This window comes from Lacunisphaera limnophila (assembly GCF_001746835.1).
GTDB classification, from domain to species: domain Bacteria; phylum Verrucomicrobiota; class Verrucomicrobiia; order Opitutales; family Opitutaceae; genus Lacunisphaera; species Lacunisphaera limnophila.
On record NZ_CP016094.1, the window covers coordinates 2462152 to 2519229 of the forward strand.

Sequence of the window (57078 nt, forward strand, 5' to 3'; positions counted from 1 at the left end):
GTCCCCATCACCGAGGAGCATCCGCTGCAGGGCCAGTCGCCGTATTCCGCATCCAAGATCGGGGCGGATCAGCTGGCCTTTTCCTACTATGCCTCCTTCGGGTTGCCCGTGATCACCGTGCGCCCCTTCAACACCTATGGCCCGCGGCAATCGGCCCGCGCCGTGATCCCCACCATCATCACGCAGATTGCCCGGGGCAGCCGGGTGATCAAGCTGGGTGCCGTGTCGCCGACGCGGGACTTCAATTATGTGCAGGACACGGTGCGCGGATTCATCGCGGCGCTGGATGCCAGCCAGGGCGTCGGCGAAGTGGTGAACATCGGGAGCAATTTCGAGGTTTCGATCGGCGAAACCGCGACGCTCATCGCCGAGGCCATGAACGCGCCGATAACCATTGAGACTGATGAGGTGCGCCTGCGGCCGGAAAACTCCGAGGTAAACCGCCTCTGGGCGGACAACGCCAAGGCGGCGAGGCTGCTCAACTGGAGCCCGCGTTATGGCGGACGCGATGGATTCAAGCGTGGGCTCGCGGAAACGGTCGCCTGGTTCACCCAGGAAGACAACCTGCGGCAATACAAAGCGGATATCTACAACCTCTGAACCCTGTTTTCAGCATGAACACTCCCAGCAGCGCCGAGTTCAAGATCGCGGGCCGGCCGATCGGCTACAATCATCCCCCGGTGGTGATCGCCGAGATCGGCATCAATCACGCGGGGTCGCTCGACCTGGCCATCACGATGGCGGATGCGGCCATCGATGCCGGGGCGGAAATAGTCAAACACCAGACCCATATCATCGAGGACGAAATGTCGGAAGAGGCGAAGTCGGTGATTCCGGGCAATGCGAGCATTTCGATCTACGACATCATGCAGAGTTGCGCGCTGCCCGAGGCGGAGGAGTACCGGTTGATGCAGCACGTGCAGTCACGGAAGGCCATATTCATCAGCACGCCCTTTTCCCGGGCGGCTGCGGTCCGGCTGGCCAAATTTGACGTGCCGGCCATCAAGGTCGGATCAGGGGAATGCAACAATTATCCCCTGATCCAGATGATCGCCGGACTGGGCAAGCCGGTCATTCTCAGCACCGGCATGAACTCGATCGAGACCGTGCGCCCGTCGGTGGACATATTGCGGAAGGCCAAGGTGCCCTTCGCCCTGCTGCATTGCACCAATGTCTACCCGACGCCGCCGCACCTGGTGCGGCTCGGGGCCATGCAGACTTTGCAGGCCTCGTTTCCCGATGCGGTCGTCGGGTTGTCGGACCATACCACCGGCAACTACCCCTGCCTGGGTGCGGTGGCCCTCGGCGGAAGCATCCTGGAGCGCCATTTCACCGACCGCATGGACCGGCCGGGGCCGGACATTGTGTGCTCGATGGATCCGGGTGCGCTGCGTGAACTGATCGAGGGATCCCGCATCCTGTTTGAGGCACGTGGTGGGGACAAGGCGCCGGTGGCGGCGGAAGCCCCGACCATCGCCTTCGCGTTTGCGTCGGTCGTGGTGATCCGCGATATCGCGGCCGGGGAGACATTCTCCGAAGCCAACATCTGGCTCAAGCGACCCGGGGGCGGGGACTTTGGCGTCGGTGATTACCCCGGACTCATCGGCCGGACGGCCAAGCGGCCCGTGCGCGCGGGGGTCCAGTTGCGGCGGGATGATTTGGCCTAACCGGAAGCAGGGGCCCAACCCATGAAGCATAGCGTAGTCGTGACCGGGGCTTCGGGATTTGTTGGGGGCGCCTTGGCGAGAGCCTTGCGGTCGGCCGGTATCGCGGTGGTGCCGGTGGCCCGCAGCCCCGGGGCCGGGTGGCGGCAGTTGGCGGATTATCGCGAGGCCCCGCCGGCCGATGTCTTGGTGCATCTGGCCGAGGACAATAATCGTGGCCGGGTTAACGCCGGCGGTGCGGCGGCCAGCGGCGCGGCGATCCGTACCATGGAGCAGTTGCTCGCCAAACCCTACCGGCGGGTGATCTATGCGTCGTCCGCGGTTTTGTACGGCGATGAGGAATCGCAACCGCGCGGCCGCGGGGATGCGGTGCAATTAGCCGACACCTACGCCACGACCAAGTGGGAATGCGAGCGCCGGGTGTTGCAGGCCAAGGGTAATCTCGTGGTCCGGCTGGCCAACATCTACGGCCCGGCGATGAGCGCGAACAATGTCATCAGCACCATTTTGGGCCAGATACCGGGGAAGGGCCCCCTCTGCGTGTGGGATGCCGGTCCGGTCCGGGATTTTCTTTGGATCGACGATGCGGTCACCGCCCTCTGTGCCGCCATCACGAGTGAGGTGGACGGCGTCCTCAACCTGGGCAGTGGCGTGGGCCATTCCATCGGTGAAGTCGCACGCATCGCGCTGGCCATCAGCGGCGAGGCGGATCGCCCGGTCCAGTCCACCCAGCCGGCGGGCCGGTCGTCCCGGCTGGTCCTGGACATCCAGGAAACCACGCGGGCGCTCGGATGGCGCCCGACTACGCACTTGAAGACGGGGGTGGAAAGACTCATGAACGGCCGCTTATCATCCGAATGAAAAAACGAGTCATCGCCATCTTTACCGGCAACCGGGCGGAATACGGCCTGCAATATCCGATCATCCGGGCGGTGGATAAGCATCCCGATATGGAGTACCGGCTGCTGGTATCCGGGGCCCATCTTGATCCGAACTTCGGCAGCACCCTGCAGGAGATCCACGCGGATGGGTTTCGGGTCGATGCCGAGATCAAGATCGCGATGGATGCCGGCTCCCTGTTTGCCACGGCCCAGGCCATCGGTTCGGGGGTGCTGGCCATCAGCCAGGCCTTTGCCGAGATGAAGCCGGATCTGGCGGTCATCTATGCCGACCGGTTCGAGGGCCTGGCCGCGGTCATCGCCGCAAGCCAGATGAACATCCCGACCGCGCATGTGGAGGGCGGGGATCTCACCGAAGGCGGCGCGCTGGATGATTCCGTCAGGCATGCCATGACCAAGCTGGCGCATCTTCATTTCACCACGAATCAGCAGGCGACCAACCGGATCCTGGCCATGGGGGAGGAGCCCTGGCGGGTGCACACCGTCGGCTTTCCGGCGATCGATCTGATTTCAGAGGGCCGGTATGCCAAACCGGACGAAGTGCGGGAGCGCCTGGGATTGGATCTGGCCCGGCCGGTGGTGCTGTTCACGCAGCACTCAGTCACGACCGAGTTTGATCAAGCCACGGCCCAGCTCATGCCGTCCTTGCAGGCGATCGAGGAACTGGCGGGCGAAGGGGTCCAGGTGGTGTTGACCTATCCGAACAACGATGCGGGCGGGCGGGCGATCATCCAGGCGCTTGATGCCTTCGGCGCCCGGAAGATCAAGGGCACGAGCGTGCACCGGTCACTCGGCCGGTCGCTGTATCACGGGGTGCTGGCCCTGGCCCGGGGGGCGGGCCTGCGGGTGGCCTGTGTGGGCAATTCCTCCTCGGGGCTCAAGGAAACGCCGGCTTTTGGCTGTCCCACGGTGAATATCGGATCCCGGCAAGAGGGGCGTCTGCGCGGCCAGAACGTCATTGATGTCGCCTACCAGGCCGGGGCCATCCGGGATGGAGTCCGGCGCTGTCTTTTCGACGAGGCCTTCCGCGAGGTCTGCCGCACGGCGCCGAATCCTTATTGGCTGGGGGACGCCGGGCCGAAGATTGCCGAGGTCCTGGCGACGGTGGCCTTGGATCAGAACCTGCTGCGCAAACGGATGACGTTGCGGGGCGAGGTGCGGGATGGCTGGTTCAGATGAGCGAAACACCCTTACTTCCCGAGGCCCTGTTGATCGAGGCGGTGCGCGCCATCGAGGTGAATCGCCGGCGGATGGCGGTCGTCGTGTCGGCAGACGGCAGGCTGCGTGGCACGCTGACCGACGGGGACATCCGGCGCCATTTGCTGGCGGGTGGAAGCTTGGATTCCCCGGTGGCGAAGGCGATGAATCCGAACCCCGTGGTGGCAGAAGACGGAGCGGGGGCCGGATACCTCAAAGACATCATGCGCCGAGGCAATATCCTGGCGGTCCCCTTGCTCGACAAAGAGGGAAGGTTTGTGCGCATGGTCCACCTGTTGGACCTGGAGGAAGGTGAGCCCCGGCAGGTCCCGATCGCGAATTTTGCCTTTGCCGTGATCATGGCGGGAGGGGAAGGCACCCGGTTGCGACCGCTCACGGCTTCCATTCCCAAACCGATGGTGGAGATTGGCGGGGTTCCGCTCCTGGAGCGACAGATCGGCCGGCTCGCCCAAGCGGGACTCAAGCGCGTTTATCTGTCGGTCAATTATCTGAGTCACGTCATCGAGGACTATTTCAAAGACGGCCAGGGTTTCGGTCTCGAGGTGAGGTACCTGCGCGAAACCGTGAAAATGGGCACGGCCGGGGCGCTGACCCTCCTGCCGGAGGTGCCGAGCGGGCCGATCATCGTGATGAACGGGGACATCCTCACCACGTCCGATTTTGCCAGCCTGCACGCCTTCCATGTCGCCCATGGCGCGACCATCACGATTGCCGCGATCGACCACAAGGTGGACATACCCTATGGTGTCATCCGGGCCGACGGGCACGTGGTGCGGGGCTTGGTGGAGAAGCCATCGGAGCGCTTCCTCTGCAATGCGGGCATCTATGCCGTTTCCGCGGCGGCCCTGCGCCAGCTGGCGAGCGGCAAGCATGTCAACATGACGGACCTGATCGACGCCTGTCTCCGGGACGGACTGCCGGTCGCGGTGTTCCCGGTGCATGAGTACTGGAATGACATTGGCACGGTGGCGGACCTGCAGAATGCGCGGGCGCACTTTGCCAAGCTGGAGGTGGTCAAATGATGCCCGCCCCGGGTTATCCGTTGTTGCCACCGGCGGGCCCTTGCGTGTGCATGACGGGTTGCCTCCGGTCCGGCCGGGGCCCCACCATCCCGACTTTCCTGATTACTCCATCCAACCTCCGTTCCCTCCATGACTAAAGCGTACTTTGGCCTCCCTGAGGAGGTGCTATTCTGCAAACGCTGCGTGATCTCAAACCAACGGCCGAGTTCCTCGGTCGAGTTCAAGCACCGCCCCGATGAGAAGAAGGCGACCATCGGATTCGGGGACGACGGGGTGTGCGACGCCTGTCGTTATCATGACGTGAAGGAAGCCGAGATTGACTGGGGCCAGCGGGAGCAAGCGCTGATGAAGATGCTGGATCAGCACCGGCGGAGCGATGGGGGCTACGATGTGATCGTCCCGGGCAGCGGCGGAAAGGACAGCGCCTACACGTCGCATATCCTCAAATACAAATATGGGATGAATCCGCTGACCGTGACCTGGTCACCGCACAAATACACCGAGATCGGCTGGGAGAATTTCGAAAGTTGGATCCATGTGGGCGGGCTCGACAACATCCTGTTCACCCCGAACGGCCGGTTGCACCGCTACCTGACGCAACAGGCGTTCCTGAACCTGCTGCACCCGTTCCAGCCTTTCATTGTCGGCCAGCGGATCATCGGTCCGCTCATGGCCGCCAAGTTCGGGGTGAAGCTGGTGATGTACGGCGAGAACCAGGCCGAGTACGGGAATGCCGTGGCGGAGAACCGCAAGCCGACGATGGACCGCAAGTTCTTCTCGGTCGGCAATCCCGAGGACATGATCCTGGGCGGGCGGGTGGTCAAAGATATCGTCGCGGAGAAGCGCTTCACGTTGAATGATTTCGCGCCCTATATCGCGCCCGATGCGAGCTATCTCGAGGGGCGCGGCGTCGAGGTGCACTACCTGGGTTACTATCTGAAATGGGACCCCCAGGAGTGCTACTATTATGCAGTCGAGAATACGGGATTCCAGGCGAATTCCGAACGCACGGAAGGCACCTACTCGAAATACAGCAGCATCGATGATCAGATCGACATGTTCCATTACTTCACGACCCTGATAAAATTCGGGATCGGACGGGCCACCTACGATGCCGCGCAGGAGATTCGAAACCACAAGATCACGCGGGAGGAAGGCGTGAATCTCGTGAAAAAATACGACCAGGAGTTCCCGATGAAGTACTACAAGGAATTTCTCGCGTATCTCGACATCACGGAGGACCAATTCTGGGCGGCCGTGGACAAATTCCGCTCGCCCCACCTCTGGGTCAAGGAGGCGGGCGAGTGGAAGTTGAAGCATGCGGTCTGGCACGAGGCTAGCTCCGGGCAACGGCCGTGAGAAACCTCCGTTTAATCGCCCGGCTCGATATCAAGGGCCCCAACCTGATCAAGGGCATCCATCTGGAAGGGCTGCGGGTCATCGGGGTGCCCAACGTGTACGCCCTGAAATATTACGCCCAGGGAGTCGATGAGCTGATCTACATGGACTGCGTGGCCAGCCTCTATGGGCGCAATCACCTGGGGGAGATCGTGCGCGCGGCCGCCCAGGACATTTTTGTGCCGATGACGGTGGGTGGCGGGATCCGCTCGATCGCCGATGCGACGGAAATCCTGCGCTGCGGCGCGGACAAGGTGGCGATCAACACGGCGGCGGTGGCCAATCCGCAGTTGATCACCGACATCGCCCGTCGGTTTGGCAGCCAATGCATGGTGCTCTCCATCGAGGCGAAGCAGATCGGCCCGGACCGGTGGGAGGTGTACACCGCCAACGGCCGCGAGCGGACCGGCCTGGATGTCATTGAATGGGTCAAGCGCGGGGTGCGCATGGGGGCGGGGGAGATCCTGCTGACTTCGATCGACCGGGAAGGTACCCGCAAGGGATTCGACACCGCGCTGGTCAAGGCGGTGACCTCCGAAATTAACGTGCCGGTGATCGCCAGCGGTGGCATGGGTAAGCCGGAAGACTTGGTGAAAGTCGCCCGCGAAGGGGACGTTGATGCGGTCGCGATGGCGGACATCCTGCATTATAACCGTTCGGATCTGGTCAAAATCCGCGCCACGGCGCAGTCCGCCGGACTGGCTGTCCGACCCTATGAAATCGCCTGAAGTCACGATTATCGATTACGGCGTCGGCAATCTGCTGAGTGTGCAGCGCGGCTTCGAGCATTGCGGGGCGACGACCCGCATAACCGCCGAGGCGAGTCTCATTCTCGCGGCCGACCGGGTGGTCCTGCCCGGAGTGGGAGCCTTTGGCGACGCGATGATGGCGCTGGAGCAGCGTGGGTTGGTGGCCGTGGTCAAGGAGGTGGTCGCGCGGGGTATCCCGCTGCTGGGCATCTGCCTCGGGATGCAGATGCTCTTGGATGAGAGCGAGGAGTTCGGCCTGAGCACGGGGTTGGGGGTGATTCCCGGGCGCGTGGTCCCCGTGCCGGACCGGACGGTGGCGGGCGCAGCGCAAAAGATCCCGCATATTGGCTGGAACTCGCTGGTCACCGCGCCGGGTGGGGGCGGGTGGGGCGGCACCGTGCTGCAGGACATACGCGCCGGGGAAGCGACTTATTTTGTACACTCCTTCATGGCCGTGCCGCGTGATCCCGCGCATCGCTTGGCCGACTGTCTCTACGGCGGGCACGCCCTGCCGGCGGTCATCCGGCGTGATCGGATCACCGGTTGCCAATTTCATCCGGAGAAAAGCGGGCCGGTGGGCTTGAGAATTCTGCGGAATTTCATCGCCCAATGAGGATCCTGGCCTTGATTCCGGCGCGGGGGGGGTCGAAACGCCTGCCGGGAAAAAACCTGAAGCCCCTGGGCGGGAAGCCGATGATTGCCTGGTCGATTGACGCGGCCAAGGACATCGCCGAGGTCTGCGACATCTTAGTTTCCACCGATGATTCCGAAATTGCCGCGGTCAGCCGGCAGGCCGGCGCCATGGTGCCTTGGTTGCGGCCAGCGGAACTGGCAACGGACACGGCCACCTCGGTCGATGTGGCCCTGCACGCGCTGGACTGGTATGAGGCAAGTTGCGGGCCGGTGGGAGGATTGCTGCTGTTGCAGCCGACCTCGCCGTTCCGGACCGCGCGGACGATCCGCCAGGGCATCGAACTTTTCCGGCAGCGATCCGCGGAGCCGGTTTTGGCGGTGGCCAAGCCGCATCTGCACCCGCTCTGGGCGCTAAAAAGGGATGGTGATTATCTCCGGCGGTACTTGGCGGGTGACGGTCTGGAAACCCGGTCGCAGGACCTGCCGGAAGCTTTCTTCCCGACCGGCAGTCTCTATCTCATCGCGCCGGCGGTGCTGCGTGCGACGCGATCCTTTGTTGGCGCGCGGGTGGTGCCCTTGCTGATCGAGGCCCCTCATGAGGCCCTGGATGTCGATACCGAATGGGACTTCAAGATCGCCCAAATGGTGGCCGAGGAACTGCCCAAATGAGGCAGGCGGTGCATGGTTTCCCCTGGGGCCACCCGCGGGGCTGGGCCTTGGCCCACCGCCCGATGGGACGGTTGGGAGGGCCCAAGCCCCATTAAGGTTGTGCAAAGGCTCCGGCATATGATCGCGGGCAGCGGCTTGCTGAAACTGCTCAGCAGTGCGGGCCTTTATGGTATCGCCAACCTGGTGGGCGCACTCACCCCCCTGATCGTGCTGCCCGTGCTCAGCCGTTCGCTGTCGGCCGGCGACCTGGGCCGCTTTGCGCTGTACCAGTCCGCGTTGGCCCTGGCCCTGCCGGGAATTTCCATGGGGGTGCATGGCGCGGTGTCGCGCCAGTATCTCAATCGGGACACGATCGATTTCGCGCGTTATGTCAGCAGCCTGCTGGCCATTTCCCTCGCCGCCGGCACCGGCACGCTTGTGGTGCTCTGGATGATCGGGTTGTTCGCCCCGGGGGTGCTGGGCGGCAACGGGGTGGTTTTCCAGTATGCCGTGGTCTCCGCCATCGGCCTGTCGTTGCTGCAGGTGTTCCTGGCCATTGTGCAGATGAGGCAGAAGCATCTGCTTTACGCGGCGATCCAATGTTTGGTCACCGGCCTGTTGATCGCGGCGAGCATGGGTGCGGTGGCGGTCCGGCCCGACTGGCAATCCGTCCTGCGGGCGAACATGGCGGCCTACGGGGCCATCGGCCTGGTCGTGGCCGGCATCCTCTTCACCCAGAAGCTGGCGGCATGGCGGATTTCGAAAGAATACGCGGTGCACGCCTTGCGCTTCGGGGCGCCCCTCGTGCCGCATCTGCTGGCCGCGTCCGTCATCACCATGCTCGATCGCTTTTTCATCGCCCATTTCCACGGGGTTGAAGCGGTGGCGGCGTACGCCGTGGCCTATCAGGTGGCGGTGGCCTTGAATCTGGCTTGCTCTTCATTTGGCAATGCGTGGGCTCCGTGGCTGATGCACCAGCTACACGTCAGATCGGCCGGCACCGGTGCGAGGATCACCCGCTACCTGCTGGTCTATTTCGCGGGGGTCGTTGCCTTGGGCGGGGTGTTGTGGGCGGTCAGTCCGTGGATCATCGCCCTCGTGGGCGGGGATCGGTACAGCGCCGCGTATCACTGGATGCCGTGGCTCATCGCCGGCTTTGTCTTCAACGGGGTTTCCCGGGCCCTCGGCGTCATTCCCTTCTATCACGGACGCACGCTGGCCCTGGCGCTCGCGACGGTGGGTGGAGCCGGGACAAGCGTGGGCCTGAATGTGGTGCTGGTGCCCTCCCTGGGTGCGGCCGGCGCCGCGGTCGCCCAATGCCTGGGTTTTCTCGTCACGGCGGTGCTGACGGCCCGCCTGGCCGTGAGCCTGGAAAGTTTGCCGTGGGTCGCGGTGATCAAGTCAACCTTCACCCGCCCCTAGCATGTACCGGTACCTGGCTGCACTCAGCGGAATCCTGCTCGCGCTGCCGTTTAGTTTCCCGGCCCCGCCGGCGTATCTGCTGGCGCTCCTGGTCTTTCTTTGCGCGGTCGCCCTGCAGCCTGACACCCGGATACATGCTCCCGTCATTGCGGTCGTTTTCGGGCTGATTGCGACCGCGCTCCTGTCGAATGTGGAGGCGGTCCTGGCCGGACGCGCGGATCCGGTTCGCGCGCTTTACACGTCGGGTTATTTCATCCTGTTTCTCTACGGCTATTACGCCCGCCGGGTCCAGGTGCTGCTGCGGTATTACGCCTACGCGGTAACTCTGATCTCGCTCGCCATTGTCGGAGCATTTGTTGCCTCCGAGGCCTATCGGTATGGGACGTTGCTGTTCGTGGTGCCCACGATGCGGCTTTGGGGGGCGGAATTTTTCCCGGACTGGCCCAACTTCTTTGCTCTGGAACTGCTCCTGGGGGTTTACCTCAACTGGTTTTGGCGCCGACAGGTGGGGAGTACGGCGGTTTGCGTGGTGGGCGCGGTTTTGACCACGTCGCGTTTTGTGTGGCTGGCCCTGGCAATCATGGCGCTCATCGAGTTGCTGCGCCGGCGGGCCGTGGTTTTCTATTTCCTTCCTTTCGTCATCGCGGCGTACGGGGTGGCGGTCGCCGCCCCCCACTATCTGCCCGCCGCGGTGCAGGAGCGCTTGCAGGTGGTTTCTGACCGTACGGAAATCGCCTCGTCGGTGTTCCGGCTCTTTGCCCAAGCTCCCCTGCTGGGCAACGGCAGCGTGTTGCTGGATGCTTCAGTGGGGCACATGGGTTTCGAGTCATTTCACAACAGCTATTTCGACGTGCTGGTGAGGCACGGCTTGGTTGGATTGTTCTTCCTGGTCCTGCTGCTCTGCCCGTGGCGCGTCCGGTGGCGACACCTTCGCCATGGGGCCTGCCTGCCGGTGTTGGGTTTGTTTGTGATCGGGGCGTGCTTCCAGAATTTCCTGAAACACCCCCACCTGTTCATGTTGCTGGCGCTCATCATCAGCCGGCCGGATGCCACGCTGCCCCGTCGGGTCGCCCGGAAAAAACCCAAGCCACGGCCGGAAGGCGAGCCCCTGCCCGCCGGTTACCCTGACCTGGCAACAAGCGGGCGTGGCCATGGGTGATCCCTCCAGTTTGGGGCACCTGGTTGCGCCGTCCGGAGCCCGGCGGTCGCTGGGGGGGCTCGTCATGGACCATTCGGCCGATCTGTTTCAAGGGGAGCTCCACAAGAAGGTTTGTGGTGTGATTGCCTCCGCCTGTGTGCCCGACCCCATGGAGCGGTGCATCTACGAGAACCTCCTGTTCTTGAAATCAACCGAGGCCCGGGGGGCGACTGCGGCGATCAGCCAACTGCTCGCCGGCGGCGGGGCAACGGAGAGGCTCGAGCTGACGGCGATTCTCCAGCCGGCCGTGCCTGCGGAATTGCACGCGGGCATCGGCTGGCTGCCCACCGTGCCGACCCGACTCGTCGATCCCGGCGTGGTCAGGACTTTCGCGGTGAAGGCACTGGTGCACTGGGTTTTCCGGTGCTTCCGGCGAAAGCTCAGGCCGGGAGCCATGCTGCGGGCCTGGGTGGAGGTGAGTTTGAAAATGTATGGCCAGGAAATGGATCGGTCGGCGCCGGATATTCGCGTCTACCCGTTTCCGATCAGTCTCATGCGGCAGGTGCGTTTTCTGGCCAGCCTCCGTGGGCGGCGACTAACCTGGTCCTTCGAGGGCGTGCCTTATCGGCTGGCTGACTTCATCCGGGCGCTGCGCGGCAGGCTCACGGACCGCGGCCTGGCGCAGGCGGAGGCCTTCGGCTACCTCGCGCACGCCGACGAACTGGTCCGCGCCGGCATCACGACACTCTATACCAGTGATGAGTTTGAGGTGGGCGCGGTGGTCATGCATCAGCGACTGGGCGGGAGCGGGGTTCGCTCAGTGAACACCGCCCATGGCGTCGGCGGGTACTGTCCGCGCATTGCCTACACGGAATTCCGGGTAATCAGCCGGTCGCAGGCCGCCTTCTATCAAAGGGACAACCCGGCGATACGCTACACGCTCCGGGCCAATGCAAATCGGGCCCTCGTTCGCTTGCCGCCGGTGCCGGCCGGCCAGACGGGCCGGTCGGTCGTCTATATCCATCAGAATTGGGAGGAGCTCGGCTTCACCTTTGAAGCCGGCATCCAGCAGCGCATCTGTTCCGCATTGACGGAGGTCGCAAAAATCCCGGGGATTCGAATCTCCCTGAAGGTGCACCCGAATTCATCCAAGAAAACCTTGGCCGCCCTGCGGCGAGACTGGCCGGGGGCAATCCTGCGTGATTTTGCGGACCTGCCGGCGATCAAGCCGATTTTCATCATCATGAACTCGACCACTTACTTTGAGCTGGGTGAAGCGGGGCCCGTGTTGGCTTGCAAGGACCACACCCTTGCGCCGGAACTCTATTTCGGCGAAGGGCTCGACGCATTCACCCTTGATGCACTGCGCTCCCGGATAGCCGAACTGATGGATGACGAGGCCTGGGCCGGCGCCCTTGCCCGGCAAAAATTGCAACGCGCCGCGGAGCTGTGCCTATGAAAACCCTGCTCATCCGCCTCTACACTTGGTTTCAGCTGACCTTCTGCCACCGTTTTGCGGCCGTCGGCAAACAGCCCCGCATCGGGCCGCGCGTCTATGTGGCGCCGGACTCGGTCAGGCTGGGCGATTATTGCTTCGTGGGTCATGGCGGCTACCTGGCCGGGGCGATTGAAATCGGCCACTTCGTGATGCTGGCCGGACAGGTCGCGATTGTTGGGGGCGATCACCGGATTGATCGACCCACCGTGCCGATGATTTTCTCCGGACGCGAGGCGCCCCGGCGCACCATCATCGAGGATGATGTGTGGATCGGCCACGGGGCCACGGTGATGAGCGGGATCCGGATCGGGGAGGGATCTGTCATCGCCGCGGGCGCGGTGGTGACCAAGGATGTGGCCCCGTACTCGATCATGGCAGGGGTGCCGGCCCGGTTCATCCGGGCCCGTTTTGATCCGGCCGCGCAGACACAACATGCGGATCGTTTGCGCCAGTATCGGCTTGATGGGCTCCGCCCCGCTGCATGGCAGGGGGCGCCGACGCTGAAAAACCTACTGAAGGAGTAAATGCCGCCGCGGCAAAATCACGGTTCCGGCAACATAAAAGCTTGCGGCAACCACCGGCGCATCCAGTTCTAGGCACGGCGCTAACATATGTTTGAAAAACATGTACTCCTGATCACCGGCGGGACCGGATCCTTCGGCAATGCGGTTTTGCGCCGGTTCATCGAGACCAACGTGGCTGAAATCCGGGTGTTTTCCCGCGATGAGAAAAAACAGGACGACATGCGGCACCAGTACGGGTCGAAAAAGGTTAAGTTTTATATCGGTGATGTCCGCGAGCGAACGAGCCTGGACGATGCGATGGAAGGCGTGGACTACCTCTTTCACGCCGCTGCCCTGAAACAGGTGCCGTCGTGCGAGTTTTATCCGATGGAGGCCGTGCGCACCAACGTCAACGGGACCGACAACGTACTGCGTGCCGCGGTGGACCATGGGGTAAAAAAGGTCGTGGTCCTGAGCACCGACAAGGCCGCGTATCCGATCAACGCGATGGGCATCTCCAAGGCGATGATGGAAAAGGTGACCGCGGCCGCCTCCCGGGTGGCCAGCGCGCGGGGCGCCACCATCTGCCTGACCAGGTACGGCAACGTCATGGCCTCGCGCGGGTCCGTGATCCCGTTGTTTCTCGACCAGATTGCCCGGGGGCAACCGATGTCGATCACCGACCCGGAGATGACACGCTTCATGATGACCCTGGACGATGCCGTCGACCTGGTCATCCATGCGTTCACCCAGGCGCGTCCCGGCGATCTCTTCGTGCAGAAGGCGCCGGCGGCGACCATCGGCACGCTGGCGCAGGCGCTGAAGGAGCTGCTGGGCGCGACCAACCCCATCAGGGTGATCGGCACCCGGCATGGCGAGAAGCTGTACGAAACGCTGCTGACCCGGGAGGAACGCGCCAACGCGGAGGACCAAGGCGGTTATTTCCGCGTCGCCTCGGACAATCGGGATCTCAACTACAACCTCTATTTCTCGGAGGGCGACCGGCGGGTGCAGGCGCAGGAAGACTATCATTCGCACAACGCCGAACGTCTCGATGTCGCCGGCATGAAGGCCCTGCTGCTCAAGCTGCCCGAGGTGCGCGCGGCCATCGCGGCGCGCCAGGCCGGTGGCGCCTGAAGCGAAGGCATTCCGCGTGAAAACCGTCCTCGTCACCGGTGCGCAGGGATTCCTGGGCAAACATCTGGTTGAGGCCTTGCGGCGCAATCCCGACACGGAGGTGCTTGAGTTTCACCGGGGGATGGAGCTGGCCGCGCTGGCGGACGTGCTGCCGCGGGTCTCGGTCATCCATCATCTGGCGGGCGTGAACCGCCCGGCGGATCCGGGGGATTTCGCCACCGGCAACCACGGTCTGACGGCGGAGCTGTGTCGCCTGCTCACCAGCCTGAAGCACCGCCCGCTCATTGTTTACGCTTCCACCATCCAGGCCTTGCTGGACAACCCCTATGGGCGCAGCAAGCGGCAGGCGGAGGTGGAACTGGAGCGCTGGGCGGCCGACGAGGGCGGCCGGGCGGTTGTTTTTCGTCTGCCGAACGTCTTTGGCAAATGGTGCCGGCCGAACTACAATTCCGCGGTGGCCACCTTCTGCCACAACATCGCGCGGGATCTGCCGATCACCATCAGCGACCGGGCCCGTGAGCTCGAACTGGTGTATGTGGACGACGTGGTGGCGGCTTTCCTCGGGGCCCAGAGCCAGGCCATCGCACCCGGGCAGCATGCCGCCGGCTCGGTCCCGCGCACTTTCCGGGTCACCCTCGGCCGCATCGCGGATGCGCTGCAGGCCTTCCGCGCCATGCGCAGCACGCTGGTGGTACCCCGCATGGATGACGAATTTGACCGCCGCCTGTACGCGACCTATCTCAGTTACTTGGAGCAGGACGATTTTGCCTACGGCTTGCTGCCGCGCAGCGATCAGCGCGGCACGCTGGCTGAATTCGTCAAACAAGGCGGATTCGGGCAGATATTCGTCTCCCGCACCTTGCCCGGGGTCACCCGCGGCAACCACTACCACCACACGAAAACCGAGAAGTTTCTCGTCCTGGAAGGGGACGCCATCGTGCGCTTCCGGTCGCTGCTGGGAGGCGGCGTGATCGAGTATCCGGTCCATGGCCGGGACCTGCGGGTGGTGGACATACCCCCGGGGTACACCCATTCGATCGAGAATGTCGGCCGGACCGAACTGATCACCCTTTTCTGGGCCAGCGAGGTGTTTGATCCGGCCGCGCCCGACACCATTGCCTGCAACGTCCTGACCCCCTCCTCCCCATGAAAGTAATGACCGTCATCGGCACCCGCCCCGAAATCATCCGCCTGTCGCGCGTGATGGCGGCCTTGGACCGGTATTTCGACCATCAGGTCGTGCACACCGGCCAGAACTACGACTACGAGCTCAACCAGGTCTTTTTCGATGACATGGAAATCCGCAAGCCGGATCACTTCCTCGAGGCGGCGGGGGAGACCGCCGCCGTGACGATTGGCAACATCATTGCGCGCATGGACGGTCTGCTGGCGACCGCAAAGCCGGACGCGTTGCTCGTGCTGGGAGACACCAACAGCTGCCTCGCGGCCTATGCGGCAAAGCGCCGCAAGGTGCCCGTTTTCCACATGGAGGCCGGGAACCGCTGCTTCGACCAACGGGTGCCGGAAGAGATCAACCGTCGGGTGGTGGATCACATCTCGGACATCAATCTTTGCTACAGTGACATCGCCCGGGAATACCTGCTGCGGGAGGGCCTACCGCCGGACCGCGTGATCAAGACCGGCAGTCCGATGTGTGAGGTGCTGCACTTTTATCGCCCGAAGATTGAGGCTTCCTCCGTGCTAACACGTCTGAACCTGAGCGCGGGCGGGTACTATGTCGTCAGCGCCCACCGTGAGGAAAACGTGGACGTGCCGCGGCAGCTGGCCGCGCTCGCCGAAATCCTGAATGAACTGGCCGCCGCCGGTTCGCGCGTGATTGTCTCCGCCCATCCTCGCACCCGCAAGCGGCTCGACGAGGGCAAGGTGGTGCTGCACGAGCGGGTCGAGCTCTTGAAGCCGCTTGGGTTTACCGATTATGTGCAGCTGCAGCGCCATGCCATCGCGGTGCTCTCCGACAGCGGCACGATCAGCGAGGAGTCGTCGATCCTGAATTTTCCCGCCGTCAATATCCGCGAGGCTCACGAGCGGCCCGAGGCCATGGAAGAGGGCTCGGTCATGCTGACGGGGCTTTCGCCGGGGCGTGTGCGGGAGGCGCTGGTCATGCTCAAGGCCCAGCCACGGGGTGAGCCGCGCCTGCTGCGCCCGGTCGCCGACTACAGCATGCCGAATGTCTCGGAAAAGGTGGCGCGCATCATCCTGAGCTACACCGATTACGTGAACCGGAATGTCTGGAGAATCGACGCCAAACCATGAATCCGGGTGGCGTCCAGGTGATCCCCGGCGGCCTGCATCGCGACGCCAGGGGCGCAGTCCAGCATGTGAACGGGTTTTCGTTCAGCCAGGTGGACCGGTTTTATTGCATCGCGCCGGCGGTTTGCGGCGAGATCCGGGGTTGGGTCGGACACCAGCGGGATTGGAAATGGTTCTTTGTGGCGCGGGGTCGTTTCGACCTCGGCTACGTCAAGCCGCGCGTATGGCACGAGCCGGCGGAGGAGGACCGTCCCGTGGTTCTGGCGCTGGCGGATAACATGCCCCAGGTCGTGGCGGTGCCGCCGGGGCACTACACGGCCAGCCGGGCCTTGGAACCAGGTTCGGTTCTGCTGGTATTTTCCTCCGGCCGCATCGAAACGGCGTCCGAGGATGACCACCGCCAACCGCCCGGGGCTTGGCCATTGGCGTCCGGTTCGTGACAAAAAACACGTGCATGATGCATTGTCACCGCGTTGAATCGGCTCTCTCCCCTCTGGGAATGGAAACATGCAGCAAGCCGCCCACCCCCTCCGGATATTAATCATCACGCAGTGGTTCGATCCCGAACCGGCCGACGTCAAGGGTCTGCCCTTGGCGCGGGAACTGGCCAAGCGGGGGCATCAGGTGTCCGTCATCACCGGGTTTCCCAATTACCCGGGCGGAAAGGTCTATCCGGGATATCGGATTCGCGCCTGGCAGATCGAGCACCGGGACAATGTGCGGATCGTGCGCGTGCCCCTCTACCCCAGCCATGGGCAGAGCAAGCTCGGCCGGATCCTCAATTATGTGAGCTTCGCCGTTGCAGCCAGCACGCTCGGTCTGGTGCATGTCGACAGGCCAGACGTGGTCTATGTCTATCACCCGCCCGCGACGGTCGGAATTCCGGCCCTCATTGCGCGGGCCCTGTGGGGGGTCCGCTGGGTGATTGATATCCAGGACATGTGGCCCGAGGCGATCAGCGCCAGCGGCATGATCGGAAACCCGGGGATTCTGCGGGTGATAGGCGCCTTTGCCGGGTACATGAATCGCCAGGCGGATCGGGTCGTCGTTTTGTCGCCGGGATACAAGCGGCGGTTGGTGGAGCAGGGGATGCCGCCGGGGAAAATCGATGTGATACTTAATTGGAGCCGGCTGGATGGCGCGCCGCGCGCGACTGGCGGTCTTAAGCCCGAGGAAGCCGAGCAGATGGCCGGTAAGTTTGTGGTCTTGTTTGCGGGGAACATGGGGCCGGCCCAGGCGCTGGAAAGCGTGGTCGCCGCGGCACAGCTGTGCCGGGATGATCGGTCAATCGTGTTTGCCTTCGTTGGTTCCGGCATCGAGCTGCCTAAGCTGCGCGCCGCCGCGGCCGGCCTGCCCAATGTCCTCCTCCTTCCGCCGCGGCCTCCCCGCGAGATGCCGGCGCTGATGGCGAGGGCGGACTTGTTGCTGGTCCATCTGCGGGACAACGAACACTACGCCAGAACGATCCCCTCGAAGACGCAGGACTATCTGGCCGCGGGCCGGCCGATTCTCATGGCGGTAAGGGGCGATGCCGCCGATCTGATCACCCGGGCCGGCGCAGGTACGGTCTGTGCGCCCGAGAACCCGCAAGAGCTGGCGGCGGGGGTGCGCCAGATCGCGGCCCTGTCGGTCGCCGCGCGGGAAGAAATGGGCCGGGCCGCGCGGGCTTTCTACGAACAGCATTTGTCGTTGCATACGGGCGCGAACGCTTTCGAGTCGGTTTTCCACTCGATCCGGCGGCATTGAAAGTGATGCATGACACAATGATCTCCCCGCTCCCGACGGCCGCCGCGATGCTGGCGGTTTGGGCCACGTCCGCGGCCCTGACCTATGCCTATTATCGGGTGGCCTTGAAGGTAGGTCCCCTGGCGCTGCCGAATCATCGCAGCCTCCATCAAGTCCCTGTGCCCCGGGGCGGCGGGCTGGCGATCGCCACCACGGCGCTGCTGGCCTACGCGGTGTTGCTGGGCACCGGGGGTCTGGATGGCGCGCGGGCGATGATATACATCGGCGGGGGCTTGATCTTCGGCCTATTGGGCGCGATCGATGACCGGCTGGAGCTGTCGCAGAAGCTGCGTCTGGGGGTCCAGCTGATCATGGGGCTTTGGATCTACTCCTGGCTCGGTGGATTCGCCGGCTGGGCGGGCTCTGGCATGCCCCACGTGCTGGGCTGGATGGGGTACGGGCTGCTGCTCGTCGTGTGGGTCTGGCTCTTCAACGCCTTCAACTTTGTGGACGGGACCGATGGCATGGCGGCGGCGGCCACGGTTTATATCGCCGCCGTGATGGCGGCTGTGCTGGCGTTTGCCGGCCTGCACTCGACCGCCCTGGTTTTGTTTGTGCTCGCTGCGGCCAGTGGCGGATTTTTGCTCTTCAATGCGCCGCCCGCCCGGCTGTTCATGGGGGACGCAGGGAGTGCCTTCATCGGATACATCCTGGTTGCCGCCATGGTGGACTCGTGCCGCCAGAACGGGGACCTGGTCTGGATTTGGCTGATCTGCACCGGCTTTTACCTGTGCGACACCACCATCACGACTTCGACCCGCGCCTTGCGCACCCCGCGCTTTTGGGAAGGGCACCGCAGTCATGCCTACCAGAATCTCGCCCGCGTCTGGCACAGCCACGCCAAGGTGCTGGGTCTGGCCCAGATCATCAACTTGCTGTGGCTTTTGCCGTGGGTGGTCGTGGCGATGAAGCTGCCCGGATCCGGCCCGCTGATCACCCTCGTGGCCCTGCTGCCGCTGGCCGTTTTCAGCCTGAAGTTTGGCCCGCTTTACCAGGACAAATAACATGCCAAGACACCAGCACGGCATCGCGGTTTGGGGGCTCGGCCGGCATGCGATAAACAATGTCCTGCCGGCCGTTGCCGCCGGTCCGGGATTCCAGCTGGCGGGGGTTTGTTCGCGCAATCAGGCCGTCGGCGCGGAAGTGGCGCAGCGTTTTCATTGCGCTGCTTGGAACGACGCGGCGGCGATGTTGGCCGACCCGAGGGTGGAGGTCGTGTATATCTGCACGCCGGTGGGGGTGCATCTGACGCATGCGTTGCAAGCGCTCGAGGCGGGCAAGCACGTGATTTGTGAAAAATCCCTGGTCTGCGCTCCCGCCGACGCGGAGCGGCTCATCCGGGCGGCCGATGAGCGAGGGCTGGTCCTTTGCGAAGCGCTCATGTTTTTGCATCACCCCCGCACCGTCGAGTTGCTTGCCTTCCTGGCTCAAAACATGGGCGGCACCGTCCGCTCAATTTCCGCTGACTTTCTGCTGCCTCGGTTGGAATCGCCCGGTTATCGCGCTTCGAAGGCCTTGGGTGGGGGCGCCTTTTGGGACGTGGCCTGTTATCCTGTGGCGCTGGCGACCGCGGTCATGCAGGCTGCCGGCGCCGTGGCCCACGCGTCGTTTGCCGTGGACGTGGACACGGGGGTGGATTGCTCGGGTTCGGCGCGGCTGACCTGGTCCTCGGGTGCGTCCGCCCAGTTGAACTGGGGCTACGGGTTTGCGTACCGCAACCATGCCGTGATCGTGGGGGTCTCGCATGTGGTCGAAATTGGGCGGGTGTTCACCAAAGGAAACGAGGCATTGGATTTCGCGATATATGACTCCCGGGGGCAATTGCTGGAGCGCCGGGTGTCCCCCAGCGCCAACAGCTTTGCCTGCCTGTTGGAAGATGTCCGCCGGGCCGTGGACGATCCGGCGGGGCGCCGCGCGTTGTATGCCCGGGCGATGACGCAGGCCGACACCATGGCGGGAATCCGGCGGCACAGCACCCCGAATTCTCCGGTAAGCGGTCTCGACAGCCAGGACAAATAAGGGCCCGATCGAAGGCTGTCACCAGATGAAACCTATACGAGTCGGATTTGCGGGATGTCACGTGCTGAGCTGGTTCTGCCTCAGGACTGTCGCGGAGCTTTGCCGGGGCTCGGGTGATACCCTGGCCGGGGTCTTCAACCTGCCGCCCGAGGTCGGCCAGAAGCACTCGGCGTATGTTGAGTTCGATGCGCTGGAGCGGGAGTACGGTTTTCCGCACCACCGGGTGCGTGACTTGGCGGAGCCGCCGACGCTGCAGGTCCTGCGCGAGTTGAACCTGGATGTGCTCTTTATCATCGGCTGGCACAAGATCGTGCCGCAGGAGGTGATTGACTCCGCGCGATTTTGTCTGGGCATGCACACCTCCCTGCTGCCGGCGGATCGTGGCAGTTCCCCCGTCAACTGGGCTTTGATCCGGGGTGACCGCCGGGGGGGCATCACCTTTTTTCACCTGACGACCGGGGTGGACTCGGGGGATGTTCTGGCCCAGCGCGGTTTCCGGATTCACCGGCGCGATACCTGCCGCGAGGTCCATCAACGGGCCACCACGGCGGCCATCCGGATGTTGCGTGCGGAATGGCCCTTGATCCGGGCAGGCGTGCCGCCCCGGCTGCCGCAAAACGAGGCGCTGGCGACCTACAATCCCAGGCGCAGGGCGGCCGACGGCCTCATCAACTGGCAGGCCCCGGCGGAAGAAATTGACCGCTGGGTGCGGGCGCTCACCAGCCCCTATCCAGGGGCATTCACCCATTTTCGGGGGCGGAAATTGTTCATCTGGGAGGCCAAGCCAGCCAAGGGTGCGACGGCGCAAGCGCCGGGCACCATTGTCCGGGTCGGCGAAACGATCCACGTCGCTACCGGGCGGGGACTCCTGGAACTCAAGCGCCTCCAGTTCGAAGGTGAGCCGGAATCTCCGGCGCATTTGTTTGCGGCGGTCCATTCGCCCGAGCCCGGCTCGCGCCTCGCCTGAACGCATATCCAGTCTCGCTTTTCCGCGGCCGGCAAACTTAACCTCCCCCCCCTTATGGAACATTGGAAGAACATCACCATCGATGATCCGGCGCTCTGGCCGACGGACCATCTCATCAAACTGGACAGCGCGCATGTGGACGCGCGCGGTTCCATCCAGTGCCTGGTGAATTTCCCGGTCAAAAACATCTCCTTGATCACGTCACGCAAGGGCACCGTGCGTTCCAATCACTACCACAAGACGGATTGGCACTACATGTACGTGCTTTCGGGGCGCTTCGATTATTGTTACCGACCGACCGGGAGCGCCGCGCAGCCCACCAAGGTGACCCTGGGTGCGGGCGAGATGGTCTTTACCCCGCCGATGGAAGACCATGCGACGCTCTTCCACGAGGACACGACCCTGATTGTGATGAGCCGCAATCCCCGTGATCAGGAAGCTTACGAAAGTGATGTCGTGCGCGTGCAGTTGGTCGATCCGGCAACGTTCACGGTGAAATGAAGACGGACGTTTACAAGAAAACCAACTGCCGGCTGTGTGACTCCCCAGACCTGGAATGCGTGATCAAGCTGGCGCCCACGCCGCCCGGGAACCACTTCGTGGCCCGGGAGCAGTTGGGCCGTCCGCAGGCGAGCTACCCCCTGGAGGTGGATTTCTGCCGGCAGTGCCACCACCTGCAGCTGGGCCACGTGGTTGATCCGGGGATACTCTACCAACAGAACTATTCGTATGTATCGGGCACGTCGCCGGTCTTTGTGGACCATCTGGCCCGCTACGCGGATTACATCCTGGACCGTTACGCCATCCCGTCATCCGGCCTCATTGTCGATATCGGCTCGAACGACGGCACGGCGCTCGGATTCTTCCAGCGGAAGGGTCACCGGGTGGTGGGCGTTGATCCGGCCATCGAGATTGTGGCGCGAGCCAACGAGAACGGCATCGAGACGGTGTGTGATTTCTTCGGCGAAGCCGTGGCGCGGCCCTGCGTGGAAAAATACGGGAAAGCGGCGCTGATCAATTCCCACAATGCCTGCGCCCACATTGATGATCTCGCGGGCGTTTTCCGGGGTGTGGGCCAGTGGCTGGCGGACGACGGCCTGTTCGTCGTCGAAGTCGGATATCTGGGGGATATCGTGCGGAATGCGTGGTTTGACACGATCTATCACGAGCATGTCGATTTTCACAGCATCAAGCCGTTGGTGCTGTTTGCGCCCCGCGTGGGCATGGAGGTGATTGCGGTCCAGGGCATCAGCCCGCAGGGCGGTTCCATCCGGGTGGTGTTCCAGAAATTGGGCGGACCCCGGAAGGTGGAGGAGTCGGTGGCGGCCATGGTGCGGCAGGAACAGCAGGCCGGCCTCCACGACGCGGAGACCTACCGGCGATTTGGTGTCCGGATTGATGCCATCGGCCGCGAGCTGGCCGGCCTGGTGCGAAAACTGAAGGAAGAGGGGGCCACGATCGCGGGCTTCGGGGCGCCGACGAAAGCGACCACGTTGCTTTCCCATTTCCAGCTGGGCGGGCTGCTGGACTTTCTGGTCGACGAGAATCCGTTGAAGCAGAACCTCTACAGCCCCGGCCATCACATCCCCGTCGTTTCGGCGCAGGAGCTTTACCGGCGGAAACCCGACTATCTGCTGATCCTGGCGTGGAATTTTGCCGAGAACATCATGGAACGGCACCGGGCGTTTCGTGACCACGGCGGACGGTTTATCCTGCCGATGCCGACCCCCAAGGTGTGCGACTGACTCCCATGAAACGAAAGCATCTGCTCGTAGTGGCCCCGCATCCCGATGACGAGATCCTTGGCGCCGGTGGCACCATGGCCAAATACGCCAAGAACGGCATCGGGGTGAGCGTGCTGACGATCGCGGGCCACCGTCCGCCACTCTACACCGAGGAGGTCTATCAACAGACGGTGCGGGAGGCGAAGGCCGCCCACCGGATCATTGGCGTGGAACGCTCGATCTTTCTGGATCTACCGGCCACCACCTTGGGCGGCATGAAGACGCACGAGTTGAACGGTCTCATCGCGCGGGCGGTCCAGGAGGTGCGGCCGACGATCGTGCTGTTGCCTTATCCGGACCGCCACGTCGACCACCGGGTGATTTTTGACAGCACGCTCGTGGCCACGCGGCCGGTGAACCAGGGGGTTGAGATCGAGATCGTGGCGGCCTACGAGACCCTATCGGAGACCCACTGGAATGCACCGCACATCGAGCCGAATTTCACTCCCAACTGGGTGTGTGACATTACCCAGACAGTCGAGCTCAAGCTGGAGGCACTGAGCTGCTTTCAATCGCAGATCCCGCCATTTCCGGGGGCGCGCTCAGTTGAGGCATTGAAGGCGCTGGCCATGTTTCGCGGCACGCAGGCAGGATTTGCCTTCGGCGAGGGGTTTCACCTGATCAGGATGCGCGACTAGGCGACCGGGGCCGGTGGAGTCATTCCGGGGCGTGGACGTAGAGGTGGTGCCGGCCCACCTGCAGCCGCTGGTATCCCAGTCGGCGGGCAAAGCTCTCGTGCTCCGTGCCATTGGCGTACTCCAGCGCGACCTCGACCGGGTGCCAGTGATGTGACAGGTAGGCGGTCGGCGACCAAGCGGTGTAGAGCCTAAACGGAGACTGCGGGATAAATAAGGTGGGGCCGGCTTCATGGACGGCTGATTCCAGATACAAGCGGACCCGCGTCGTTTTCTCGCCCGGGGATTCATTGATGGAACGGTAGGGTATGAGTACGTTGCGGGCCCCCGTGCTGTAAGCCGCATACGAAATTCCTTTGGATGCGACGAGCCGGGGATTCGCCGGCAAACCGACGGCGTGGGATTTTGCCTCCCCGATGGTCTCCAGCTCCTGGCGCAGGTTCAGGTCTGCAGGGGGCTGCAACAGGATGTTAAACAATCGGCCATAACCGGGAGAACTGGCCGGGATCAAAATCAACCCGGCCAGCGTCGCGGTCAGGATATAAAAAAACCAGGGAGGATGGAGGCGTTGAGCCGGATGGCCTGAATCCGGGGCCGGCGCGTGGGTTGGGGCCGGACGCCCAGTGGAGTTCGGCGGGGCAACCCCCAGATCGTCCTGGAGGCTGGGAGAACGCCCGGCGCGCGCCAGGAGGGTCACAATGGCCAGCCCGGCGGGGATGGCGAACAGCATGCGGTGAAAGATCAACACGGGTTGGTTCGCCTGCAGCAATTGTTGGAGAAAGGGGACGGCCACGACCGGAAGGCTGAGGGCAACCAACGGGGTGATTGTAAGCCAGGCGACCACGTGGTTGCGATAAAGCAGACAAATGCCGGCCAGCAGGTTCAGCAAGCCGCCGCCGCCCAGGATCATCAGCATGCGCTCAAATGCCGGGGACGATATTTCGAACAGGTTGAAGCCGTACCATGACGTCAGCCATCCTTGCGTGCGAATGCTGTCGTCGATCAACGCACTGCGCGGCCAATAAAGAATGGTGACTACGCTGGCCCCGGCCAGGGCCAGCGCCAAGGTAAGCAGGATGCCCCGGGCATGCCGGGATTGCCCGATGCGCCAGACGGACACGGCGGCGATCCCCAGGGCCGCAATGCCCAGGCCTTGGGTGTGGCTGAAGGCGGTGAACGCAATCAGCGCCAAGGCGGTGAGTGCGAACCGGCTGAGTGGATAAAGCGCAGGCAGGAGCGCGGCGCGCGGCTTGGGCCAGCTCAACCCGCCAAACCCGTTCGCTTGCGCGATCCTGATGCCCAGTGTGATCAGGGCCACGGCGCCGAGTTGCGCGAAGACCGAGCTGGATATCCCGTAATAGCGGGAGAATCCGAACAATCCGTTGCCCGTGGTCAGGGCATTCAGCACCACGAAGACAAAGGCCGCGCGCCGCCCGAGCCCGGTGGCCTGTGCCAGGCGGAAGTATTGCCAGCACAGCAGCAGGCTGCAGCCCGTGGCGTAGGCATTGAGCCACGTCAGTTGCCGCAGCGGCGAATCGATCTGGCCGACCAGGCTGTAGGCCAGGAAATAGCTGGATTTCGTCCACGCGTAGTGCTGGTTGACCGCTGCTTGGATGGACCACTCGTTGATGCGGCTATAGTGCTCCCACGTATCGGCGGGATACTCGAGGTATACACCGGGAACAGCGAACACCAACGCCAGGCCAAACCAAGGCAGGATCGCCCAGAGGGCCGAAGCCGCTGGGGAAAAACGGGCAGTCCCAGCCAGCGGGGACGCGTGGGCTTGCCACCAGCTGCGGAGCGCCACCGCGCCGAGGGCCAGATGCACCGCATGCAGCACCCAGTACACGTGGAGGAGGGCCGGTGGCAGGAAGAAGGAGGTCGGGACAGCAGGCGGGGCCAGCCCGCCGGCGGTGGCACCTTGCTCCAGCCCTTCGCCGAGGCCGGCCGGATTCACTCGCCAGGCCAGCAGGGCGTATAGCAGGTAGACGGCAAGGTAGGGGATGAAGAAAGCCCAGCCGCTCCCGAAGTATCGTTGCAGATAAACGCCGGCGTTGTTTCGGGCCAAGGGCCGGAAGGCGGGGAGGCGGGAGGCCGACGGGCCGTCTGCGGAAGGCAACACGCCGCAGTGAACAATGGCGGCGCACCCCGCTCAACCCTCAACTTATGGCCGGGTGGTTTACCCCGGCAGGGCGGGACCTCGTCCCGGGCTTTGCACTTGCGAGGTGCGGCCGCCCCTTGGTTTACTGCCCACTAATGAAAGCGTTTCTCAGCGGTATAGGTCTGCGCTTCTGGGTGACGGTTTGCGCCTACGTGGCAGTGCTCACTGTATCCTTCTACCTGGCCTATGAGCTGCGCTTTGATTTTGCCTTGCCGGCGGAATTCCAGGTGGAGCGACTGCGATTGCTCCCCTACGCAGTGGCGGTGAAATTTCTGGGCCTGGTCCTGCTCCGGCAGATGGGCAGCATGCTGCGTTACTTCAGCATCCCGGATTTGATCCGCGTCACCACGGCGATGGCGGTGAGCAGCGCCCTCTTGATTGCCCCGCGCTTGCTCGGCCAGGCCGATTACGTGTTTCCGCGGGGCGTGCTCTTGATCGACCTGCTGCTGAGCGTGGTGGGGCTCTGTGCCTTCCGGATCGGACTGCGGGTTTATCAGGAACGAGGCATTGCGGGGCAAGCGGGCGCGGGTCACCGCGTCCAGGAAATCGTCATCGTCGGAGCCGGCGACACCGGGGCGTCCCTGGCCAAGGAGCTCCTCTCCAAGCCGGCGCGCGGTCTGAAGCCCGTGGCCTTTCTGGACGACGACCCGGACAAGCGGGGGCGCTTGGTGCACGGCATCCCCGTGCTCGGTCGACCGGATGATTTCAGCCGCGACCGGTTTCCGGAAGTCCACACCGTGGTCGTGGCCATGCCCTCCGCAGCGCAGCGGCGGGTGAAGGAGATCGTGCTCCGGCTCGTGCAACTTGGCTGCAAGGTGGAGATCATTCCCGCCATCGAGGACCTCGCTTCAGGTCGGGCCAAGGCGAGCCACCTCCGGGCGGTTGAGGTGGAGGATCTGTTGGGGCGCGACGCGGTCTCGCTTGATACCACTGCGATCCGCCGGTTTGTGGAGAATAAGGTCGTCATGGTCACCGGAGCCGGCGGGAGCATCGGCGCCGAGTTGTGCCGCCAGATCGCCCGGCTGAATCCCCAGCGGTTGCTCATGGTGGAGCAATCGGAGGTCAGCCTTTTCCAGATTGAGCAGGAAATGAACGAACTCGGCATGGGTGCGATCTCCACCCCCCTGGTAGGCAGCATCCTCGATCAGGTCCGCATGAACGACATCTTTTCCCGCTTTCGTCCCCAGGTGGTCTTCCACGCCGCAGCCCACAAGCATGTCTACATGATGGAGCGGCAGCCCTCGGAAGCCGTCCGGAACAACAGCATCGGCACCCGCCTGCTGGGTGAGATCGCCGCGGCCTTCAAGACGGAGGCCTTTGTCCTGATATCCACCGACAAGGCCATCAATCCCACCAATGTCATGGGCGCGAGCAAGCGGCTGGCAGAAATCCATCTTCAGGCCCTGCAAGCCCGGTTGCTGAAGGCGGAGGCCGGGGCACAGCGGGCGGAGGTGATGACCGTCCAATCGGCGCCCGTCACACGCGAGGCCGGGTTCGCCGTCGCGGCCAAATCAGGCCCGAGGCGGGAGCCGGTTCGTGCCGGCAGCGGTGATCTGGGCCCGGCCGGTGAAGCGGTCTCAACCAAGTTCATGGCCGTGCGCTTCGGGAATGTGCTCGGTTCTTCGGGCAGCGTGGTGCCCATTTTTAGAAAGCAGATAGCCGCCGGGGGGCCGGTCACGGTCACGCATCCCGATGTCACCCGATATTTCATGACGATCCCCGAAGCGGTTGGACTGGTCATGCAGGCTGCGGTCATGGGCAAGGGCGGGGAGATCTTCGTCCTGGATATGGGGCAACCGGTCAAAATTGCGGATCTGGCCAGACAGATGATCGAGCTGAGTGGTCTCGCCGTCGGTGATGATATCGAAATCAAGTTCACCGGGCTGAAGCCCGGGGAGAAATTATACGAGGAATTGCAGCATCAGGACGAACGGCATCTGCCGACCGAGCACCCGCGGGTCATGCGTTTTGTTCCCAGCGGCGACGCCACAGCCGCCAGCGCCCAGGCCATCGATCAACTCGAGCCGATCCTCTACACGGTCAGCCCCAATCCGATCAAGGAGCAGATCAAGAGCATCATCCCCGAATATACTCCCTATTTGGAGTAGCTTCACCGGACCGCGTGACCCGGCCAACCGACGTGGCCTACCCCCGTCACCGGCCTTGGCTTGGGGGCTAAAGCACGTCCGCGAAGCCGCCCCGCAGGCGCTGGAAGAGGGTGGCCCCGAGCAGGCAGGCAACCGTGCCGAACGCGTAGAGGTATCCCAAGTGCCGCAGGTTCAGCGGCCGGTCCCAGAAGACCAGGCCGCGCGCGGCTTCGATCGTCAGTAACAGCGGGTTGAACTTGAGGAAAACCCAGGCATCCGGCGGGATTTTGGCCAAGGGGTAAAACACCGCGCTGGCGAAGAGCAGGACGAGGGAGGCGAACTGGACAATCTGCGCGACGTCGCGCCAGAAGACCCCCAGTGCACCCAGTCCCAGGGCGAGGCCGTAGGCGGCCAGCAGCACCGGCAGGAGCAGCACCGGCAGCCAGAGCACGCCGGCGTGCAGGGGCACCCCGGTGAGGAGCGCACCGATCAGCACGAGGCCCAGGGTAATCAGGAAGTGCAGGGCGGCCGAACCCACGCAGGCGGCGGGCAGGATCTCCAGCGGGAAAACCACCTTCTTGACGAAATTGGGGCTGTTGAGGATCAGGCTGGGGGCCACGGCCAGCACTTCCGCGATGAAATGATGGATCGCGAGGCCGAGGAAGATGACCAACGCGTATTCCACCCGCGATTCGGCCACGTCTGCCGGCTTGAACCGGCCGCCGAAGATATAACCAAAGACCAACACATACAGGCCGAGCAGCAGCAAAGGATTCAGAAACGACCAGATGAGGCCCAGATGGCTGCCTTTGTGGCGCAGTTCGACGTTGCGCAGGGTGAACTGCCGCAGGAGTTCGCGATGCTGCCACAGGCTGGTGACAGAGGCGGGGAGGCGGCTGAGCATGGTGACAGCTTTAAGTGATCCCAGGTCACCGCAGTCAAAGCCATTCATCCCGCGGACTTGGGAAGTTCTCCAGTGATTTACTGGTTGCCAAGGCACTTGCATTGCGGCGACCTGTCACCTCATATCCCATGAAAAATCCGAGACGTTTGGTTGGTGCGGTATTGTGCGCGTTGGGTCTGTGGCAAGGCATGCACGCACAGGACGTGGTGACGCCGGAAATGGTCCTGCCCCAGCTGGATGCGATCCTGAAGCGAGCCGTCGCCCAGTCGCCGCGCATGATCAGCCGCGCGGTGGACCTCGAAATCGCCGAAAATGACTTGATTGCGTCTCGCGCCGGCCTGTTGCCCTCCGTGGGCGGCAACTATTCCTTCAACAAGGCCCGGGACAAGCGGGGTGACCTCGCCGGCCGGCTGGATGTGGACAAGGTTTACTACAACTTCTCCCTGAACCAGCCCCTGTTCCACTGGGGCGAACGCCGCAACTCCGCCCGCATCGGCCAGATCCGCGAGACCATCGCCCAAGGCCAGTACCGGGACGGCTACCGGCTCTACGCGCAGGAATTGCGCAGCCTCTATTTTTCGATGATCCTCGGCAAACTGCGCGCCAAGCGGGCCGCGTTCCAGCTCGAGTACAACAACCGCCTGCTCCAGCAGGGCGAGGAACGCCTCGCCAAGAAGGTGATCTCCGAGGCCCTGATCTTCGGCATCCGCATCGAGGCGGAGCGGGCTGCCATCAGCGCCGAGCGCGCGATCTTCGACTATGAAAACATCAAGGCCTCCTTCAGCCGCCTGACCGGCGAGCCGGCGCCCAGCGATGAGTCGATCCCTGATTCCATCCCCGCGCTCCCGCCCCAAACGACCGGGATTCAGAACGTGCTGGCCAGCTATCTGGCCCAGGCGGAAATCCCCTCGGTCGAGGCGGTGAACTTCCGGCATTCCCTGGCCATTGAAAAACTGAATCTCGCCAACCAGAAGACCCGCCTGCGCCCCAAGTTCAACCTGGTGCTCGGTATCTCCCAGGACGAGCAGAGCTACAGCCTCAATGTCGCCCAGAAATACCAGGTGAACTCCCAGTACGTCGGCATCTCCGCCAACTGGACCGTGTTCGATGGTTTCAGCGCGCGCTCCGGGGTGCGCAGCGCCCTCGCCAAAATCCGCCAGCTCGAGGGTGATTACAAGGTCCTCAGCGACCGCATCGCTCAGCAGGCCCAGACGCAGGCCCGGCTGGCCGGCTTCCACGCCCGCTACGCCTCCATCAACGACCGCCTCCTGGATTCCAGCCAGAACAACCTCATTTCCGTGAAGGAACAGTTTGCCCGTGGCGTCATTGCCCAGGAGGACGTCAGCGTCGTGCAACTCGGGCTTTTCGACCACCAGATCAACGCCTACTCGACCCGGGCCGACTACTACAGCCAGGTGTCTGAATTCCTCGGCACCGTGGCCCAGGATCCGGTGCTCGCCAACCTGCCCCTCAACAAATGAGCACGCCTGCCGCCCCAACCAGCCGCCGGTGGCTCTGGCGCGCCCTCGTGCTCGGCGCCGTCGCCGCCGGTCTCTGGTATGTTTTCTCTGTCGTGCTCCGCCCCGTCGCGGTCGTCGCCGCGGCCAAGCCGGGCCGGGCCATCAACGCCGTGCCCGGCAGCGTCGAGGTCAAGGCCGAGTACCTCATGGAGCTCAAGAGCGAGGTCGGCGGTCGCATCGTCGCCTCCGTCCTCGACCCGGGTCGCCCCGTGGCGAAGGACGAGGTCCTCGTCCAGCTCGACACCGGTGACGCCGACCTCGAGATCGAGCGCATCACCAACGAGGTCGCCGCCGCCCGCCGCCGCCAGGAAGTCGGCTCGACCCTCCGCGCCGAGGTCGAGAACAAGCGCGACAGCCTCGCCGAGATGGAGCGCGCCGTGAAGGCCGGCGCCAAGCCGCTCGCCGATTTTGAGAAGGAGCAGCGCCTCTACCAGCAGCTCGTCCAGCGCATGGACCTTGACGAGGTCAATCTGCGCCTGGCCCTCGAGAATTTTGAGAACGCCCTCCGCGCCAAGCAGCGCGAGAAGGCCAAGATGACCATCGTGGCCCCCACCGACGGCGTGATCTCTGAGGTCAGCCTCGCCGCCCGCGTCGGCGACCTCATCGGCCGCGACAACGTCATCGCCACGCTCATCTCCAGCAGCCGCGCCGTCGAGGCCAAGATCAGCGAGGAAAACTTCGCCGGCCTCAAGCTGGGCCAGAAGGCCTCGGTCCGCTTCCTCGGCTATGGCAACAAGAGCTTCCCCGCCACCATCACCAAGATCCTGCCGACGGCCAACCCCGAGACCCAGCGCTACACCGTGCATCTGGCAGTCGACCTGGAGGTCGACAAACTCGTGCCCGGCCTCACGGGCGAGGTCACCATCGTGATCGGCCAGCGCGAGGGCGCAGCCGTCATCCCCCGCCGCGCGCTCCGCGGCAGCGAGGTTTTTGTCGTGACCGACGGCCGCATCGAGCTGCGCAAGGTCGAGCTCGGCTACGTCTCCAACACCGACGTCGAAATCCTCTCTGGCCTCGCGCTCGGCGACCTCGTCATCGTGGAGGAGCTGGATCTTTACCGCCCGGGCAGCCGCGTGCGGACGAAGCTGCTCCAGTAACCGGCCCGCCCGCCGTCCCGAGTGATGTCCCCGACGCTGCGCATCGCCTTCCGGTTCCTCACGGCCAAGAAACGGGCCATGCTGATGAGCCTCTCCTGCATCGTGCTGGGGGTCGGCCTCTTCGTCGTCACCCAGGCCACCACCAGCGGCTTCGAGGATTTCTTCATCAAGACCATCCTCGGCACGAACGGGGCGATCCGCATCGAGGACAAGTTCCAGGACACCCTGCGTTCCATGGAGGCCGGCGGCGACGGCAGCGGGTCAACCTTTCAGATCCGGCAGAAGGAAGGCCGCAAGTACATCGAGGGCGTGGAAGAGCCGAAGCTGCTCATCGACGCCCTGCGCGCCTTCCGCAACGTCTCCGGCATCTCGGAGGTCGTCACCGGCGGGGCCGTCCTGCGCAGCGCCTTCAAGAGCGACTCGGTCAAGATCTACGGCATCGTGTTCGACAACCACATCCTGGTCTCCCAACTCGGCCAACAGATCATCCAGGGCCAGCCCGAGGACTTCCGCAAGGCCGCGACCGGCGCGCTCATCGGCAAGGACATCGCCGACCGCCTCCAACTCGCAACGGGCGACTCCTTCATCATCGAGGCCGCCGGCCAGGCCCGGCGCTACCGGGTCTCCGGCATCTACCAGACTGGCGTAAGCGACATCGACAAGGAGCGCGTCTACTTGCACCTCCCCGAAGCCCGCTCTCAGCTCAAGAAGACGACCGGCGCCAGTTTCATCCAGGTCAGCCTCTACGACCACAACCGCGCGAAGGAAGACGCGGCCCAGATGGAGGAGGTCCTGCGCCACAGTGCCCGCAGCTGGCAGGTGCGCGAAAAAAGCTGGCTCGAAACCTTCCGCGCCCTCGGCGTCTCGTCCGCCATCACGGTCTCAGTTTTCTCGCTGATCGCCGGTCTGGCCATGTTTAACACCCTGGCCATGATCGTGATGGAGAAAACCAAGGAAATCGCGATCCTGCGCTCCATGGGCTACACCCGGGAGGATATCTCCCAGATATTCCTGTGGCAGGCCGGCATCGTCCTCGGCATCGGTTCCGTGATCGGTTGCATCGTCGGCGCCAGCCTCACCTACGCGGTGTCGCGGATCCCGCTGTCGATCACGGGCATTTTCCGGACGGACCACTTCATCGTAGCGCCATCACCCTGGCATTACGTGGCGGCGGTCCTGACCGCGGTCGTCATGGTGATGGTGGCCTCGCTCGTCCCGGCCCGCCGCGCGGCGCGCCTGGAGCCGGGTGACATCATCCGGGGGACCTCGACATGAGCGCACCCACGCAACCGCACACCGGTCTCGCCCTGCGCTGCGAGAAACTCCACCGCTACCTCGGGCAGGGGGAGGGGAGAGTACACGTCCTCCGCGGGGTGTCCTTCGAGGCCAAGCGCGGGCATGTCACGGCCATCGTCGGCCCTTCCGGCTGCGGCAAGAGCACGCTCCTCTACCTGCTGGGTTTGCTCGACCAGCCCGATGGCGGCTCCATCTGGATTCGCGACCGGCTGATGTCCAACAGCGGCGACCTGGATCGCACCGCCGCGCGCGGCGAGCACATCGGGTTTGTCTTCCAGTTTCACTTCCTGATGCAGGAGTTCTCGGCCCTCGACAACGTGATGATGCCCATGCGCAAGCTGGGCCGCCTGTCCGAGCCCGAGATGGAGGCCCGCGCCCGCAGTTTGCTCGGCGATGTCGGCCTGGGCGAAAAGGCCCACCGCCTCGGCACCCAGCTCTCCGGCGGTGAGCAGCAGCGCGTGGCCATCGCCCGGGCGCTGGCCAACCAGCCGGCCATCATCCTGGCCGATGAGCCCACCGGTAACCTCGACGTCCGCAATTCCGGCCTGATTTTCGACCTCCTGACCCGGCTGGCCAAGGAAAACGGCCAGGCCGTGGTCCTGGTGACCCACAATCCCGACATCGCCAACCGCTGCGATGAGATCAAGCCGATGCGGGACGGCGAATTTGTCGTCTGAGCCGGGGTTCCACCCCGCCCAGACCTCACGGGCGGCGATCCGCCGTAACTTGCCCCGGGCAGTGAAATCCGACCCGGGCCCCGGTCGCCACGCGGTTTCGGGCGCCCCCGTCCGTTACGATTAGCAACGCATCCGTTGCTCATGTTGGCGCTAATATTGAAACTCCGGGGGGTTGGGGTGGAAATTTTGTTTTACATTACACCCACGCCTTCTTTGCTCTGAAGGAACTTTTTACCGCACACCAATCGCTAGCCTGAATTCTTCGCTCAATTTAAGGGATCGCTGGTCGATCCCTTCTGTTTTCCGCCGGATTCCAGACTGACGCACATGTCCAAGATCTTCCCGAAATCCGCCAACGCGCTGCCCCTGCAGATCCTGATTTTCCTCGGTATCCTGGGTGGTGTCGCGGCGGCAGGCATCACCTACTACGCCACTCCGGCCTATCTGCGCGTCGGCTACGCCCCGGTTCAGCCGGTGCCGTTCGACCACAGCCTGCACGCCGGCCAGCTCGGCCTCGACTGCCGTTACTGCCACACTTCCGTCGAGAAGTCCGGCACCTCCAGCGTCCCCGCGGCCCAGACCTGCATGAATTGCCACAGCGCGATCAAGGCCCAGAGCCCGCTGCTGGAGCCCGTCCGCCAGAGCTACCAGACCGGCGACCCGGTGCCGTGGGTCAAGATCCACGCCACGCCCGACTACGTCTACTTCAACCACTCCGTCCACGTGAACCGCGGCGTCAGCTGCGTCGAGTGCCACGGCAAGGTGAATGAGATGCAGGTCGTCCAGCATGACCAGCCGCACAGCATGAGCTGGTGTCTGGACTGCCACCGCGACCCCGCCGCCCGCGTCCGCGCCCCCGAGGACGTCTTCAATCTCGATTCCCTCCGTTTGGCCGACCAAGGCCCCGAGGGACTTAAGAAAGCCAAGGATTTCGTCGAACACGCCAAGATCATGCCGCCGCAGAGCTGCTCCGGTTGCCATCGCTGATGAAACGCAAATTTGATCATTCCGCCCCCGCGCAGCGCGACCTCTCCGGTCCGAAATACTGGCGCAGCCTCGACGAACTGGCCGACACGCCCGGCTTCCGCGAGCACCTAGCCCGCGAATTCCCCGAGGGCGCGTCCGAGCTGAACGGCGTCGACCGCCGCCAGTTCATGCGCCTGATGGCCGCCTCGTTCGCCCTCGGCGGCCTCGGCCTCGCCGGCTGCCGCCGCCCCGAGAAACACATCCTGCCCTACGGCAAGTCCGTCGAGTACACCGTCCCCGGCCTCCCGCTCTATTTCGCCACGGCCATGCCGCTGCGCAAGTCGGCCATCCCGCTCGTCGCCGAGACCCACCAGGGCCGCCCGACCAAGCTCGAGGGTAACCCCAGCTACGCCCCGCACGGTGGCGCCAGCTCGCTGCTCGCCCAGGCTTCCGTCCTCGACCTCTACGATCCCGAGCGCGCCACGACGCACACCGCCGCCGGCCGCACGCTGAAGGTCGCCGACGTCAACGATCTCCTCGCCCGCATCCGCGCGACCTACGCCGGCAACGGCGAGGGCCTCGCGTTCCTGGCCGATGAGTCCTCCTCGCCGACCCGCGCCCGCCTCATCGCGAAGCTGAAGAAAGAATTCCCCCGCGCCATCTGGTCCGAGTATGAGCCCGTGCAGGACGAGCCGCCGGTCGCCGCCGCCCAGGCCGCCTTCGGCCGCAACGTGAAGCCGGTCTACCGCTTCGCCAAGGCCAAGCGCATCGTCAGCCTCGATGCCGACTTCTTCCACGCCGAGGCCGGCGCGCTGTACTACTCGCGCGATTTCGCCAAGGGCCGCCGTGTCGCGACCAAGGAAGACGCCGATAAGATGAACCGCCTTTACGTGGCGGAGAGCGGGTTCTCCCTCACGGGCAGCATGGCGGACCACCGCCTGCGTCTCGCCAGCAACCACATGCTGGCCCTCGCCGCCGCCCTCGCGGGCAAGGCGCTCAACACTTCCGCCTACGAGTCTCTGGCCAAGGGCCTGGACATCAATCCGGCCTGGGTCGAGCAATGCGCCGCCGATCTCGTCGCTCACAAGGGCGAGTGCCTCGTGGTCGCCGGAGCCCACCAGCCCGCGCAGGTCCACGTGCTCGCTTACGCGATCAACGCCGGCCTCGGCAACATCGGGAAGACGATCGACTTCGTCGCCGTCGAGCCCGCCGGCGCCTCGACCATCACCGCCCTCGCCACCGCCATCAAGGGCGGCGCGGTCAAGACCCTCTTCATCCTCAACGGCAACCCGGCTTACAACGCGCCGGCCGACCTCGATTTCGGCGCGCTGCTCAAGTCCGTGCCGGAGGTCATCCGCTACGGCTACTATCAGGACGAGACCTCCGCCCTGTCCGGAACCCACTTGGCCGCCACTCACTACCTCGAGTCGTGGGGCGACGCCCGCACGGTGGACGGCACGATCGTGCCGGTCCAGCCGATGATCATGCCGCTCTTCAACGGCCTGAATGAGGTCGAGCTGCTGGCCCGCCTCGCCGGCGAGGCCAAACCCGACGCCTATGAGCAGGTCTTCGCCACCCGTGGCGGCGACCGCAAGGCCTTCGAGAAATTCCTGCACGACGGTCTGGCCGAGGGTTCGGCCTACCCGGCCGTCAGCGTTTCGTTTGATTCGGCCCGCGCCGGCGCCGCGTTCGCCTCGAACCCCGCCTTCGTCGCCCTCTCCAGGGACAACCTCGAGATCCGTTTCGCCACCGACCACAAGATGGACGACGGCCGCTTCGCCAACAACGGCTGGCTCCAGGAGTGCCCGGACCCGATGACCAAGATCGCGTGGGACAACGCGATCCTCGTCAGCCCGCGTCTCGCGAAGGATCTCGGCATCGTCCCCGGCGGCAGCCTACTCCAGGTCGCCCGCAAGGAAGTCGCCGAGTTCAAGATGGGCAAGGAGAACGCCTTCATCGGCGAGGTCACGGTGAACGGCCGCAAGGTCACCGGCCCCCTCCACATCCAGCCCGGTCTTTCGAATTACACCATCGTGCTCCCGCTCGGCTACGGCCGCAGCGTGACGGGCCACGTCGGCACCGGCGCGGGCTTCAACGCCTACGCGGTCCGCACCAGCGACGGCATGGGCTTCATCACCGGCGCCGCCATCCGGGTGACGGCCGAGCGCCAGCTGCTCGCGAACACCCAGGAACACTGGTCGATGGAAGGCCGCGACATCGTGCGCGAGGCCAACGTCGAGGAATTCAAGTCGAACCCGGCCTTCGTGGACGGCATCGGCATGGAGTCCCACTCGCCGGCCATCCTCGGCGCGGACAAGGACAAGCCGCTCGCCTTCATCGCCACCGAGACGCCCCGCGGCAACTCGCTCTACGAGACCCCGAATTTCGACGGCATGCACCAGTGGGGCATGTCGATCGACCTGAACACCTGCATCGGCTGCAACGCCTGCATCATCGCGTGCCAGGCGGAGAACAACATCCCGATCGTGGGCCGCGACCAAGTGCAGCGCGGTCGCGAAATGCAGTGGATCCGCCTTGATCGCTACTATTCTGACGGCCGGGCCGACGCCGAGGCGTTTGGCGCCGAGGGCAACACGGTGCTGCCGGAGGACCCGCAGGTCTCCATGCAGCCCATGACCTGCCAGCACTGCGAGCTCGCCCCGTGCGAGACGGTGTGTCCGGTCAACGCCACGGTGCACGACGACGAGGGCATCAACACGATGGCCTACAACCGCTGCATCGGCACCCGCTATTGTGCGAACAACTGTCCGTACAAGGTCCGTCGTTTCAATTTCTTCGACTTCAACAAGCGCGCCACCGACGCCCTCTACATGGGCCCGCTCGGTCACCAGAAGGAAATGCCCGAACTGGTGAAGATGGTGAAGAATCCCGACGTCACCGTCCGCATGCGCGGCGTGATGGAGAAGTGCACGTACTGCGTGCAGCGCATCCAGCAGGCCAAGATCGCCCAGAAGCGGAAGGCCGGCGCCACCGGTGACGTCCTCATCCCCGACGGCTCGTTCAAGGTGGCCTGCCAGCAGGTCTGCCCGGTCGAGGCCATCGAATTTGGCAACATCAAGGACGAGGCCAGCAAGGTTTCGCAGTTGAAGGCCCAGGAGCGCGACTACGCGGTGCTCGGCTACCTCAACGTCCGCCCCCGCACCACCTACCTCGGCAAGCTCCGCAACCCGAACCCGCACATGCCGGACTATTCCGCCCTCCCGCTCAGCCGCGTGGAGTACAACCAGAAGAACGGCCACGCCGACCATGGCGCCCCGGCCGCTCACGCTGACCACGGTCACACCGACGGAGGGAAGCACTAATGGGCGCGCACGCATCCGACCATCCGGCCCCCGCCATCCTCGGCGAGGTCAAGCCCACGCCGCTGCCCCGCGCGGTGCTGGTGCACAATGACCGCGACTTCAAGTGGATCACCGACAAGATATGCGGTATCGTCGAAGGCACGACCCCCGCTTGGTGGTGGTGGTGCTTCGGCATCGCCTCCCTGATCGCCTCGTTCACCGTCGCCGGCCTGATCTACCTCGTGTCCACGGGCGTCGGCGTCTGGGGCCACGCGAACCCGGTCAACTGGGCCTGGGACATCGTCAACTTCGTGTTCTGGATCGGTATCGGCCACGCCGGCACCCTCATCTCCGCGATCTTGTGCCTCCTGCGCCAGAAGTGGCGCACGTCCATCAACCGCGCCGCCGAGGCCATGACGATCTTCGCCGTGGTCTGCGCCGCGATCTTCCCGGTCTTCCACGTCGGCCGCATCTGGTTCGCCGTGATGCCCGGTTACCTGTTCCCGTTCCCCAACTCGAACGGCATCTGGCAGAACTTCCGCTCCCCGCTGGAGTGGGACGTGTTCGCGGTCTCGACCTACGGCACGGTGTCCTGCCTCTTCTGGTACATCGGCCTGATCCCCGACCTCGGCACGATGCGCGACCGCTTCACCGCGGCCGGCAACCTGCTCAAGGCCCGCATCTACGGTTTCTTCGCCATGGGCTGGCGCGGTTCCAACCGCCAGTGGAGCAACTACGAGATGGCCTACCTCATCCTGGCCGGCATCTCGACCCCGCTCGTGCTCTCCGTGCACACGATCGTGTCGTTCGACTTCGCCGTCTCGCTCATCCCGGGCTGGCACACGACGATCTTCCCCCCGTACTTCGTGGCGGGTGCCATCTTCTCCGGCTTCGGCATGGTGATGACGCTGATGCTCCCGCTGCGCGCCGTCTACCGCCTCGAGGACCTGATCACGCAGTACCACATCGACTGCATGTGTAAGATCACTTTGGCCACCGGCACCATGGTGGGCTACGCCTACTCGATGGAGTTCTTCATCGCGTGGTACGGCGCGAACCCGTACGAGGGCTTCGCCTTCATCAACCGTGCGTTCGGCCACTACGCCTGGGCCTACTGGATCATGATTGGCTGCAACGTCATCACGCCGCAGTTCTTCTGGTTCAAGTCCATCCGCGAGAACACCGCGCTGGTCTGGGTCCTCTCGATCTTCGTCAACGTCGGCATGTGGTTCGAGCGCTTCGTGATCATCGTCACGTCGCTTGCCCGCGACTTCCTGCCGTCGAGCTGGGGTTACTACTCCCCCTCGATCGTCGAGATCTTCACGTTCTTCGGCACCTTCGGTGTCTTCTCCTTCCTGTTCCTTCTCTTCATCCGCTTCGTGCCCATCATGCCGATGTCCGAGGTGAAGGCGGTCATCCCCGCAGCCGATCCGCACGGCGCGCACCACCACTAAGAGGAACCCGCCATGAAGACCAATTACGGAATCATCGCCGCCTTCGACACCGTCCCGTCGCTCTACCACGCCTGCGAGCAGGTGCGCGACGCCGGTTACTCGCAGTGGGACGCCATCACGTCCTTCCCCGTCCACGGGCTCGACTACGCCATGGGCGTGCGCCGCTCCAAGGTGCCGCGCTTCTCCCTCGCGGGCGGCATCACCGGTTTCTGCACCGGCATGTCGTTCATCTGGTGGGCCAACGCCTACGAGTATCCGCTGATCGTCGGCGGCAAGCCGTACTTCAGCCCGATGTTCGCCTTCCCGGTGTCCTACGAGCTGACCATCCTTTTCACCGCCTTCGCGACCATCGGCGGCATGTTCTTCCTGAATAAGCTGCCCATGCACTACCACCCGGTGCTCAAGGCCCCGCAGTTCGTGCGCGCGCTGGATGACCGCTTCTACATCGTGATCGAGTGCAACGACCCGAAATTCAACGCCGCCGAGACCCGCGCCCTGCTGGAGCGCGCCGGCGGCAAGGACATCGTCGAAATCGAGGAATAAGATGCGCTACGCCTACTACACCCTCGCTTTCCTCGTCATCCTGACCCTCTCGGTCATGGGCTTCCGCGGCGCCAACGCCACGCGGCCCCCGATCGAGCTGTGGCCCGACATGGACCACCAGGCCAAATACAAGCCCCAGGCGGAATCCAAGTTCTTCGCTGACGGCCGCGCCGACCGCGCCATTCCGGCGGGCACGGTGCCGCGCGGCCGCACCACCGCGGCGGACGCCTCCTACCTGCGCGCCGACGAGGCGCACTACGCCGGCAAGAATGCCGACGGCTCCTTCGTCCGCGGTTTTCCTGTCCCCGTTACGCAGCAGCTGGTCGAGCGCGGCCAGAACCGCTACCAGATCTACTGCGCCCCGTGTCACGGTGCGGTTGGCGACGGCAACGGCATCACCAAGTCCTACGGCATGGTCGCCACGCCCACCTACCACGACGCCCGTCTCCGCGACATGGCCGAGGGTGAGCTCTACAACACGATCACCAACGGCAAGAACACCATGCTCAGCTACGCTGACAAGTTGAGCCCCGACGACCGCTGGGCGGTCGTCGCCTATGTGCGCGCCCTCCAGCGCGCCGCGAACGCCACGATTGATGATGTCCCTCTCGAACAACGCGGAGGCCTGAAGTAACATGAGCGCACCCGCCTCCACCGCCTCTCTGGCGAACAAATTCCTGATCGCCGGCCTCGTCGGTCTCGCCGTCACCGCCGTCGGCCTCCTCGTGGCCGAGCCGCATGGTGTCGCCATGGCCTACCTCGTGGGTATCTCCTACTGGACCGCGGTCGCCATCGGCATGCTGATGCTGGTGATGATCCACCACATCTTCGACGCCGGCTGGTCCACCGTGATCCGCCGCCAGTTCGAACACGGGCTGTCCGCCTTCAAGTGGCTGTTCATCCTGTTCATCCCGCTGATCATCTCGGCCTGGGTGAAGCCCGGCTTCGTCTGGCCCTGGATGGACCTCGACCACGCGCTGCACGGCGGCCACGGCACGGTCGGCACCGACATCCTTTACCAAAAGAAGGCCAGCTTCCTGAACGTCCCGATGTTCACCGGCATGACGCTCGCGTTCTTCGCCGGCTGGATCTGGCTCTCCGCCCGCCTGCGCAAGGCCTCGTTCTCGCAGGACAGCGACGGTGACCTCAAGTGGACCTACATGAACCGCAAGACCGCGGCCTTCGGCATCCCGATCAACGCGCTGGCCCTCAGCTTCGCTGCGATCTACTGGATGAAGAGCCTCGAGTACCACTGGTTCTCCACGATGTACGGCGTCTGGTTCTTCGCTAACTGCATGCGCGCCGCCATGGCCGTCGGCGTGGTCATCACCTGGTGGCTCTACACCCGCGGCGACTACAAGGGCATCTTCAACACCAACCAGCTGCACTGCCTCGTGGCGCTCTCCTTTGCCTTCGTGGTGTTCTGGGCCTACGTCACCTTCTCGCAGTACTTCCTGATCTGGAACGCCAACGTCCCCGAGGAGACCTTCTGGTACAACATCCGTGAGTACGGCGACTGGAAGTGGGTCGGCCTGCTGCTCCTCTTCGGTCACTTCTTCGTGCCCTTCCTCGCCTGGCTGTCCTATCGCCGCAAATCCACCCTGAAGCCCGCCCTGATCATCAGCATCTGGGTCGCCGGCGTCATCCTCGTGGACATCTGCTACAACGTCCTCCCGGCCCTCCGTGACGCGCACGAGAATCCCCAGCCGTTCCTTTCGCTCAACCTCCTGTGGGTGCTGACCTCCGTCATCGGCGTCGGCGGCATCTGCGCGTGGTCCTACCTCAAGAGTTTCCCGACCGCCAAGCTGATCCCGATCCGCGACCCGCGCATCGTCGAGTCGCTGACCCACCACGAGGCCGCGGCCCCGGAGGCCTACCAGACCAAAGCCGCCCACTAAGCCATGAGCGATTCCTCCTTCTCCTTCCCGCACCGCACGCCGGTCTTCACGGCCCTGATCGTGATTCTCTGCTTCGCGGCCTTTGGCTGGTTGGCCAAGCGCATCTACGTTCCCCATGCCGCCGACGTGCAGGCAGTCGAGGGCGTCCTCACTCCCGCCGAGCGCAAGGTCCGCCTCGCCGAGCTCCGCACCAAGGAGCAGTCCGCCGCCACGACTTACGGTTGGGTCGACCAGCCGAAGGGTGTTGTCCGCCTCCCGATTGACCGCGCGATCGAGCTCACCGTCCGCGACCACGCGAAGAAGTAATCTCTGCCGATGAATTCCAACGTTTCCCTCGCCCGGGCTGAGCAGGCGGAGATCGACTCCTCCGCCAAGTGGCCCGTGCTCGTCTTCTTCGGTTCCGCGCTGCTCTGGCTCCTCCTCGGGGGCGCCCTCCAGCTCGCCGCCAACATCCAGCTGCACACGCCCACGTTCCTCGCGGACTGCGTGTGGTTCACCCACGGCCGTCTCGCGCCCGCGGCGCAGAACGCGCTCGTCTACGGCTGGGGTTTCAATGCCGCCTTCGCCTTCGGCCTCTGGCTGATGGCGCGCCTCTCGGCCACGACGCTCCGTCACGGCGGCTGGCTCTTTGTCGCCGCCAAGTTCTGGAACGTCGGGGTCACCCTCGGTATCGGCGGCATCCTCGGCGGCTACTCCAGCTCCTTCGAGTTGCTCGAGATGCCCCGCTACGTCACCCTGCTGCTGCTCGGCGCCTACGCCCTGATCGGCGTCTGGGGCGTCACGACCTTCAGCATCCGCAACACGGAGAACACCTACGCCTCGCAGTGGTACCTCTTCGGCGCGGCCTTCTGGTTCCCCTGGATCTACAGCGTCGCCCAGGTGATGCTCTTCACCGCCCCCGTGCGCGGCGTGCTGCAGCCGGTGGTGAACGCGTGGTACGTCCACGGTCTCTACAGCCTTTGGTTCCTGCCCGTGGCCATCGCCGCCATCTACTACCTCCTGCCCAAGCTCCTCGGTCGCGCGGTCAGCAACTACTACCTCGCCCCGCTCGCCTTCTGGTGGTTCGTGGTTGCTTCCGCCTTCGCGGGCGGCGCCCGCCTCGTCGGCGCGCCGGTGCCGGTCTGGATCCCGACCCTCGGCACCGTGGCCAACATGGCCCTCGTCCTGCCGGCCGTCATCTTCGTCCTGAATTTCTTCGGTTCCCTCTCCGGCCGCACCCGCACGCTGGGCGGCAGCCTGATCCTCCGCTTCGTGCTGCTGGCCGTCGTCGGCCTCCTGCTCAACACGGTGGTCAACTTGCTGCTCTCGCTCCACGGCTTCGCCGCGGTGGCACAGTTCACCCTCTTCGGCGTCCTCCGCGACTGGTCGGCGCTCTACGCCACCTTCACCGTGGCGATGTTCGCCGCCGCCTATTTCTTCCTGCCCCGCCTGACTGGCAAGGACTGGCGGTCGTCCGCCCTGCTCCAGGCTCACTTCGGCGCCACGGTCCTCGGTGTGCTCATCATGGCCATCGGTCTGGCGGCCGGCGGCTGGCAGCAGGGCAGCCTGCTGCTTGACCCGGCGATCGCGTTTGGCGACGTCAGCCGGGCGATGACCAGCTGGCACACCACGGTCACGGTCGCCTCGGGCGTCCTGCTCGTCGGCCACCTGGCCTTCCTCATCAATTTCGTCTGGATCGCCTGCCCGATCAACTCGTCGGGCACGGCCAACGTCACCATCCCGGCCGCACCGGCTCTGAGCCTCGCGTCCAAGGAGGGCCACGCATGAAAAACGGTCTCGTCCTCTTCCTCGGCGTCTTCGCCACGCTCGCCCTGTCCTGGGCCGGGTTGTTGCTCGCCGCCCACAAGCAGATCGGCTCGCTCCCACAGTACAAGGACCCGATCGAGCAGACTCTTTTTCCCGCCCCGCTCACCGGCATCGCCGACCAGGGCCGCGCGGTCTATCAGGATCTTGGCTGCGTGAGCTGCCATACCCAGCAGGTCCGCTACGACGGCTTCGGTTCCGACCTGAAGCGCGGTTGGGGCGAACGCGGCAGCTTCGCCCGTGAGTACATCCGGGAGAAGACCGTGCTGATCGGCTCGAGCCGCCTCGGGCCTGACCTGCGCAACGTGGGCAACCGCCCGTATGCCAGCGCCGAGTATTTCCACGGCCTGCTCTACGCCCCCGAGTCCGTCGCCCCCGGTGGCAACAAGCCGGCGCACGCCTTCCTGTACGAGACCCGCGCGCTGGATGGCAACCAGGCGTCCTACAAGGCGCTGAAGCTCTCCAGCAAGTTCGCCCCGGGCGAGGGGCTGGAGGTCGTGCCGACCTACCGCGCCGAGGCGCTGGTCGCCTATTTGATGAGCTTGAAGGACACCTACAGTTATCCCGCCGAGTCCGGCCTGAACGCTCCCGCTCCCGCCAAGGAGGGCAGCCACTAAGATGAGCTCGACCCCTGACAATCCGTTCAACTTCGAGGCGTCCGCCGCCAGCGACGAGAGCATCCGCGACGCCCACGCCAAGCTGCAGAGCCAGAAGCCGGACAAGCCCGGTGGCTATTCCGCGCTGCCGCTCGTGCTGCTCGGCCTGATGTGCGCCATCGTTTTCTTCGGCTCCATCTACATGGTGCATTATTCGATCCGCTTTGACCCGCTCGTGGTCAACAGCCACGCGAACCGCGCCAAGCCCGGCAATACGGGCCCGGTGCAGCTGACCCGCGCCCAACTGGGCAAGTCCATTTACCTGGCCAACTGCGCCACCTGTCACCAGCCGAACGGCATGGGTGTCCCGGGTGCCTTCCCCCCGCTGGCTGGCTCGGAGTGGGTCATGGGTAGCGAGGAGCGTATCATCCGCATCGTCATCCACGGCCTGCAGGGTCCGATCACGGTCAAGGGCAATGAATACAACAACGTCATGGCTCCTCTCGGCGCCGTGCTGAAGGACGAGCAGATCGCCAACGTGCTCTCCTACGTCCGTCAGGAATGGGGCAACACCGCCCCCGACGTCGAGCCGGCGACCGTCACGAAGGTTCGCGCCGACACGGCCACCCACACGGGTTACTGGACCGCCCCCGACCTGCTGAAGATCGGTAACTGAGAACAGTCGCACCCCTCAATCACGAAGGCCGGGCTTGTGCCCGGCCTTTTGCTTGGTGGTTTAAGAACCACGGCCAGGTTGCTTGTGGTTCGATTATTTCAATGCCCTCCGCCTGCTTGGCTGGGAGAGCAAGGTGTAGGGGTGCCGCTAGCGGCGACCTCGCTCATGGAGGTCCGCGCAATCACCGACCCTACCTAAGTCGATATCGCGAATGCAGGAGATGCCCCCTTACTGCCCCAGGCCCTTCAGCATGTCGCCCATGTTGGGCATCTGGAATTTCTGCCAGCCGGCGGGCGCCTGGAAGAGGGAGGCGGGCAGGGTGCCGGGCTCGATCTTCGTGGCCTCCATCTTGAAAGTCTCGCGGCTCTTGGCATCCCGGGAAATGACGCGCAGGGGGAAACCGGGCTTGCCCTTGAACTTGGCTTCCCAGCCGGCCGCCGCGGCCTTCTTTTTGCCGCCAAACATGCCGCCCATCGCGCCGCCCCCGCCACTGTTGCCCAAGCCCATGAAGGAACCGAGGCCCTCGGCGACCCAGATCTCGGTGGTCACGTTGCGGTCCTTGGTCACGTATTCATCACACTTGTAGCCGAGGATGGTATCCGTGCGGCCGGTCTTCTCGATGCTCGGATCCTTGGCCAGGGCCTCGTCGACGGCCGCCTCCACCTTGTCCTTGATCGGCATGATCATGTACATCTGCTGCTCGGGCATGAGCATGAGCATTTCCATTTTCTCCAGGTCCATGATGGTGGCGAAGGTCTGGTCCTCCGCCGTCATGTCGATGCGCATGGCCGAGCCCTTGATGGAGTAATCCAGCACCTGTTTCTGGCCCTTGCCCATTTCCATCGCGAGGGTGACCTTGCCTTCGAAACTGGCCGCATGGACGAGGGAGGCGGTGAGCAACGTGACTACCGCGAAAAGACGGAGGAGGTGATTCATGGCGCACAGACTGGGGACTGACGTGCCGGGACTCAAGCCGGCACGGGGCAAATTTCCGTGAAAGAGGCGGGCATTAATACGTAGGCGGCCGTCGGGCCAAAGTGTAGGGGGGGCTCGGTCTGAAGCGCGTTGCCAAGTATGCCCGCCCGCACAAACCTCGCTCCATGCCTTCCGAATTCCGCCTCACCCGCACGGTCGAGTTTTGCGAGACCGACATGGCCGGGATCATGCACTTCTCGAATTTCTTCCGCTGGATGGAGGCGTGCGAGGCCGGGTTCTACCGCTCGCTGAACCTGCCGCTCATTTCGTTCGTGCCGGGCAGCGTCGTGGGCTGGCCCCGGGTCAGCGCGTCCTGTACCTACAAGGCTCCGCTGCGCTTCAACGACACGGCGGAGGTGCGGCTGCTCATCAAGGAGGTTCGGACGCGGGCCGTGATCTTCGTGTTTCAATTCCGGCTGCTCGACGCGGCCGGCGGGGTTCTGCCGGCGGTGCTGGCCGAGGGTGAGATCGCCGCGGTGTGCGTGACCGCCGGGGCCGGGGGCAAGATGGTGGCGCAGCCGATCCCGGCCGAGGTGCGGGCCCGGCTCGAGGTCGCGCCCGCGTCGGCCTACGCGGGTTGAGGCCGGGCTGAGGGGTCCGGCCGGCTCAGCGGGCCAGGGCTTCCAGCCGCTCGATCAGTTGGAGGCACGCGCGGCTGTTGTGGTAGGGGCATTTCCAGACGCTCAATTTGGCGCTGGGGATCCGCTGGCCGAGTCGTGTGGTGATCTCGAGGATCGGCGTGCCGTCGCGCCGCAGGGTGTTGTGCCAGTCGCCGTGCTCCCGGTCCACCATCCGCTCCTGGATAAAGGTCCAACTCCGCCGGGCCTGGGCATAAAACCGCGCGTCGCCCGAAATCTGATAGGCATTGAGGAAACCGACGGCCGCCTCGGCCTGCTCCCACCATTCCTTGTTGGTGTTGGTGGGTCCGTGTGGGTCGCCCTCGTTGTAGACGCCACCGTCGGTGTCCAAGCCCCGCGCGAGGGTGGCCTCGGCCATGGCCACCGCGGCACGGCGCGCCCGGTCAAGGAGGGCAGGATCTCCGGCCACCTCCGCGGCCTCGACCAGCAGCCAGCTCAGCTCGATGTCGTGGCCGTAGGAGATCTCGTCCCCGACGGGCGTCCAATCATCCCGCATGAAGAGCACGAGGTGGCTCGTGCGGGGATCGATGATGCGGGTCAGAACCAGCTCGATGAGCTCACGGTGCCGGGCGCGCAGACCGGCGTCAGGCCAAACCCGGAGCAAGTTGGTGAAGCCCTCGAGAATGTGGATGTGGGAATTTTGGGACTTCTCCGCCGGCCCGAGGAGGTTCGTGCGCTGGCGGACCCATTGGCGGTCAAGGGCGTCGAAATAACCGCCGTGGACCGGGTCGCGGGTGTGCTGCTCGATCAGCCGGTAGAGGGCGATCGCCTGGTCGAGGGCCGCCGTTTCGCCGGTGGCCCGGTAATATTCCGTGAGCCCGTAGATGGCGAAAACCTGCACATAAACCTGCTTGTGGGTCTCCAGGGGCCGGCCGTCGGGCCCGACGGACCAGAAGACGCCGCCGTGCTCCCGATCGAGGAAATGCGTGGTGAGGTCGCGCCAGGCGCGTTGGGCCAAGGCCAGGTAAGCCGGATCCGGGTGCTGCTGGTGCGCCGCCGAGAAGGTCCAGAGCAACCGGCAGGTCAGGAGCGCCCCGCGGGGCTGGTCGTTGTCCACCTCGAGGTTGACGCTGACAAATGCGTTGAAGCCCTCGCCGGACGGGTGGGGTGCATGCTTGAGCCAAAAGGGCAGGATGTTGGCGCGCAGTTCCCGTTCCGCGTCCTCCGCCAGGGCGCGCAGCTCGGATGCTGGCACGGCGGTGGGCGGGGTGGCATGGACCGATACCGCGGGCCACAAGGCCAAGGTCAGGAGGAGGCGCGGCCAGGTTTTCATGAAGGTTGGCTCGCCGACTAGACCGAGTAAGGCGGCTTGGTTTCGCCGCGGGCGGTAAGGGCGAAGATTTTCACGGCGTTGCTTTTGCCCTTCACCGTCACCTCGCCGAGCTCGCGGGCCACGGGGCGCGGGTGGATCGCGCCGAGGGTGGCCTCGCTGACGATGATCGGCGTCGCGTAGGCGGGATCCTTGGTGAGGCTCTCGAGGCGCGAGGCGAGATTCACGCCATCACCGATGACCGTGTAGTTCAGCCGGCTGGAGGAGCCCATGTTGCCGGCCACCACGCGCGCGGTGTTGATGCCGATGCCAAAGGCGAGGGCGGGCCGGCCCTCGGCGCGGAGTTCGGCATTGAGGACCTCGAGGGCGCGGGCCATGTCGCGCGCGGCGGCTACGGCGCGGGCCGGGCCGTCGGCGAGAGCGACCGGTGCGCCAAAGAGGGCCATGATCGCGTCGCCGATGTATTTGTCGATCACGCCCCCGTGCTGCTCGATGATCGCGCTCATGCGGTCGAGGTAGCGGTTGAGCAGGGTTAGCACCTCGGTGGGTGGCATTTTCTCGCTGAGGCTGGTGAAGTCGCGCAGGTCGGAGAACAGGATCGTGACCTCGCGTTCCTCACCGCCGAGCTTGAGGTCGGAGTGCAGCAGTTGCGTGGCGATCTCGGGCGAAACGACCTTGCCGAGCAGGTTGCGCACGCGGTCACGCTCGGCCAGGCCGGCGGTCATCTGGTTGAAGGCGGTGGCGAGCTGGCCGAGTTCGTCCTCCCGGTCGAGCGCGATGCGGGCGGTGTAGTCCCCGGCCGCCACCCGGCGGGTGTGCCCGGCCAGCGCCTGCACGGGCTGGCTGACGCCGCGGGCGACGGCCAGGGCGATGAGAGACGCGGCGATCAGGGCGGTGAGCAGGATGAGCAGCATGGTCTGCTCGAGGCGGCGGGCGGGGGCCAGTTCCGCCTCGAGGGAACGCTGCAGGGTGATGCGCGCCGGCGCCTCGGCCAGCAGCGCCAGCGGGGCGTACAGGGTTACGTACTGCTCGCCGCCCAGGTCGGTGAGCATAACCGCGCCGTCGTCCTTCAATTCCAGGGGGGCCTGGTCGGCCACCTGCTGGGCGAGGGGGGCGGTAAGGGTGGAGGCCAGCACGCGCTTGCGGTCCTCGCTCAGGCCGCTCGTGAAGGTGACCTCGGTCTGCGTCGTGGCCTTCAGGTCGCGGGCGAAGGAGTCATCGATGGGGAACGCGATGCCGAACCAGCCGATGACGTTGGGCTCGGGCGCGTAGAGCGGCACGACGATGAGCACGTTCAGCTTGCCCTCGAGGTAGCCGAAATCGCTGTTCTGCTCCCAGCCGTTTTCCTCGGCGCCGCGGATCAGGTAGCGAAACGGACCGCAGGATTCGTCCGTGAGATGGTCGTTCGTGGTGGCCAGCATGACCCCGTCGACGTCGAAGGTGGCGAAGACCGGGGCGTTGAGCCGGGCGGCGTAGCTCTCCAAGGTGGTGCGGAGCGTCTTGAGATCCAGCTCCGGCTGCAGGTAGAGCGTCCGGATGGGCCAGTCGCGGCTCACGACCTTCGCGCCCTCGGCGAAGAAACGTTTGCGGAAGTCGATCGAGGCCCAGAACACCTTCACGTCGCCGGCGAGCCGGTCCTCGATGTGGGCGATGGCGTTGGCGCGATTGGCGCGCGCCACCAGGAGGTAGGTGCTCAGCAGCGCGGCGGCGAGCAGGCCCAGCACCAGCAGGAGCAGGCGCGTGCTGAAACGACGGAAGGAAAAAAACCGGGCGGCCACGACGGGTCAGTAGCCACCGGATTTGCCGGCGCCGCCGCGGCGGATGCGGCGATCGGGCTTGAGGGTGAGGCTGAAGGGGTGGACCGACGGCGTGTCGTCAGCCAGGGTGATTTCCTCGGTCACGGGCTTGGCCAGCCGCGGGTGCCAAATTTCCAGCCGGTAGCGGCCGGCCGGGGCCGTGAGCGTGGCGCGACCGGCGGGGTCGGATTTCGTGAACCAGGGGGTGGGCACGACCACGAGGTAGGCGATCATCCAGTCGTGGATGTTGCACCCGAGGGTCACGAGGCCCGTGGATTCAAAGACGAGGGACTCCTGGCCGCCAGGGTTGTACAGGGGCAGTTCGAATTTCTTGGACTTGGAGAGCGAGTAGACGTGGTGCTGCACCGTGTCGCGATTCGGGAAGGCCACCCGGGTGCCGGCCTGGACGATGGTGATGAAGCCGTGGAATTCCTGGCCTTCCTGCTCGATCTCGGCCTGGACGGTGACGGGGGCCGGCGGGGCCGGTTGGTCGAGGGGGATGAGGGCGACGGTGGCCTCAATCAGGGGATCGCCGCCCTTGGCGTTGGTCAGGGTCGTGCTGAATTCCGCGGCGGGCAGCGTGGCGGCCAAGCAGGCTAACAGGACAAGACGGGCGGCGGAGTTCATCGGGTCGGGGAGGGAGGACGATCCGCATCATGCAGGTTTGCCCCGGGGAGCGAAGCGAAGAATCACGCTCAGAACCGATGCGTCAGGCCGAGGCTCCAGGAGTCGGTCGGGTAGGCGACGCCGACGCGGTTAACCACATAGGCGGCGGATTTGCGGAGCTCGAGCGCCGTCTGGTCCGACCAGGCGTAGCTGAGCGCGACGGACCAGAGGTCGACGTCGGCTTCGACATTGTAGGAGACCCAACCCGGGCCGTAGAGATCGGTCACCATCCACGGCCGGGAGGTGTAGTAGTCAAAGATTACCGGGCCAAAGCCCCCGGCGAGCATGGTGCCCCAGATGGACCACGCGGCGTTGGCCACGATGTCGCCGCTCAGGCGCCCGGCGCTGCCGGCGAGGGACCAGCGGTCGTCGATGTCCCAGCGGGCGTCAAAGGCGTAGGTATGCTGGTTGAGATCGAAGGTGGCGCGGCGGGCCGCGTGTTCGAGCCAGTTGGCGCTGGCGGCGAGGCGGAGCTGAGGCAGCACCCGCTTGGCCAGTTCGAGGCCGGCCTCGGTCGTCCAGCCCTTGTCGCCGTCAAAGCGGGCCATCCGGTAGGTGGCGCCGGCGTTGACCGAGAGCACCGGGGCTTGTGGTCCGAGGCCGAACTTGTGTTGCAGCGCGAGGCGGCCGCCGAGGCGCTGGTGGTCCGTACGGTCGAAATCCGGCACGAGCAGGGCGCCGGCCTCGCCGGTGGCGACCAGGAGGAGGCTGGGGGCCAGCTGGCGGGCGTGGGTGCTGGTGAGGTTCAACTCGAACGTGGTCGCATCCTTGCTGGTCGGCTGATGCGAGGTACGGCTGATATTGTTGACCGCCGCCACCGTGCCGGTGGCGCTGAGGTGCAGGTTCTCTACCCAAGGGGCGGTGCCGGACTGGCCGAGCGCGCGGGGCAGGATCAGGGCGGCGAGGAGCAGGGTGAGTCCGGAACGTTTCATAGCAAGGGGTGGAGAGTCCGCCAGACGGTCTCGGCGACGATCCGATGGCCTTCGGGGGTGGGGTGGATGCCGTCGGGTAGGTTCAGGCTGGGCACCCCGCCAACGCCTTCAAGCAGGAAGGGGATGAGCACGGCGCCGCCGGTGCGGGCGGCGTCCGGATAAATGGCGGCAAATTGCGCGGTGTATTCGGGCCCCATGTTGGTGGGCATCTGCATGCCGGCGAGGACGACGGTGGCGTCGGGGTAACGTTGGCGGACCCGTTGGATCATGGTCTCCAAATTGGCTCGGGTGGTAGCCGGGGCGATGCCGCGGAGACCGTCGTTGCCGCCCAACTCGATCACAAAACAGTGGACCGGCTGCCGCAGGATCCAATCCAGTCGGCGCAGGCCGCCGGCGGAGGTCTCGCCGCTCAGCCCCGCGTTCACCACCCGCCAGGGCCGGCCCGCCTCGTCCAGTTTCTTCTGCACGAGGGCCGGGTAGGCCTCATCCGGGTCCACGCCGTAGCCGGCCGTGAGGCTGTCGCCGAAGAAGACCAGGGTCTTGGTCTCGGCCGCGCCCAGCCCAACGGCGAGACCGAGGGCCAGGGCGAGGGCGCGCCACGTTTGGTTTTTGCGCTTTGGGGTAAGTTCGCTCTTGTTCGGGCCCATGTTTCTCACCCCGCAATGAGTGTTCAAACCATCCTGAATGTCCAGCGTCTCACCAAAACCTACGCCACGGCGGCCGGGCCGCTGACCGTGCTGCAGGAGGTCTCATTTGCGATCCCAGCGGGCGGCACCTGCGCCATCGTCGGACCCTCGGGCAGCGGCAAGACGACCCTGCTGGGCCTGTGCGCCGGCCTCGACCAGCCGTCCACCGGCATTGTGGAACTCGACGGCCGCGAGATCGGGGGGATGTCCGAGGACCAGCGGGCGCTGGTGCGCAACGACTGCGTGGGTTTCGTTTTCCAGAATTTCCAGCTCATCCCCACGCTCACGGCCCTGGAGAACGTGCTCGTGCCGCTCGAGCTGCGCGGCGGCCGCGTGCCGGATTCCGCCGGGGCCGAGCTCCTCGCCCGGGTGGGGCTGGGCGACCGGTGTGACCACTATCCCGTCCAGCTCTCCGGCGGCGAGCAGCAGCGCGTGGCCCTGGCCCGGGCCTTCATCAACCGGCCGCGCATCCTCTTCTGCGACGAGCCGACCGGAAACCTCGACGGCGACACCGCCCACGCCATGGCCGACCTGATCTTCGGCCTGAACCGCGAGCGCGGCACCACGCTGGTGCTGGTGACCCACGACCTCGAACTGGCCCGGCGCACGCAACGCGTCATCCGCCTGCGATCGGGCGCGGTGATCTCGGACGAGATGATCAGCCACGGATGACCAGGATGAGCCCAGCCACCTTTGCCTTTGCCTGCTTCCGCCATCCTGAGCGAAGCCATGTATCGAGGTCGTGGGCGGCCAGCTTGCTGGCGCCGCGAGGGCGGCAATCGGTTCATGGCGCGAGCAAGCTCGCCGCCCACCGGGTGATCTTCCCGGGCTTCTTGCTCTCATGAACTTCATCCTCAAAATGGCCTGGCGGGATACCCGCGCGTCGCGGCGGCGGTTGCTGTTGTTTTCCCTGGCGATCGTGCTGGGCGTGGCCGCGCTGGTGGCGGTCGGCTCCGTGCGTGACAACCTGCGGCAGGCGATCGAGGAGCAGACCAAATCCCTGCTGGGGGCCGATCTCACGGTCAATGCCCGCAGTGAATTTCCCGCGGAGGTCGCGGCGTATTTCGGCACGCTCGGCGAGGAACGCGCCACCGAGATTTCCTTCAACTCCATGCTGATCCTGCCCACCGCGGGCGGGCCGACCCGCCTGGTGCAGGTGCGGGCCATCGAGGGTAATTTTCCGTTCTACGGGGACTTCGACACCGCCCCCGCCGGCGCCCGCGAGTTGCTGCGCGGGGGCATGCATGCCGTCCTCGAGGAGAGCCTCTTGATCCAGTTTGGCCTGCAACCGGGGGACAAGGTGCGGCTGGGCTCCGCGGAATACACCGTGGCCGGCGGCCTCCGCGCCATCCCCGGCGAGGCCATGGCGGTCGCGACCATGGCGCCGCGCGTCTTCGTGCCGCTCTCCACCGTGGGTGGCACGGGCCTGCTCCAGCCGGGCAGCCTTTCGCGGCACCGGATGTATTTCAAATTTGCGCCCACCTTTGACGTGAACGCGCTGGAGCGCGACCTGCGCGAGCGGTTCAAGGAACAGCGTTATGGCTACGACACGGTCGAGGAGCGCAAACGTGAGCTCGGCCAGTCGATCAACAACGTGAATTCATTCCTCAGCCTGGTTGGTTTCGCGTCGCTGTTCCTCGGCGCCATCGGTGTGGCCAGCGCGATCCAGGCGCACATCCGGCAGAAGATTCCCACTGTCGCGATGCTGCGCTGCCTCGGGGCCTCGGCGCGCACCAGCTTCGCCATCTACCTGGTGCAGGGCATCGGCCTGGGCCTCATCGGCGCCACGTTCGGCGCCGCGCTGGGCCTGGCCATCCAGCTGGCCCTGCCGGTGCTGCTGCGGGACTTCCTGCCGTTCTCGCTCGAGTTGGCGGTTTCCTGGACGGCGATCGGCCAGGGGCTGGCGGCCGGTTTGGTGGTAAGCGTGGTCTTCGCGCTGCTCCCGCTGATGGAGGTGCGCCGCGTGTCGCCCCTGCTCACATTGCGCTCGGCCTTCGTGCCGTCCGCCGGGCGTGATTGGTGGCAGCTCGCGCTGCTGGTCGTGATCGCGGCCCTCGTCTTCGGCTTTGCCTACTGGCAGACCGGGCGGCTGCGTTGGGCCGCGGGTTTCTCCGGCGCCCTGCTCATCAGTTTCGGGGTCCTCGCCGGCCTGGCCCAGGCGGTGTCCTGGCTGGCGCGGCGTTTCACGCCCCGCGGCCTGCCCTTTGCGTGGCGCCAAGGGGTGGCCAACCTCCACCGGCCTAACAACCGCACCCTGCTGCTCCTGGTCTCGCTGGGGCTCGGCACCTTCCTGATGATGACCCTGTACCTGTCCCGGGACACGCTGCTCGGGCAGTTGCGCGTGGTCGGGGGCGGGGACCGGCCGAACCTGATGTTCTTCGACATCCAGGACGACCAGGTCGAGTCGCTCAAAAAGATCCTGCAGGCGCAGGGTGCCCCCGTGAAGGATCATGCGCCCATCATCACCATGCGCATCGCCTCGGTGAAAGGCCAGGCGGTCGCTGATCTGCTCAAGGCCGGCGATTCCCGCGTGCCGGGTTGGACCCTCCGTCGTGAATACCGCTCCACTTTCCGCGGAGCGCTGACCAACAGCGAAAAGCTCACGGCGGGTACGTTTACCGGGCGGGTGGGGGAGGGCACCGAGGTCGTGCCGGTTTCCATCGAGGAAAAACTGGCGGGCGACCTTAAGGTGACGCTCGGCGACGAGATCGTCTTCGACGTGCAGGGCGTGCCGGTCCGGGCCCGGGTCGACAGCCTGCGGCAGGTCGACTGGCGGCGCATGCAGCCGAACTTCTTCCTCGTCTTCCCCGAGGGCGCGCTCGAGGCGGCACCCAAGTTTCACATCATGGCCCTGCGTGTCGCCGATGCCGCGCAGTCCGCGCGGGTGCAGCAGGCCGTGGTCCGCGAGCACCCCAATGTCTCGGCCATCGACCTGGCCCTCATCATCCAGACGATCGACGGGGTGTATACCAAGGCCTCCTTCGTCGTCGAGTTCCTCGCGTTCTTCACCGTGGTCACCGGCGGTATCGTGCTGGCGGGAGCCGTCCTGATCGGCCGTTCGCAGCGGGTGCGCGAGAGCGTGCTCCTGCGCACGCTCGGTGCCACCAAGGCCCAGGTGAACCGGATCATGTTCGCGGAATACCTCGCCCTCGGCACGCTCGGCGCCGCGGTCGGCGCGATGCTGGCGGTCGGCGCGAACTGGGCGATGGCCTACCAGGTCTTCCAGGTCAAATGGACCGCGCCTTCGCCGGTGGTGCTGATCGCTGGCTGGGCGGCGGTGAGCCTGCTGACGGTGACGACCGGCCTGCTGTCCAACCGGGGCATCTGCGATCATCCGCCCCTGGCGGTGCTGCGGGAGGAGACCTAACCGGCCCGCGGTTGGGAAGTGGCAAGTAACCGGAGGGTGGAGGCGTGTTTCGCCCGGCCTTTCCTCTTGTCACTTGTTCCTTGGTCCGTGTGACTTGGCGGCCCATGGCCGCGCCTCGCCACCTCACCTTTCATTACACCCTGCGCAACCGCGAGGGCCGCGTGCTGGACACCTCTCGGGGGAGCGCGCCGCTCGCCTGCGTGGAAGGCGCCGGCCAGATCATCGAGGGGCTGGAGGAACCTTTGCTGGGCATGACCGCCGGGGAGATCCGCCTCGTGGTCGTGCCACCGGAGCGGGGCTATGGCCGGCGCGAGGAGGCGATGATCCAGAAAGTGCCGCGGGCCCGGCTGCCGGTGGACGAAATCCGGGTGGGGGATCAGTTCCAGACCGGTCCGGATCGCTCGGACCCGGTCGTGACCGTGGTCGCCTTGGAAGGGGACGAGGTGCTGCTTGATGCCAACCACCCGTTGGCCGGAGAGGAACTCCATTTTGACGTCGAACTCGTCGCCTCGCGGCCGGCCACGCCGGCGGAGGTGCAGGCGGCCGGGTCGGTGGCCCGCGACTGAGCCTTGGTGGGCTCACCCAAATGGGTAGGGGCGCATTTATTCGCGTGATTCACCGCCGCCTTCCGGCCTAGGCTTGGTCAACCCATGAAAGTACTCGGCATTGATATCGGTGGCTCCGCCTTCAAGGGCGCCCCCGTGGACACGAAGACCGGCCGCCTGCTGGCCGAGCGGCACCGCGTGGAGATCAAGTCACCCTGCTCCCTGCGCGCCGGCGTGGCCGCGGCACGGGAGATCGCCCGTCACTTCCAATGGAAGGGCCCCGTCGGGATTGGTTTCCCGGGCGTCATCCAAGACGGACGGATCGGTGCAGTGGGCAACCTGGGAGACGTCTGGGTGGGGCAGAGTGGTGCCACCTTGTTTCGGCGCGCCACGGGCTGTCCGGTCCGGTTGGTCAACGACGCGGACGCCGCCGGCTTGGCGGAGATGCGGTTCGGCGCCGGGCGCGGCCGGAAGGGCACGGTGATCCTGCTGACGTTTGGGACCGGCATCGGTTCGGCGCTCTTTTATGACGGCCAACTGGTGCCGAATGCCGAGCTCGGCCACATTCCCTGGCGCGGGAAGCCCTTTGAACGGTATGCCGCCGCTTCCGTCCGCAAGCGGGCCCGGCTCGACTGGCCGGAGTGGGCCCAGCGCGTGAATGTCTATTTCGCCACCGTCGAGCGGCTGTTTTCCCCTCAGCTCATCATAATCGGGGGTGGGGTGAGCAAGAAATCGGACAAATTCCTCAAATTTATCCGCGCCCACGCCCGGGTGGTGCCGGCCCGGCATCAGAACGACGCGGGCATCGTCGGGGCGGCGATGACTTGGGAGCAGTAAAGGCTGTGGACGGATGCGGCCCTCCGGTGCCATTCATCCGCCCCGGGCGTCCATTCATCAAAACCGGCTGCAACTTTGGCCGCGGGCCGGGTGTGATCACCCCATGCCCAGCCAAGCCCTCCTGTCCCCGTCCCGCCGGTTCGCCCGCGGGGCTGGCGGGTTGGCCACCCTAGTGATCAACGGACGGGAGTAATCGCTGGCCATTTCCCGCCTCCGCCCCTCATTCTACCCGACCAACCGCACCCTATGTCTGATTCCGCGAATCCCTCCCCCGCCAAGGCCCCGGCCCCGGCGCCCAAAAAGAAGTCCCGGCGCACGCTCCTGATCACCGTGATCGGCGTCCTCGTGGTCGCCATCGGCGTCGCCGTCGGCGTCGCCGCCAAGAAGAAGGACAAGGGCACGGTCGTGACCACCGACAAGGCGGTCATCAAGACCATCACCCAGACGGTCAACGCCACCGGCAAGGTTCAGCCCGAAACCGAGGTGAAGATCGCGCCCGAGGTCTCCGGTGAGATCACCGAACTGCCCTTCCGCGAGGGTGCCCAGGTCAAAAAGGGCGACCTGCTCGTCCGCATCAAGCCCGACAATTACAAGTACCAGCTCGACCAGCGCGAAGCCGCCCTCGCCGCCGCCCGCGCCTCGGCCATCACCGGCAAGGCCCAGCTGCTCAAGGCCGAGGAAGATTACAAGCGCAGCCAGGACCTCTACGCCAAGCAGCTCATCTCCGACGCCGAGATCACCGCCGCCCGCACCGCCTCCGAGCAGGCCCAGGCCAACTACGACAACTACCTCGCCCAGATCCGCAGCCAGGAAGGCCTGCTCGCCCAGGCGCAGGAGCTCCTCAGCAAGACCGAGATTTTCTCCCCCATCGACGGCACGGTCAGCTCCCGCACCAACGAGGTCGGTGAGCGGGTCGCCGGCACCGGTTCCTACGGCGGCGCCGAGGTCATGCGGGTCGCCGACCTTGCCAACATGGAGGTCCGCGTGAACGTCAAC

Annotated in this window: 53 protein-coding genes (2 of these 53 cut by a window edge); 45 read left to right on the forward strand and 8 right to left on the reverse strand. The window is 65.0% G+C overall.

Features of this window, described 5'->3' with window-relative positions:
- The 24 genes from Verru16B_RS10150 to Verru16B_RS10265 form a co-directional block, all read left to right on the forward strand.
- Positions 1–600, forward strand: partial view of an NAD-dependent 4,6-dehydratase LegB gene (locus Verru16B_RS10150; protein ID WP_069962178.1) — the 3' portion only. 417 nt of this gene lie to the left of the window's left edge; 600 of the gene's 1017 nt are visible here — the last part of the coding sequence; its start codon lies off the left edge, out of view; the stop codon is at positions 598–600.
- Positions 601–614: 14 nt separating this feature from the next.
- On the forward strand, positions 615–1667 hold the full coding sequence (locus Verru16B_RS10155; protein WP_069962179.1) for an N-acetylneuraminate synthase family protein: 1053 nt from the start codon (positions 615–617) through the stop codon (positions 1665–1667).
- Between the two features lie 21 nt (positions 1668–1688).
- Positions 1689–2525, forward strand: a complete 837-nt coding sequence (locus tag Verru16B_RS10160) for an NAD-dependent epimerase/dehydratase family protein (RefSeq protein ID WP_069962180.1) — start codon at positions 1689–1691, stop codon at positions 2523–2525.
- Positions 2456–3742, forward strand: a complete 1287-nt coding sequence (gene neuC, locus Verru16B_RS10165; protein WP_218918775.1) for a UDP-N-acetylglucosamine 2-epimerase — start codon at positions 2456–2458, stop codon at positions 3740–3742. The genes Verru16B_RS10160 and neuC overlap by 70 nt, the downstream gene beginning before the upstream one ends.
- Positions 3739–4803 carry a nucleotidyltransferase family protein gene (locus tag Verru16B_RS10170; RefSeq protein ID WP_069962182.1) on the forward strand — a complete coding sequence of 355 codons (1065 nt, stop codon included), beginning with the start codon at positions 3739–3741 and terminating at the stop codon, positions 4801–4803. The genes neuC and Verru16B_RS10170 overlap by 4 nt, the downstream gene beginning before the upstream one ends.
- Before the next feature lie 129 nt (positions 4804–4932).
- Positions 4933–6162, forward strand: a complete 1230-nt coding sequence (locus tag Verru16B_RS10175; RefSeq protein WP_069962183.1) for an N-acetyl sugar amidotransferase — start codon at positions 4933–4935, stop codon at positions 6160–6162.
- Positions 6159–6929: an imidazole glycerol phosphate synthase subunit HisF gene (gene hisF / locus Verru16B_RS10180; protein ID WP_069962184.1), complete on the forward strand. Its 771-nt coding sequence runs from the start codon at positions 6159–6161 to the stop codon at positions 6927–6929. The genes Verru16B_RS10175 and hisF overlap by 4 nt, the downstream gene beginning before the upstream one ends.
- Entirely contained in the window at positions 6916–7563 is a 648-nt protein-coding gene (hisH, locus tag Verru16B_RS10185) for an imidazole glycerol phosphate synthase subunit HisH (RefSeq protein ID WP_069962185.1), read from the forward strand. Before hisF ends, hisH begins: the two co-directional genes overlap by 14 nt.
- Positions 7560–8252 (forward strand): acylneuraminate cytidylyltransferase family protein, encoded by a 693-nt coding sequence (locus Verru16B_RS10190; RefSeq protein ID WP_069962186.1) that lies wholly within the window; start codon positions 7560–7562, stop codon positions 8250–8252. The genes hisH and Verru16B_RS10190 overlap by 4 nt, the downstream gene beginning before the upstream one ends.
- Positions 8253–8369: 117 nt before the next feature.
- Positions 8370–9653, forward strand: coding sequence for a lipopolysaccharide biosynthesis protein (locus Verru16B_RS10195; RefSeq protein ID WP_069962187.1), 1284 nt, complete (start codon positions 8370–8372; stop codon positions 9651–9653).
- Position 9654: 1 nt separating this feature from the next.
- Positions 9655–10812: an O-antigen ligase family protein gene (locus Verru16B_RS10200; RefSeq protein ID WP_069962188.1), complete on the forward strand. Its 1158-nt coding sequence runs from the start codon at positions 9655–9657 to the stop codon at positions 10810–10812.
- A complete protein-coding gene (locus Verru16B_RS10205) occupies positions 10805–12250 on the forward strand; it encodes a hypothetical protein (RefSeq protein WP_069962189.1) in 1446 nt (481 codons plus the stop codon). The genes Verru16B_RS10200 and Verru16B_RS10205 overlap by 8 nt, the downstream gene beginning before the upstream one ends.
- On the forward strand, positions 12247–12813 hold the full coding sequence (locus Verru16B_RS10210; RefSeq protein ID WP_083270262.1) for an acyltransferase: 567 nt from the start codon (positions 12247–12249) through the stop codon (positions 12811–12813). The genes Verru16B_RS10205 and Verru16B_RS10210 overlap by 4 nt, the downstream gene beginning before the upstream one ends.
- Positions 12814–12900: 87 nt before the next feature.
- Complete coding sequence (locus Verru16B_RS10215) at positions 12901–13929, forward strand: polysaccharide biosynthesis protein (RefSeq protein ID WP_069962190.1); 1029 nt, start codon at positions 12901–12903, stop codon at positions 13927–13929.
- A gap of 16 nt (positions 13930–13945) precedes the next feature.
- A complete protein-coding gene (locus Verru16B_RS10220; RefSeq protein WP_069963704.1) occupies positions 13946–15079 on the forward strand; it encodes a polysaccharide biosynthesis C-terminal domain-containing protein in 1134 nt (377 codons plus the stop codon).
- Positions 15080–15084: 5 nt separating this feature from the next.
- The gene (gene wecB, locus Verru16B_RS10225; protein WP_069962191.1) at positions 15085–16203 is read left to right on the forward strand and encodes a non-hydrolyzing UDP-N-acetylglucosamine 2-epimerase; all 1119 of its coding nucleotides are present in this window, start codon (positions 15085–15087) and stop codon (positions 16201–16203) included.
- A complete protein-coding gene (locus Verru16B_RS10230; protein WP_069962192.1) occupies positions 16200–16640 on the forward strand; it encodes a hypothetical protein in 441 nt (146 codons plus the stop codon). The genes wecB and Verru16B_RS10230 overlap by 4 nt, the downstream gene beginning before the upstream one ends.
- Before the next feature lie 67 nt (positions 16641–16707).
- A complete protein-coding gene (locus Verru16B_RS10235; protein ID WP_069962193.1) occupies positions 16708–17946 on the forward strand; it encodes a glycosyltransferase family 4 protein in 1239 nt (412 codons plus the stop codon).
- 17 nt (positions 17947–17963) lie between these two features.
- Positions 17964–18989 (forward strand): MraY family glycosyltransferase, encoded by a 1026-nt coding sequence (locus tag Verru16B_RS10240; RefSeq protein ID WP_157772376.1) that lies wholly within the window; start codon positions 17964–17966, stop codon positions 18987–18989.
- On the forward strand, positions 18964–20004 hold the full coding sequence (locus Verru16B_RS10245) for a Gfo/Idh/MocA family protein (RefSeq protein WP_157772377.1): 1041 nt from the start codon (positions 18964–18966) through the stop codon (positions 20002–20004). Before Verru16B_RS10240 ends, Verru16B_RS10245 begins: the two co-directional genes overlap by 26 nt.
- 25 nt (positions 20005–20029) lie before the next feature.
- Positions 20030–20971: a methionyl-tRNA formyltransferase gene (locus Verru16B_RS10250; RefSeq protein WP_083270264.1), complete on the forward strand. Its 942-nt coding sequence runs from the start codon at positions 20030–20032 to the stop codon at positions 20969–20971.
- A 54-nt stretch (positions 20972–21025) separates the two neighbouring features.
- Positions 21026–21472 carry a cupin domain-containing protein gene (locus Verru16B_RS10255; protein WP_069962196.1) on the forward strand — a complete coding sequence of 149 codons (447 nt, stop codon included), beginning with the start codon at positions 21026–21028 and terminating at the stop codon, positions 21470–21472.
- Positions 21469–22716 carry a class I SAM-dependent methyltransferase gene (locus tag Verru16B_RS10260; RefSeq protein ID WP_069962197.1) on the forward strand — a complete coding sequence of 416 codons (1248 nt, stop codon included), beginning with the start codon at positions 21469–21471 and terminating at the stop codon, positions 22714–22716. The genes Verru16B_RS10255 and Verru16B_RS10260 overlap by 4 nt, the downstream gene beginning before the upstream one ends.
- Positions 22717–22721: 5 nt before the next feature.
- Positions 22722–23393, forward strand: coding sequence for a PIG-L deacetylase family protein (locus tag Verru16B_RS10265; RefSeq protein ID WP_069962198.1), 672 nt, complete (start codon positions 22722–22724; stop codon positions 23391–23393).
- A gap of 19 nt (positions 23394–23412) precedes the next feature.
- On the opposite strand, the gene Verru16B_RS10270 is transcribed toward Verru16B_RS10265, so the two are convergent.
- Positions 23413–25458, reverse strand: coding sequence for a hypothetical protein (locus Verru16B_RS10270; RefSeq protein ID WP_069962199.1), 2046 nt, complete (start codon positions 25456–25458; stop codon positions 23413–23415).
- 188 nt (positions 25459–25646) lie between these two features.
- Between Verru16B_RS10270 and Verru16B_RS19010 the strand changes: the two genes are divergently transcribed.
- Positions 25647–27659 carry a polysaccharide biosynthesis protein gene (locus Verru16B_RS19010; RefSeq protein WP_169829286.1) on the forward strand — a complete coding sequence of 671 codons (2013 nt, stop codon included), beginning with the start codon at positions 25647–25649 and terminating at the stop codon, positions 27657–27659.
- Between the two features lie 67 nt (positions 27660–27726).
- Here Verru16B_RS19010 and Verru16B_RS10280 read toward each other — a convergent pair whose 3' ends face one another.
- Positions 27727–28542, reverse strand: a complete 816-nt coding sequence (locus Verru16B_RS10280; RefSeq protein ID WP_069963706.1) for an ABC transporter permease — start codon at positions 28540–28542, stop codon at positions 27727–27729.
- 188 nt (positions 28543–28730) lie between these two features.
- On the opposite strand from Verru16B_RS10280, the gene Verru16B_RS10285 reads away from it, so the two are divergent.
- The 14 genes from Verru16B_RS10285 to Verru16B_RS10350 all read left to right on the forward strand — a co-directional run bounded on the left by Verru16B_RS10285 (position 28731) and on the right by Verru16B_RS10350 (position 44370).
- Complete coding sequence (locus Verru16B_RS10285) at positions 28731–30023, forward strand: TolC family protein (RefSeq protein ID WP_069962201.1); 1293 nt, start codon at positions 28731–28733, stop codon at positions 30021–30023.
- Complete coding sequence (locus Verru16B_RS10290) at positions 30020–31159, forward strand: efflux RND transporter periplasmic adaptor subunit (protein WP_069962202.1); 1140 nt, start codon at positions 30020–30022, stop codon at positions 31157–31159. Before Verru16B_RS10285 ends, Verru16B_RS10290 begins: the two co-directional genes overlap by 4 nt.
- 24 nt (positions 31160–31183) lie before the next feature.
- The gene (locus Verru16B_RS10295) at positions 31184–32434 is read left to right on the forward strand and encodes an ABC transporter permease (protein WP_069962203.1); all 1251 of its coding nucleotides are present in this window, start codon (positions 31184–31186) and stop codon (positions 32432–32434) included.
- Positions 32431–33132, forward strand: a complete 702-nt coding sequence (locus Verru16B_RS10300; protein WP_069962204.1) for an ABC transporter ATP-binding protein — start codon at positions 32431–32433, stop codon at positions 33130–33132. The genes Verru16B_RS10295 and Verru16B_RS10300 overlap by 4 nt, the downstream gene beginning before the upstream one ends.
- Before the next feature lie 327 nt (positions 33133–33459).
- The gene (locus Verru16B_RS10305) at positions 33460–34119 is read left to right on the forward strand and encodes a cytochrome c3 family protein (protein ID WP_069962205.1); all 660 of its coding nucleotides are present in this window, start codon (positions 33460–33462) and stop codon (positions 34117–34119) included.
- Positions 34119–37421, forward strand: coding sequence for a TAT-variant-translocated molybdopterin oxidoreductase (locus tag Verru16B_RS10310; RefSeq protein WP_069962206.1), 3303 nt, complete (start codon positions 34119–34121; stop codon positions 37419–37421). The genes Verru16B_RS10305 and Verru16B_RS10310 overlap by 1 nt, the downstream gene beginning before the upstream one ends.
- On the forward strand, positions 37421–38854 hold the full coding sequence (nrfD, locus tag Verru16B_RS10315) for an NrfD/PsrC family molybdoenzyme membrane anchor subunit (RefSeq protein WP_069962207.1): 1434 nt from the start codon (positions 37421–37423) through the stop codon (positions 38852–38854). Before Verru16B_RS10310 ends, nrfD begins: the two co-directional genes overlap by 1 nt.
- A 12-nt stretch (positions 38855–38866) precedes the next feature.
- Positions 38867–39397 carry a DUF3341 domain-containing protein gene (locus Verru16B_RS10320; RefSeq protein ID WP_069962208.1) on the forward strand — a complete coding sequence of 177 codons (531 nt, stop codon included), beginning with the start codon at positions 38867–38869 and terminating at the stop codon, positions 39395–39397.
- 1 nt (position 39398) lies between these two features.
- Positions 39399–40031, forward strand: a complete 633-nt coding sequence (locus Verru16B_RS10325; protein ID WP_069962209.1) for a c-type cytochrome — start codon at positions 39399–39401, stop codon at positions 40029–40031.
- A gap of 1 nt (position 40032) precedes the next feature.
- Entirely contained in the window at positions 40033–41295 is a 1263-nt protein-coding gene (locus Verru16B_RS10330; RefSeq protein WP_069962210.1) for a hypothetical protein, read from the forward strand.
- A gap of 3 nt (positions 41296–41298) precedes the next feature.
- Complete coding sequence (locus Verru16B_RS10335; RefSeq protein WP_069962211.1) at positions 41299–41601, forward strand: hypothetical protein; 303 nt, start codon at positions 41299–41301, stop codon at positions 41599–41601.
- 9 nt (positions 41602–41610) lie between these two features.
- On the forward strand, positions 41611–43062 hold the full coding sequence (locus tag Verru16B_RS10340) for a cbb3-type cytochrome c oxidase subunit I (protein WP_069962212.1): 1452 nt from the start codon (positions 41611–41613) through the stop codon (positions 43060–43062).
- On the forward strand, positions 43059–43715 hold the full coding sequence (locus Verru16B_RS10345) for a cbb3-type cytochrome c oxidase subunit II (protein ID WP_069962213.1): 657 nt from the start codon (positions 43059–43061) through the stop codon (positions 43713–43715). The genes Verru16B_RS10340 and Verru16B_RS10345 overlap by 4 nt, the downstream gene beginning before the upstream one ends.
- A 1-nt stretch (position 43716) precedes the next feature.
- Positions 43717–44370 carry a c-type cytochrome gene (locus Verru16B_RS10350; protein ID WP_069962214.1) on the forward strand — a complete coding sequence of 218 codons (654 nt, stop codon included), beginning with the start codon at positions 43717–43719 and terminating at the stop codon, positions 44368–44370.
- Positions 44371–44598: 228 nt separating this feature from the next.
- On the opposite strand, the gene Verru16B_RS10355 is transcribed toward Verru16B_RS10350, so the two are convergent.
- On the reverse strand, positions 44599–45306 hold the full coding sequence (locus Verru16B_RS10355; RefSeq protein WP_083270268.1) for a DUF4412 domain-containing protein: 708 nt from the start codon (positions 45304–45306) through the stop codon (positions 44599–44601).
- Positions 45307–45470: 164 nt separating this feature from the next.
- On the opposite strand from Verru16B_RS10355, the gene Verru16B_RS10360 reads away from it, so the two are divergent.
- Positions 45471–45926, forward strand: a complete 456-nt coding sequence (locus Verru16B_RS10360) for an acyl-CoA thioesterase (protein ID WP_069962216.1) — start codon at positions 45471–45473, stop codon at positions 45924–45926.
- 25 nt (positions 45927–45951) lie between these two features.
- On the opposite strand, the gene Verru16B_RS10365 is transcribed toward Verru16B_RS10360, so the two are convergent.
- The 5 genes from Verru16B_RS10365 to Verru16B_RS10385 all read right to left on the reverse strand — a co-directional run bounded on the left by Verru16B_RS10365 (position 45952) and on the right by Verru16B_RS10385 (position 51294).
- Positions 45952–47256, reverse strand: a complete 1305-nt coding sequence (locus tag Verru16B_RS10365) for an AGE family epimerase/isomerase (protein WP_083270269.1) — start codon at positions 47254–47256, stop codon at positions 45952–45954.
- A 17-nt stretch (positions 47257–47273) separates the two neighbouring features.
- Positions 47274–49031: an adenylate/guanylate cyclase domain-containing protein gene (locus Verru16B_RS10370; RefSeq protein ID WP_069962217.1), complete on the reverse strand. Its 1758-nt coding sequence runs from the start codon at positions 49029–49031 to the stop codon at positions 47274–47276.
- A gap of 6 nt (positions 49032–49037) precedes the next feature.
- Positions 49038–49676: a cupredoxin domain-containing protein gene (locus tag Verru16B_RS10375; protein WP_069962218.1), complete on the reverse strand. Its 639-nt coding sequence runs from the start codon at positions 49674–49676 to the stop codon at positions 49038–49040.
- A gap of 68 nt (positions 49677–49744) precedes the next feature.
- Complete coding sequence (locus Verru16B_RS18125) at positions 49745–50647, reverse strand: hypothetical protein (protein ID WP_069962219.1); 903 nt, start codon at positions 50645–50647, stop codon at positions 49745–49747.
- Positions 50644–51294 (reverse strand): arylesterase, encoded by a 651-nt coding sequence (locus tag Verru16B_RS10385; RefSeq protein WP_069962220.1) that lies wholly within the window; start codon positions 51292–51294, stop codon positions 50644–50646. The genes Verru16B_RS18125 and Verru16B_RS10385 overlap by 4 nt, the downstream gene beginning before the upstream one ends.
- Positions 51295–51309: 15 nt before the next feature.
- Between Verru16B_RS10385 and Verru16B_RS10390 the strand changes: the two genes are divergently transcribed.
- The 5 genes from Verru16B_RS10390 to Verru16B_RS10410 form a co-directional block, all read left to right on the forward strand.
- A complete protein-coding gene (locus Verru16B_RS10390; RefSeq protein ID WP_069962221.1) occupies positions 51310–52005 on the forward strand; it encodes an ABC transporter ATP-binding protein in 696 nt (231 codons plus the stop codon).
- A 169-nt stretch (positions 52006–52174) separates the two neighbouring features.
- Positions 52175–54700 carry an ABC transporter permease gene (locus Verru16B_RS10395; protein ID WP_069962222.1) on the forward strand — a complete coding sequence of 842 codons (2526 nt, stop codon included), beginning with the start codon at positions 52175–52177 and terminating at the stop codon, positions 54698–54700.
- Positions 54701–54804: 104 nt separating this feature from the next.
- The gene (locus Verru16B_RS10400; protein ID WP_069962223.1) at positions 54805–55266 is read left to right on the forward strand and encodes an FKBP-type peptidyl-prolyl cis-trans isomerase; all 462 of its coding nucleotides are present in this window, start codon (positions 54805–54807) and stop codon (positions 55264–55266) included.
- Positions 55267–55350: 84 nt separating this feature from the next.
- The gene (ppgK, locus tag Verru16B_RS10405; RefSeq protein WP_069962224.1) at positions 55351–56082 is read left to right on the forward strand and encodes a polyphosphate--glucose phosphotransferase; all 732 of its coding nucleotides are present in this window, start codon (positions 55351–55353) and stop codon (positions 56080–56082) included.
- Positions 56083–56328: 246 nt separating this feature from the next.
- Positions 56329–57078, forward strand: partial view of an efflux RND transporter periplasmic adaptor subunit gene (locus Verru16B_RS10410; RefSeq protein ID WP_069962225.1) — the 5' portion only. It continues 627 nt past the right edge of the window; only the first 750 of its 1377 coding nucleotides appear in the window; it begins with the start codon at positions 56329–56331; its stop codon lies off the right edge, out of view.

Excerpts from the sequence above, each read along its gene's own strand:
- Verru16B_RS10155 (WP_069962179.1), top strand. The coding sequence starts at position 615 with ATGAACACTCCCAGCAGCGCCGAGTTCAAGATCGCGGGCCGGCCGATC.
- Verru16B_RS10160 (WP_069962180.1), top strand. The coding sequence starts at position 1,689 with ATGAAGCATAGCGTAGTCGTGACCGGGGCTTCGGGATTTGTTGGGGGC.
- neuC (WP_218918775.1), top strand. The coding sequence starts at position 2,456 with ATGGCGCCCGACTACGCACTTGAAGACGGGGGTGGAAAGACTCATGAA.
- Verru16B_RS10170 (WP_069962182.1), top strand. The coding sequence starts at position 3,739 with ATGAGCGAAACACCCTTACTTCCCGAGGCCCTGTTGATCGAGGCGGTG.
- Verru16B_RS10175 (WP_069962183.1), top strand. The coding sequence starts at position 4,933 with ATGACTAAAGCGTACTTTGGCCTCCCTGAGGAGGTGCTATTCTGCAAA.
- hisH (WP_069962185.1), top strand. The coding sequence starts at position 6,916 with ATGAAATCGCCTGAAGTCACGATTATCGATTACGGCGTCGGCAATCTG.
- Verru16B_RS10190 (WP_069962186.1), top strand. The coding sequence starts at position 7,560 with ATGAGGATCCTGGCCTTGATTCCGGCGCGGGGGGGGTCGAAACGCCTG.
- Verru16B_RS10195 (WP_069962187.1), top strand. The coding sequence starts at position 8,370 with ATGATCGCGGGCAGCGGCTTGCTGAAACTGCTCAGCAGTGCGGGCCTT.
- Verru16B_RS10200 (WP_069962188.1), top strand. The coding sequence starts at position 9,655 with ATGTACCGGTACCTGGCTGCACTCAGCGGAATCCTGCTCGCGCTGCCG.
- Verru16B_RS10205 (WP_069962189.1), top strand. The coding sequence starts at position 10,805 with ATGGGTGATCCCTCCAGTTTGGGGCACCTGGTTGCGCCGTCCGGAGCC.
- Verru16B_RS10210 (WP_083270262.1), top strand. The coding sequence starts at position 12,247 with ATGAAAACCCTGCTCATCCGCCTCTACACTTGGTTTCAGCTGACCTTC.
- Verru16B_RS10215 (WP_069962190.1), top strand. The coding sequence starts at position 12,901 with ATGTTTGAAAAACATGTACTCCTGATCACCGGCGGGACCGGATCCTTC.
- wecB (WP_069962191.1), top strand. The coding sequence starts at position 15,085 with ATGACCGTCATCGGCACCCGCCCCGAAATCATCCGCCTGTCGCGCGTG.
- Verru16B_RS10230 (WP_069962192.1), top strand. The coding sequence starts at position 16,200 with ATGAATCCGGGTGGCGTCCAGGTGATCCCCGGCGGCCTGCATCGCGAC.
- Verru16B_RS10235 (WP_069962193.1), top strand. The coding sequence starts at position 16,708 with ATGCAGCAAGCCGCCCACCCCCTCCGGATATTAATCATCACGCAGTGG.
- Verru16B_RS10240 (WP_157772376.1), top strand. The coding sequence starts at position 17,964 with ATGATCTCCCCGCTCCCGACGGCCGCCGCGATGCTGGCGGTTTGGGCC.
- Verru16B_RS10250 (WP_083270264.1), top strand. The coding sequence starts at position 20,030 with ATGAAACCTATACGAGTCGGATTTGCGGGATGTCACGTGCTGAGCTGG.
- Verru16B_RS10255 (WP_069962196.1), top strand. The coding sequence starts at position 21,026 with ATGGAACATTGGAAGAACATCACCATCGATGATCCGGCGCTCTGGCCG.
- Verru16B_RS10260 (WP_069962197.1), top strand. The coding sequence starts at position 21,469 with ATGAAGACGGACGTTTACAAGAAAACCAACTGCCGGCTGTGTGACTCC.
- Verru16B_RS10265 (WP_069962198.1), top strand. The coding sequence starts at position 22,722 with ATGAAACGAAAGCATCTGCTCGTAGTGGCCCCGCATCCCGATGACGAG.
- Verru16B_RS19010 (WP_169829286.1), top strand. The coding sequence starts at position 25,647 with ATGAAAGCGTTTCTCAGCGGTATAGGTCTGCGCTTCTGGGTGACGGTT.
- Verru16B_RS10280 (WP_069963706.1), bottom strand. The coding sequence starts at position 28,542 with ATGCTCAGCCGCCTCCCCGCCTCTGTCACCAGCCTGTGGCAGCATCGC.
- Verru16B_RS10285 (WP_069962201.1), top strand. The coding sequence starts at position 28,731 with ATGCACGCACAGGACGTGGTGACGCCGGAAATGGTCCTGCCCCAGCTG.
- Verru16B_RS10290 (WP_069962202.1), top strand. The coding sequence starts at position 30,020 with ATGAGCACGCCTGCCGCCCCAACCAGCCGCCGGTGGCTCTGGCGCGCC.
- Verru16B_RS10295 (WP_069962203.1), top strand. The coding sequence starts at position 31,184 with ATGTCCCCGACGCTGCGCATCGCCTTCCGGTTCCTCACGGCCAAGAAA.
- Verru16B_RS10300 (WP_069962204.1), top strand. The coding sequence starts at position 32,431 with ATGAGCGCACCCACGCAACCGCACACCGGTCTCGCCCTGCGCTGCGAG.
- Verru16B_RS10305 (WP_069962205.1), top strand. The coding sequence starts at position 33,460 with ATGTCCAAGATCTTCCCGAAATCCGCCAACGCGCTGCCCCTGCAGATC.
- Verru16B_RS10310 (WP_069962206.1), top strand. The coding sequence starts at position 34,119 with ATGAAACGCAAATTTGATCATTCCGCCCCCGCGCAGCGCGACCTCTCC.
- nrfD (WP_069962207.1), top strand. The coding sequence starts at position 37,421 with ATGGGCGCGCACGCATCCGACCATCCGGCCCCCGCCATCCTCGGCGAG.
- Verru16B_RS10320 (WP_069962208.1), top strand. The coding sequence starts at position 38,867 with ATGAAGACCAATTACGGAATCATCGCCGCCTTCGACACCGTCCCGTCG.
- Verru16B_RS10325 (WP_069962209.1), top strand. The coding sequence starts at position 39,399 with ATGCGCTACGCCTACTACACCCTCGCTTTCCTCGTCATCCTGACCCTC.
- Verru16B_RS10330 (WP_069962210.1), top strand. The coding sequence starts at position 40,033 with ATGAGCGCACCCGCCTCCACCGCCTCTCTGGCGAACAAATTCCTGATC.
- Verru16B_RS10335 (WP_069962211.1), top strand. The coding sequence starts at position 41,299 with ATGAGCGATTCCTCCTTCTCCTTCCCGCACCGCACGCCGGTCTTCACG.
- Verru16B_RS10340 (WP_069962212.1), top strand. The coding sequence starts at position 41,611 with ATGAATTCCAACGTTTCCCTCGCCCGGGCTGAGCAGGCGGAGATCGAC.
- Verru16B_RS10345 (WP_069962213.1), top strand. The coding sequence starts at position 43,059 with ATGAAAAACGGTCTCGTCCTCTTCCTCGGCGTCTTCGCCACGCTCGCC.
- Verru16B_RS10350 (WP_069962214.1), top strand. The coding sequence starts at position 43,717 with ATGAGCTCGACCCCTGACAATCCGTTCAACTTCGAGGCGTCCGCCGCC.
- Verru16B_RS10355 (WP_083270268.1), bottom strand. The coding sequence starts at position 45,306 with ATGAATCACCTCCTCCGTCTTTTCGCGGTAGTCACGTTGCTCACCGCC.
- Verru16B_RS10360 (WP_069962216.1), top strand. The coding sequence starts at position 45,471 with ATGCCTTCCGAATTCCGCCTCACCCGCACGGTCGAGTTTTGCGAGACC.
- Verru16B_RS10365 (WP_083270269.1), bottom strand. The coding sequence starts at position 47,256 with ATGAAAACCTGGCCGCGCCTCCTCCTGACCTTGGCCTTGTGGCCCGCG.
- Verru16B_RS10375 (WP_069962218.1), bottom strand. The coding sequence starts at position 49,676 with ATGAACTCCGCCGCCCGTCTTGTCCTGTTAGCCTGCTTGGCCGCCACG.
- Verru16B_RS18125 (WP_069962219.1), bottom strand. The coding sequence starts at position 50,647 with ATGAAACGTTCCGGACTCACCCTGCTCCTCGCCGCCCTGATCCTGCCC.
- Verru16B_RS10385 (WP_069962220.1), bottom strand. The coding sequence starts at position 51,294 with ATGGGCCCGAACAAGAGCGAACTTACCCCAAAGCGCAAAAACCAAACG.
- Verru16B_RS10390 (WP_069962221.1), top strand. The coding sequence starts at position 51,310 with ATGAGTGTTCAAACCATCCTGAATGTCCAGCGTCTCACCAAAACCTAC.
- Verru16B_RS10395 (WP_069962222.1), top strand. The coding sequence starts at position 52,175 with ATGAACTTCATCCTCAAAATGGCCTGGCGGGATACCCGCGCGTCGCGG.
- Verru16B_RS10400 (WP_069962223.1), top strand. The coding sequence starts at position 54,805 with ATGGCCGCGCCTCGCCACCTCACCTTTCATTACACCCTGCGCAACCGC.
- ppgK (WP_069962224.1), top strand. The coding sequence starts at position 55,351 with ATGAAAGTACTCGGCATTGATATCGGTGGCTCCGCCTTCAAGGGCGCC.